Here is a 56,816-nt window from a genome sequence, read left to right on the forward strand (position 1 = left end):
CCGAGTCGACCAAAGCTGAGCAGCCGAAGCCGGAACAGCCCAAGGCCGACGCTCCCAAGCCGGTCGAAAAGCCTGCCGAACCGGTGAAGACCGAGCAGCCGAAGCCAGATCAGCCCAAGGCCGATGCTCCCAAGCCGGTCGAGAAAGCCGCCGAGCCGACCAAAGCTGAGCAGCCGAAACCGGAACAGCCCAAGGCCGACGCTCCCAAGCCGGTCGAAAAGCCTGCCGAACCGGTGAAGGCCGAGCAGCCGAAGCCAGAGCAGCCCAAGGCCGATGCTCCCAAGCCGGCGGAGAAGCCTGCCGAGTCGGCCAAGGCACCCGAGGCCAGGACGGAAGCTCCCAAGCCCGTAGAGAAGCCCGCCGAATCGGCCAAGGCCCAGCAGCCTCAGACCGAGGCGCCCAAGCCGGCGGAGAAGCCTGCCGAGCCAGCCAAGGCAACCGAGGCCAGGACGGAAGCCCCCAAGCCGATGGAAAAAGCCGCTGAGCCAGCCAAGGCGACGGAAGACCCCGTAGTCTCGGAAACCTCAGCCGCCACTCGGCGCCGGCGTCGCGCGCATAACGATCCGCGCGAGATCCGTCGCCGTGAGCAGGAAGCCCAGAAGGGCAATAAGAACTGACCGCCCTTCTTTAACGGCTCGCTACAAAAAGCCCGCGCCTAGCGCGGGCTTTTTCTTCCCAGCGTCATTGGTGTGCTCAAGCTCTCCTGGGCTCAAGCTCCAGCGCAACGCCGAACCGGGACTGCACGCACTGCGCCACGCGTTCCGCAAATGCGAGTAGCTCGTCGGCATCGCCTCCTCCGAAATGCACGAGTACCAAGGCTTGGCGTTCATGCACGCCGAAGTGACCGTCGCACCAACCCTTGAGTCCACAGCGATCGATCAGCCAGCCCGCGGCCAGCTTGACGCGCCCTGTGTCCAGCGTGAAATGCGGCATATCCGGCCAGCGGGCCAGCAAGCGATCGGCAACGTCGCGCGCCACTATCGGATTCTTGAAAAAACTGCCGGCATTGCCCAGCTGCACCGGGTCGGGCAGCTTCTCCCGACGTATGGCGCACACAGCCTCGGCCACGTCGAGTGCACTAGGCCGAGGGCCCACGCGCGCCGACAGATCGCCGTAATCCAAGCGAGGGCGCGCCTGGCGCGTCAGCCGCAGCGTCAATCCGGTAATCACAACGCGCCCCGCCAGCTCACTCTTGAAGATACTGTCGCGATAGCCGAAGGCACACTCGGCAGGGGTCAACGTCGCCAAGCGGCCGTCGTCGAGAAACAACACATGCACCGCCTCCAGCACTTCGCATAGCTCAACGCCATAGGCACCGATGTTCTGGATCGGCGCGGCGCCACAGCGCCCCGGAATCAGCGCCAGGTTCTCGGTACCCCATAACCCACGGTGGGCCAGCGCCAACACCAGTGGGTGCCACTCCACGCCCGCCCCGACATGTACACGCACGTTATCGCCCTGCCGCTCCAGCCACCAATGAGACAGAGCCGGCTGGATCACCAGCCCTTCGAGTCTCGTCGGCAGAATCAGGTTGCTGCCGCCACCCAATAGTGTCAAACGCCAGTCTTGCGCGCATGCCTGTTGCAGCAAGCGGCGCAGTACCGTCATGCCGGCGGGCGCAGCGAAGCGCTCGGCCCTGCAGGGCAAACCCAGGGTGTTGGCATGCGTCAGGTCGTGGTTCGTCAGGATCGGTTCGATCAATTTCACGAGGCCTCGAGCCGCCTTCCGATATCCTCGATCAACCCTCGGGAGGCTTCCTCGATCAGATCAAGCACCTCTTCGAAACCCTGCTCGCCACCATAATAGGGATCGGGAACCGGACGGTCTTGATGGCCGGCAAAATCGAGAAACAGCCCGACATGGGCTCGACAGCCGCTGGGACATTGGCGTTTCAGGACAGCGAGATTGTCGTGATCCATGGCCAACAGGTAGTCGAAGCGCTGGAAATCCTCGTTACTCAGCTGACGTGCTCGCAGGTCGCCAAGATCGATGCCACGCCGCCGGGCCGCCGCACAGGCACGCGGATCCGGCGCCTTGCCCACGTGCCAGGGGCCGATGCCACAGGAATCCACCTCGACGCAGCCAGCCAGTCCGGCGGCTTCCAGCTCGCGGCGAAACACCCCTTCGGCGGTCGGGGAACGGCAAATATTGCCCAGGCAGACGAACAGTACGCGCATGATCACTCCTAGCGGTTTCTCACGGCTTACGCTTTTTCGTGGCGACAGTTTTCATGACTCAGGGGTCAGGAGGTCCCGGATACGCTCAAGATCTTCGAGCGTATCGACCCCGGCAGGGTTGGGCTCGGCTGCCAGCGCCACCTGGATGGCATGGCCATAGTGCAGCGCACGGAGCTGCTCGAGCTGCTCGAGCTGCTCGAGCGCCGATGGCGTCCAGTCGCGATACTCGAAAAGGAAACCGGCACGGTAGGCGTACAGGCCGATATGTCGCAGCCAGCCATCGGTTTCGAGCCAGGCGGGGCGCGCGGCGAAAGCTTCGCGATCCCAGGGGATAGGCGCCCGAGAAAAATAGAGGGCACGGCCGGAGAGCGCCCGCACCACCTTGACCGCGTTGGGATTGAATAGCGTTTCCACATCGCTGATCGGCTCGGCGAGCGTAGCGATGGATGCACCCCGATCGTCGAGCAAACGGGCCGCCACCTGATCGATCAGCCGCGGGGGAATCAGCGGCTCGTCTCCCTGTACGTTGACCAGCACTTCGTCGTCGGCAAGCCCCAGCCGCTCGGCCACTTCTGCCAGGCGATCGGTTCCCGAGGGGTGATCGGCCCGGGTCATCACCACCTCCGCGCCCATCGGCGCGAGCGCCTTGCGGATTCTCTCGTCGTCGGTGGCCACCACGACCCGGCTGGCGGCACTTTCACTGGCACGCCGCCAGACGTGGGCGATCATCGGCTCGCCGGCAATGTCGAGCAGCGGCTTGCCCGGCAGGCGTGTGGAACCGAAACGCGCCGGAATCACCGCGATGAAGCCCTGCTCCCGCGTCATCACGCTTCCCCGGTACGGCCAGGTGATGCCGGCAGCTTCTCGTCGACATCCATCTGTCGCGCCTCTTCGGGCAGCATGACCGGGATACCGTCACGCACCGGATAGGCCAGTCCGTCGTAATGACAGCGCAGCTCACCAGCCTCGCGATCGTACTTTAGCTTGCCCTTGCATAGCGGACAGACCAGCATCGCCAACAGCTCCTTGTCCATCGTTCACCTCCGCAGAAAACATTGTGTTCGCCAGCGGCCGCTTTCGCCGCCACTGTTGTCTAGGTTATCGCATTCCTGCCAAACGCTGGTCCAACCACGCCACGAAAGCCGGCTCGGGTTCGGCCTCGACTTCCAGCACCCAACTCTTTGGTGGCGCCAGGCGCCGACATTTCTCGGCGTCCTTGGCCGTCATCACCAGCGGCAAACCGTCATCGAAAGCCAAGTCCACCGTCGTGAAGCGATGATGATCGGGGAACGCATGCGGTCTTGCCTCGACGCCCAGTTCGCGCAGGGTGGCAAAAAAACGCTCGGGGTTGCCGATACCCGCCACGGCGTGCACCGCCCCGTCGAAGGGAGCTGGAGTCACGGAACAGGCGCTGTCGTCGTCCAGCGATCGCCAGCGTACCGGTACCAACCGGAAGAACCAGGCCCCCGCGGGCGGTTCGAAGGAAGGCTCGCCATTGATCAGCACCGCGTCCACCTCGTCCAGACGCGATAGCGGTTCGCGCAGCGGCCCGGCAGGCAGGCAGCGTGCATTGCCGAAGCCACGCCTACCGTCAACCACGACCAGTTCGATGTCGCGCCCCAGCGCTAGGTGCTGCAGGCCATCGTCACTGATCACCAGGTCGCAGCCCAGCTCGATCAGGGCTCGCGCTCCCCGCGGCCGATCGGGGTCCGCCACAACGGGCAACCCGGTCTGGCGTGCCAGCATTCGCGGTTCGTCGCCGCCATGCTCGGCCGCCGTCGTCGGCGTGACGTGCAGAGGATAGCCGCCCGCCGCTTCGGCAGTGCCGCCGTATCCGCGCGACACGATGCCCGGCCGCCAGCCCTGCTCGGATAAATGACGCGCGAGCCAGGCAACCAAGGGGGATTTGCCGGTACCGCCGAGTGTGAGGTTGCCGACTACGATCACCGGAACGTCCGCGTGCCATACCGCACGCCTGCCCTGGCGGTAGGCAGCGGCGCGACGCTTCATCACCCAACGGTAGAGCGACTCCAGCGGTCGCAACATCTTGAGCCAGGCCGCGTTGCCGTAGGCGGCCATGAGCCAGCGCTCCCCGACCCCGCGCGTCATGCCGTCGAGGCCTCCTGGAACTGCAGTCGATGCAGTGCGGCATAGGCTCCGTCACGTGCCACCAATTCGGCATGGGTACCCTGCTCGACGATCCGCCCCTGCTCCATGACCAGTATGCGATCGGCGCGCTCGATGGTGGACAGCCGATGGGCGATGACCAACGTCGTGCGACCGCGGCAGACGACCTCCAGGGCCGCCTGGATGTAACGTTCCGACTCGGTGTCCAGTGCCGACGTGGCCTCGTCGAGGATCAGCAGCGGCGCGTCCTTGAAGATCGCGCGGGCAATGGCCAGCCGCTGGCGCTGGCCACCGGAGAGCATCACGCCGTTATCGCCGACGAGGGTGTCGTATCCCTTGGGCATCCGTTCGATGAACTCGTGCGCGTAGGCGGCGCGCGCCGCCGCCTCGATCGCGTCACGATCGGCCTGCGGAACCCCGTAGGCGATGTTGTCGGCAATGCTGGCGTTGAACAGCGTCACTTGCTGCGAGACCAGGGCGATCTGCCGGCGCAGTGGCGCCAGGCGATAGTCGTCGATCGGTACCCCGTCGATCAGCACTCGCCCGTCCGTGGGGCGATAGAAGCGTGGCAATAGCCCTACCAAGGTGGATTTGCCACTTCCCGAGCGACCGACGATGGCCACCATCTCGCCCGGCTCGATGACCTGGTCGATACCCTTGAGCACCTCGGGCTGGTCCTCGCCGTAACGAAAACGCACCCCTTCGAAATCGACCCGCCCTTCGAGCCTCTGCGGTTCCAGAGTGCCTTCGTCGAGCTCGGCCGGCACGTTCAGCAGGCCGAAAAGTTCGTCGGCGGCGGCGATGCCCTTCTGTATCTCGCTATTGATCTCGGTGAGCTGGCGCACCGGCTTGGCCATCAGCGAGGCCGCGGTAATGAAGGCCACGAATTCGCCGGGGGTCATGTTCGCCATCATAGCCGGCGACATCGCCAACCATACCAGTATCGCCAGCGATACGGCGATCATCAGCTGGATGACCGGCGTGCTGATCGCCTTGGTCAGCGCCTCCTTCATCTTCTGCTGGCGGTTGTACTCGCTGGCCTTGGCGAAGCGCGCCTTCTCGTACGCCTCCGCCCCGTGGGTGCGCACCACGCGATAGCCCGTGAGCGCCTCGGAAGCGACATGGGTGACATCGCCCATGGAGTGCTGGATGCGCTGCGAGATACGCCGGAAGCGCTTGCTGGCATATCTCACCACGCCGGCTATCAGCGGTGTCACGCCCAGAAACAGCAGCGTCAGCATCCAGTTGGTCCAAAGCAGGTAGGTCAGCAGGCCGATCACGAACAGGCCTTCCCGCAGCAGGATGGTGATGGCATTGGTCGCCGCTCCGGTCACCTGCTCGACATGGTAGGTGACGCGGGAAATGAGATGGCCGCTGGAGTGAGCGTCGAAGAAACGTCCCGGCAGGTGCAGCATGTGGTTGAACACGTTGCAGCGCAGCGCGTGCACCACGTTGCGTGCCACGTTGCTCATGAAGTAGGTACCGAGGAAGGTGCCCAGGCCGCGGGCAGCGAACATGGCGACCACGAACAGCGGCAACATCAAGCGAAAGGCGGCATCGGGATTCTGAATGCCATCGATCAAGCGCTTCATCATTTCCGCCAGGGCGGTACTCGAGGCCGCGTAGAGCGCGTAGCCGACGATCGCCAATGAGAACGAAACCCAGTGGGGCTTCACATAGGCCAGCAGCCGCTTGTAGAGGGCCCAGCCCGTATGTTGGGTCCGATCTTGAGTCACGGTGTCTCCGCTTGCGTGGGTGTTGCCTGAGTTGCGCGCGTGGCGATGCGCACCTGACGAACGCCGAGCGCGCCCGCTTGATCCAGTGCCCGTACTACGTCGGCGTGGACTGCACGCGCATCGGCCTCGAGGACCAACCCATGGAGGCGAGCCTGGTCGGCTTTTGCGGCGAGCGCCTCGCCTAACTCCGTTGCACTGAGCTCACGCTCGCCTAGTCGGTAGCGTCCCCGCTCGGTGACGACCAGGGTCACCGGTGACGCCTCGAGCGTCGTGCCGGCGGCACTCTCGGGCAGCTCCAGCTCCAGTGCCTGCCGGGTCTCGAACGTGGTGGATACCATGAAGAAGATCAGCAGCAGAAAAACCACGTCGATGAGAGGCGTGAGATTGACCTCCACCGGATCACGACGACGGCGCGCAAACTTCACGGCCTGCCGACCTCCGACGCAGCTTGCCCCTGTGAACGGGCCCGCTCGCTCTCACGCTGCTCGCTGAAGCCCAGCTCGCCCTGGTAGTGCGCCAGGAACTCCACCACCTGGCCCGCCTGCTCCTCCATGCGTACCGTGATGTCTTCCACTCGGCGCAGGAAGTAACGATGGAACATCAGCGCCGGAATTGCCACCGTGAGACCTGCGGCGGTGGTAACCAGGGCGCGCGAGATGCCACCGGCGAGATCGGCGGTCCGACTTGCCCCATCCGCCGAAACGATCACTGCGAATACCTCGATCATTCCCACTACGGTGCCCAGCAGGCCGATCAACGGCGTTATGGCGGCAATGGTGCCCAGCGGACTGAGGAAGCGCTCCATGTCATGAATCACGGCGGTGGCGGCCTCCTGCAGCCTGGCCCTCACTTGCTCATGACCCAGGCGTGCATTGCGCAGCCCCGCCGCCAACACGGCGCCTAGCGGCGAATGACTCTCGAGCCAGTAGAGGTTGACCTGGCCACGAGCCACCAGCGAACAGACTTCCTGCCCCAGGCCGTAAGGGGCGATACGCTTGGCACGCAGGGTCCAGAGACGTTCGATGATGATCACCGTGGCCAGTAGCGAGCAGCCCAGCAGCGGGACCATCAGCCAGCCCCCGGCAACCAGCGCATCCATCATGTCCATCGGTTCCCCTCCTCACGCAACGGCTGCCGCGTTCAATGGCGCGATTCTACCGCATGGCATTCCCCTTCGACACCGCCGCGCCGCCAAGGCATGGCGCGTGCGGCGTCGAGGCTTACATCCGAGTTGCGGCCGAGCCAGAAGGTGACGGCGCCATCCAGGGCGGTGCTCCATTGACAGCTACCGACGCGACGAAAGCGTCGCACCACCGCGTCGCTGGGATGACCGAAGGCGTTGTGACGACCGGCGCTGAACACGACATGCCGTGGCGTGGCCCACTGGACGAGATGCGGGCCGGAGCTGGAACGGCTGCCATGATGACCCGCAACCAGTACCGTAATCGGCAGTTCGAGCCGCTGAAGGAAGGCCCGCTCGATGTCACTGCCGACATCGCCGGTGATTAGCAGGCGTTCCTCACCCGCCGTTATCTCGAGCACACAGGAACGGTCGTTGCTGGACAAAGGCGTTGTGTCCGCCGGCGGCCAGAGCACCCGATAGCTCACGCCATCACGCCGCCACTGCTGGCCTGCCTCACAGGTGCCGAAGGGGACATCGAGGCTTTCTCCCGCCGGCGCCAGGAATTCGCCGACATCATGCCGCTCCGCCAGCCAGGCCACGCCACCGGCATGATCGAGGTCGCCATGACTGACCATGACCCGGTCGAAGCGTTGACCCGCCGGCCATAGCGCACTCACCGGGGCAAAGCCGGAGGCGAAGCGCGGCCCGCTGTCGTAGAGCATGCGAAAGCCGGCGCTGCGCAGCTCGATCAGTTGCCCCTGGCCGACGTCGTGTATTCGCACCCGCAGGCTGCCCGGCTCCGGAGCGGGCGCGGTGAGCCCCAGCATGGCGGGTACCAGCAGTAGCGTCCCTCCGACACGTAGACGCATGGCGAGTCCGGGCAACGCCCATAGCAGCGCCATCAGTCCGAGCATCAGGGCGAGCGGTACGACGAGTTCGCTGGTGGGCCACCACAGCGGAAGCCGGGAAACGGCGAGGTCGAGCAGCTGCGTCAAACGCAGCGTGATGCGTTCGAACAGCCACCAGCAGGTGGCGCCGAGCGGCGCCAGCGGGGCGAATAACCAGCCCAGCAGTCCCAGCGGCACCAGTAACGAACTCACCAGTGGCACCGCCACCAGATTGACCAGCGGGGCGGCCGGCGCGAGCCGAGCGAAGGCCAGCAGCACTGCCGCTGCCATCAGCGGCGCCAGCAGCAGCTGAGTACGCATCAGACCCCATGCCCAGCCGTGCAAGCCTCGAGGCCGTGGCCGTCCCTGCCAGATCAGGATCAGCACCGCCACAGCCAGGAACGAAAGCCACAGCCCCGGGCGCCAAGCGGACAGCGGATCAAGCAGCACCACCAGCCCCAACGCCAGCCACCAGGCCTGCCAGGGGCCGGGAGCGTGGCGTCCACTGGCGACCCACAGCCCGACCACGGTCATGATCAGAGCGCGCATGGCCGGCGGCTGCAGACCCGCCAGGCCGGCATAGCCAGCCGCCGCCAACCCCGCCAACCACCAGGGCCAGATCGCCATGCGCCAGTGCGCTGGGGTCAGCAGGCGCGAGACGCCCCGCGCCAGCAGCAGAACGAAGGCGGCGACCAGGCCCACGTGCAGACCCGAGATCACTACCAGGTGGGTGGTGCCAGTGGCGTTGAGCCGCTCCCAGTCGTCGCGCGAGAGCCTGTCGCCGGCTCCCAGCGTCAGGGCTGCCAGCCAGCGGGTCGTCAGAGGAGCAAGCGACTGCGCATCGAGAAAGGCCAGGGCCTGGCGGCGCAGGGAGTATGGCGCCGGTGCCAACCGCTGGGGAGCCGGTTCATCGCGTACGTAGCCGGTAGCCTGAATACCTTCGCGCCATAGCCAGGCGCGATAGTCGAACGTGCCGGGATTGGCGAAGCCGGCAGGCGGGCGTAGCCGCACGGTAAGGGCCCAGCGCTCGCCCGGCTGCATCGGTGGCGCCTCGTAGAGGCTGAGGCGCACCCGTCGCAGCCTGTGGCACGGTAGCCTGTCGGCCTCGAGCGGCCGGCAGTCATTCAGCCGTACCAGCAGACGAGTCAGGCGGCCTTCGTCCTCGACCGTCTCGAGCCGCCCTTCCAGGGCAAGATCGGCTCGCAGCAGCCCCGCCGGCAGCTCGCCCCCCTTGGCCAGCAGCACCTGAGTCGCCGTCACGGCGACCACCATGGCGAGCCCAGCCATTCGCCAGCGCTTGCTTGCCAGCGAATAGAGCAGCGCCAGCGCCCAGGACTCCACCAACCCGAGCGGCGCCCACCAGCCTAGCCCCGTGCCGACCAGCGCCGCCAGCGCCAGCGGCATCGCCACTCCCATTCGCACTTCCTTGCCTCCCGTCTGCCATCCCTTGCGCCTCGGCCCGGCGTGCCTGGCATGCAGCGGACAACTTCCTGCCAACGCATGACATGGCGGGTCAACGGCCATCCATGGATAATAACCGGGTCACGAAGCAGCGAGCCATTCGACATGCCGCGCCGATTACTGCAGCGCTACATGCCCAACCCCGAAACGCTCAAGCGCCAGCGCTCGCTGCGCTTCCTGAGCCATTTGATCGGCGATCCCGGGCTCTGGGCGCTGTCACGGCGGACCGTGGCCAACGCCTTCTCGGTCGGCCTGTTCAGTGCCATGCTGCCGATTCCCTGCCAAATGGCCATCGCTGCCTTCGGCGCCTGGCTACTGCGTTGCAATCTGCCGCTCTCCGTTGGCCTGGTGTGGATCACCAACCCGCTGACCATGCCGCTGGTCTTCTACGGCAACTATCGCCTCGGCGCCTGGTTGATGGAAATGCCGGCCCGGGAAGCCCCGACACGCATCTCGACGCGCTGGATCGCCGAGCGCATGGCCGACATCCTGCCGGCCCTGGCCCTCGGATCGGTGGTCTCGGCCGTACTGATGGCCATATTGGCCAACGTGGTAATTCGGCTGCTATGGCGGTGGCATGTCTCGCGCAGCTGGAAGCGGCGCGCCTTGAAGCGCCGCCGCAAACGGCTGGAGCGGGAAATCTAGCCTCGCTTTGCGGACCATGGGGTAGGTTCGGTAGGCGAGGTGCCGCCTCAGCGCTGTTCGCTCAGGCGCCCGCCATCGAGCTTCATCACGCGATCCTGATGGGCGGCCAACGCCGGATCATGAGTCACCACCACGAAGGCACAGTCGGTCGTACGCGCCAGTTCATCCATCAGCGCCAGGATGCTCGCGGCCGTACTTTGATCGAGATTGCCGGTCGGCTCATCCATCAGTACCAGGCTCGGGTCGGTAACCAGCGCCCGAGCGATGGCCACGCGCTGGCGTTCGCCGCCCGACAGCTCGCCCGGCTTGTGGTCGGCGCGGTGCTCGATGCCTACCTTGGCCAACAGTTCCCTGGCCCGGCTCTCGGCCGCTCTCTTGCGCTGACCGCGGATGATCAGCGGTAGTGCGGCGTTCTCCAGCGCGGTGAATTCGGCGAGCAGGTGATGGAACTGATAGACGAAGCCGATATGGCGATTGCGGAACTTGCCCAGCGCCGCCTCGCCCAGGTCGAGCAGCGACTCCCCCGCGATCGATACCTCGCCGCGCGTCGGGCGATCGAGCCCGCCGAGCAGATTGAGCAGCGTAGTCTTGCCCGACCCCGAACTGCCGACCACGGCAACCCGCTCCCCGGCTCGCACTTCGAGCGAGAGACCGTCGAGCACGGTAACGTCCTGCGGCCCCTCGCGGTAGATCCGCGTCAGGTCGCGACAGGCCAGCATGATCCTGCCATTCGCCGTCTGGTTCACGAGGCTTTCCTTGTTCAAGGTCGTTTCACTCATAGCGCAGCACCTCTGCCGGCTGGACCCGCGACGCGCGCCAGGCCGGATAGAGCGTCGACAGGAAGGTCAGGCCAAAGGCGGCGGCAATGATATTGCGCACATCCTCCCAGTGCAGCCGTGACGGCAAATCGCTGATGAAGTAGACCCCCGCGTCGAGGAATTGGATACCGAACGTAGACTCCACCCAGCCGATCAGGTCGGAAACGGTCAGTGCCAACAGAATGCCGAGGCCGACTCCCACGGCGATACCGATCACACCGATCGCCAGACCCTGCACCACGAAGATACCCATGATCGAGCGCGGCGTGGCACCGATGGTGCGCAGGATGGCGATGTCGGCATGCTTGTCGGTCACCACCATGACCAGGGTCGAGACGATGTTGAAGGCGGCCACGGCGATGATGACCGTCAGCAGCAGCGCGATCATGCGCTTCTCCATCTGGATCGCCTGGAACAGATTGCCGTGGGAGTAGGTCCAGTCGATCCCGCGGTAGCCCGAGCCGAGTTCGTCGATGATGGCGCGTGTTTCGCTGGAAGCGGCGAACAGGTCATTCAGCTCCAGGCGCAGCCCGCCCACGGCATCCCCCAGCCGAGCCAGGGTCTGCATGTCCTCGATGTTGGCGTAGGCCAGGCTGGCATCGAGATCCGCGCCGACGCTGAAGATGCCGCTGACCGTGAAGCGCTTGAGCCGCGGAAAGACACCCGCGGGCGTGATAGAGGCTTCGGGTACCAACAGCGTGACGCGGTCGCCAACTCCTACGCCGAGGTGGCGTGCCAGCAGCGACCCCAGCACGATATTCCATTCGCCCGGTTGCAGATCGTCGAGGCTGCCCTGACGCATATGAGCCCCGATGATCGAGACCCGATCCTCCCACTCGGGATGAATGCCGTTGACCATGGCCCCTTCGTTGCGCCCGCCGACGGAGAACATACCCTGCTGCTCGACGTAAGGCGCCGCGCCGATCACCCGCTCGCGCTGCATCAATCGCTCGGCCAACGGCTGCCACTCGACCAGGCCGCTGCGCGACTCGATCTTGGTATGCGGCACCATGCCGAGAATGCGGGTGCGCAGTTCATGGTCGAAACCGTTCATGACCGAGAGCACCAGGATCAGTACCGCCACGCCGAGCATCAGCCCCAGCATGGAGGTCAGGGAAATGAAGGAGATAAAATGATTGCGGCGCTTGGCACGCACGTAGCGTAGGCCGATCAGCAATGGCAGGCGGTCGAGCATCGTCGCGTTCCTTGTCAGAGGGGGGTCATGGTACGGTTTTTTCCGCGCCGCTGCATCGGGTGCCGCCCGGTTTCCCCGAGACTTGCAACATTGACGTGCTGAGCCTACATTGCGCCGACCCGGTGCACCCACCGGCCGCTGATGCAACTGACGAGGCTCACGTCCATGGCCAACCGCCTGCTTCCCGAATGGCACCCCCAGGATGCCGTACAGCTAACCTGGCCCAGTCCCACGAGCGATTGGGCGCCGCTGATCGAACGCATCGAAGCCACCATGGAAGCGATGGCGGTTGCCATTGCGCGCTACCAGAGCGTGTTGATCACCGTGCCCGACGACGCTACCCGCACCCAGTTGCAGATACGCTTCGCCAAGCTGGGCGTCGACGCCTCGCGCTTGCGTCTGGCGGTGGCCGAAGCGGATGACACCTGGGCCCGCGACCACGGCCCGATCGCCGTGGAGCGCGACGGTAAACCGATGCTGTTCGACTATGTCTTCACCGGCTGGGGCGGCAAGTTCGAGGCCGAACGCGACAATCGCCTGACCCGACGCCTGGCCGAGGCCGGCGTTTATGCCTGCCCGGTCGAGAGCCGCAGTCTTGTGCTCGAGGGCGGTGCCATCGACACCGACGGCGAAGGCACTCTGCTCACGACCGAAGCCTGCCTGCTCAACCCCAATCGCAATCCGCAGCTTGACCGCACCGCCGTGGAAGCGGCGCTCAAGGCGGATCTCGGCATCGAGCGGGTCCTCTGGCTGGCCAACGGTCATCTGGAGGGCGACGATACGGACAGCCATGTGGATACCCTGGCGCGCTTCTGCGACCCGGCCACCATCGCCTACGTGCACTGCGACGACACGTCCGACCCGCACTACGCGGCCCTCGCCGCCATGGAAGCCGAACTCAAGGCGTTTCGCCGCACCGACGGCGAGCCCTACCGCCTGGTACCGCTGCCCTGGCCGCGGCCCTGCTTCGATCCCGTGGACGGACATCGCCTGCCGGCCACCTACGCCAACTTCCTGATCGTGAACTCCGCGGTGCTGGTGCCTGTCTATGGCGATGCCGCCGACAGCCGAGCCCTGGCCGCCCTCGCCGAGGCCTTTCCCGGGCGAGAGATCGTGCCCATCGACTGTCTGAGCGTGATCCGCCAGCACGGCAGCCTACACTGTCTGACCATGCAGCTTCCTCGTGGCAGCCTCGCCGCCGCCGCCGCAACCCAAGGAGAAACGTCATGACCCGCACCCTCAAGGCCGGCCTGGTTCAGCAACCCGCCTGGCCCGACAAGAGCCGGAGCCTGGCCGAGAGCGAGGCCGGCGTGCGTGAACTGGCCGCCGCCGGCGCCGAGCTGGTGCTGCTCCAGGAACTGCATGCCACGCACTACTTCTGCCAGTACGAGGACACTGAGCTGTTCGATCTGGCCGAGCCCCTGGACGGCCCCACCGGGCAGCGTCTCGCCGCCCTGGCCGCGGAGCTGAACATCGTGCTGGTCGGCTCGCTGTTCGAGCGGCGCGCCCCGGGGCTTTATCACAACACCGCCGTAGTCTACGACCGCGACCGCGGCCAGGTGGGCGTCTATCGCAAGATGCACATCCCCGACGACCCGGGCTTCTACGAGAAGTTCTACTTCGCCCCGGGCGATCAGGACGACAGCCGCAAGCAGGGCTTCCAGCCCATCGACACCTCGGTGGGTCGGCTGGGGCTGCTGGTGTGCTGGGATCAGTGGTACCCCGAAGCGGCCCGCCTGATGGCGCTGGCCGGTGCGGAGGTGCTGCTCTACCCCACCGCCATCGGCTGGAACCCGCCCGATGACGACGCCGAAAAGGCCCGTCAGAAGGAAGCCTGGACCCTGATCCAGCGCAGCCATGCGGTGGCCAACGGTCTGCCGGTGATCGCTGCCAACCGCATCGGCCACGAGCCGGATCACTCCGGGGTGGGCGCCGGCATCGACTTCTGGGGGGGCAGCTTCATCACGGGCCCCCAGGGGGAGCTGCTGGCACACGCGGGTACCGAGGCCGAGCGCTTGCTGGTCACGCTCGACATGAGCCGCGGCGAGGACGTGCGACGGATCTGGCCCTACCTGCGCGACCGTCGCATCGACGCCTATGGCGACCTGACCCGGCGCTATCGGGATTGAGCTAGCGAAGTTGCCGACCCAAGCGGCACTCGGGGCAGGCCAATCAAGAAAACCCACCGCGGCAAGCCCCGGTGGGTTTCTGCTTTCGGAGAGGTTCAGGCGCCCGGCGCTTTCCAGAAATCGCGGATCGAGGCGATGCCCTGGGCACCGACGGCGCGGGCGTGGTTGGCGTCATGACGGGTCATGCCACCCAGCGCGAAGACCGGCATAGCGGCACATTCCACCAGTTGCTGGAAGTCGTGCCAGCCCATCGGCGCGACCTCGGGGTGCGACGGCGTGGTACGCAGCGGTGACAGGGTGACGAAATCACAGCCGATCCGGGCCGCCTGGCCAAGCTGCTGTTGATCGTGGGTGGATGCTGCCAGCCACTTGGTCTCCGAGATGGGCCGACGCTCGAGCCCCATCAGCCGTTCGCTGGTGAGGTGAATGCCATCGGCATCGACATGCTCCAGCCACCCGGGCTCACCGTTGAGCAGCAGGCGCGCGCCGAACTTCCGGCACAACGCCAGCGCCCGCTCGGCGCGGGCGAGGTAGGAGGCTTCGTCGAGGGCCTTGTCTCGCAACTGCACCAGGCGCACCCCATCCTGCTCCAGTGCCCGCAACAGGCAGGCGTCGAATACTCCTTCGTCACGCTCCTCGCCGGTAATCAAATACTCGGTCGGCAGCATGACCGCCTGCAGAATCGGAAGATTGGCAGCCGGGAACGGGTAAGCGACCAGTTCGTCGAGCGGTACCCAGCGTACTGCCTGCCCTTCACGACCGAACGGCTCGCCGCTGAATTCGTGAACTTGCCAGACATCGAGCAGAATATGCTTGTCGGGATACTCGTGGTGGATCCGAATCAACGGCTGGGCACGCTTGATCTCCACCCCTAGCTCCTCATGGAGCTCACGCTTGAGGCCTTCCAGCCCCGTCTCGTAGGGCGCCAACTTGCCACCGGGAAATTCCCACAGCCCGCCATGGTCGACGTTGGACGGACGGCGGGCAATCAGCGCCTTCTTGCCGTCACCGCTGATGATGGCGGCCGCCGCCACGTGCACCCTTCTCTTCACCATTACGTTCATTGACTCCTACCCGCTTGTCCTGCGCCAGTTACTCGGCGCAGGGTCGTGTTCTTCTGGCTCAGGCCGCACCCATGCTGCCTAGCTGCGATAGTCGGCATTGATACTGACGTAGTCGTGGGACAGGTCGGTGGTCCACACCGTGGCTCCCTCCTCGCCGCGCCCCAGCGCAATGCGAATGGTGATCTCCTCTTGCCCCATGACCCGGCTACCCTGCTCTTCGGTATAGCCGGCAGCGCGCCCGCCGTGTTCCACCAGACGCACGTCGCCCAAGTCGATGGTCACCCGCGCGACATCGAAATCGGCAAGCGGCGCCCGGCCCACCGCGGCCAGGATGCGCCCCCAGTTGGCGTCGGAGGCATACAGGGCGGTCTTGACCAGCGGCGAGTGCGCCACGGTGAAGGCGACATCCAGCGCTTCTTCGCGGCTCGCGGCGTCGACGACCTGCAGCGTCACGAACTTGGTGGCGCCCTCGCCGTCGCGCACGATCGCCTGGGCCAGCTCGGTCATGACCCGCTGCAGCCCGTTGCGAAAGACCGCAACCTCCTCGTCATCGACCACCTGCGCCCCACGCCCGGTGGCGATCAGCATGCAAGCGTCGTTGGTCGAGGTGTCGCCGTCCACCGTGATGCAGTTGAACGAGCGATCCACCGTCTCGCGCAGTAGCGTATCGAGCAGGGTCTGCTCGATGTCGGCATCGGTGGCGACGAAGGCCAGCATGGTCGCCATGTTGGGCTTGATCATGCCCGAACCCTTGCTGATGCCGTTGATGGTGACCGTGCGATCGCCCAGCTCCAGCGTCACACTTGCCCCCTTGGGCCGGGTATCGGTAGTGAGAATTCCCTCCCCGGCCTGGCGCCACGCCGCGTCGCTGGCATCCAGCGACTCCAGCGCAGCCGGAAGGCCACTCAGCAAGCGCTCCATCGGCAGCGGCTCGCCGATCACACCGGTGGAGAACGGCAGCACACCCTCCTCGGTCACGCCGCCGAGCCTGGCCAGCTCGGCGCAGGTAGCCCGAGCGTCGCGCAGGCCGGCCTCACCGGTGCCGGCGTTGGCATTTCCCGTGTTGACCACAAGGTAGCGCGGCGCTTCGCCTCTCGCCTGGCATGCTGCCAGATTCGACTTGGCCAGCGTGACCGGCGCGGCGCAGAAGGCATTGAGGGTGAAGCTACCCGCCACCCGAGCTCCCGCGGGAATCTCGACCACAACCAGATCACGCCGTCCCGGCTTCTTGATACCCGCCATGGCAGTGCCCAGGCGCAGCCCCTCGATGACCGGCATCGCCGGAAAATGTGTATCACCCACTGCCATGGAAAGCTTACTCCTCATTTATTTGGGACGTTCAAATTGCCGAGCGGAGCCCCAGATGAAGCGCAAGGCGCACGGAGCGCAGGAGTCCAAGATTCGCTCCGGCATTTGAATCAGCTCAGCTGACCGCAGCACTGCTTGTATTTCTTCCCCGAGCCACACGGGCAGGGATCGTTGCGCCCCACCTTGGGACCCTCGCGACGCACCGGGCGACCTTCGGCGGTCGCCGCCGCCGGCCGCTGGCCGCCCGCCTCCTGCTCGTCGAGCTCGGGGGCATCGTGACGACTGGCCGCGGCGGCCTTTTCGCGCTCCAGCGCCTCCCGACGCTGCCGCTCCAGTTCGTCGACCTCCTCCGGCTTGCGCACGTGCACGTGGCTTGTGATGCGGGTGATATCGGCCTTGATATTAGTCAGCAGGGCCTGGAACAGCTCGAAGGCTTCGCGCTTGTACTCCTGCTTGGGGTTCTTCTGCGCATAGCCGCGCAGGTGGATGCCCCGACGCAGGTGATCCATCGACTGCAAGTGCTCCTTCCAACGCGTATCGAGCACTTGCAGCATGATCTGCTTCTCGAAGCGGCGCATCAGTTCGGAGCCCGCGGTTTCCACCTTTTCTCGATAGATGTTGCGATGCATTTCCTGCAGGCGTTCGCGCAGCTGCTCCTCGCTGAAACGCTCGTCCTGCTCGGCCCAACCCACCACCGGCACATCGAGATTGAATTCGGTTTTCAGGTGCTCCTGCAGCCCGGCCAGTTCCCACTGTTCCGGCAGGCTCTGGGGCGGCACGAACTCGCTGATCGCCTGGTCGAGCACCTCTTCGCGAATGCCTATCACATTGGCCGAGACGTCGTCGGCCGCCAGGATCTCGTTGCGCTGCTCATAGATCACGCGGCGCTGATCGTTGGCTACATCATCGTACTCGAGGAGCTGTTTGCGGATATCGAAGTTGCGACTCTCAACCTTCTTCTGCGCGCGCTCGACGGCGTTGGTCACCATCTTGTGTTCGATGGCCTCGCCACGCTCCAGCCCCAGCGCCTTCATCATGCGCTGCACGCGGTCGGAGCCGAACAGCCGCATCAGACTGTCTTCCATGGACAGGAAGAAGCGCGTCGAACCCGGGTCGCCCTGACGCCCGGCGCGGCCGCGCAGCTGGTTGTCGATACGCCGCGACTCGTGGCGCTCGGAACCGACCACGTGCAGCCCCCCCGCAGCGAGTACCGCTTCGTGGCGCTCGCGCCACTCCTCGCGCAGCCGCTCGAGCTGCTCCTCGGTGGGGTTTTCCAGCTTGGCCGCCTCGGCCTCCCAGTTGCCGCCCAGCACGATATCGGTACCGCGACCGGCCATGTTGGTGGCGATGGTGATGGCTCCGGGGCGCCCCGCCTGGGCGATAATCTCGGCCTCGCTCTGGTGCTGCTTGGCATTGAGCACGTTGAAGCCGAGCCCCTCCTTCTTCATCAGCCCGGCCAGGTACTCCGAGGTCTCGATGGACGCGGTACCCACCAGCACCGGACGCCCTGCCTCGGTCTGCTCCTTGACGTCCTGAATGATGGCCTCGAACTTCTCCTCCGCCGAGAGATAGACGAGATCGTTGAGGTCACGTCGAATCAGCGGCCGGTTGGTGGGAATCACCACCACGTCGAGGCCGTAGATCTGGCGGAACTCGAAGGCCTCGGTATCGGCGGTACCGGTCATCCCGGCCAGCTTGTCATACAGACGGAAGTAGTTCTGGAAGGTGGTCGAGGCCAGCGTCTGACTCTCGCGCTGCACCGGCACGCCCTCCTTGGCTTCCACGGCCTGATGAAGCCCCTCGGACCAACGGCGTCCGGGCATGGTGCGACCGGTGTGCTCGTCGACAATCACAACCTGGTTGTCGACGACGATATAGTCGACGTCGCGATGGTAGAGGTGGCGTGCACGCAGGGCCGAATGCATGTGATGCAGCAGGTTGAGGTTCTGCGCGGCGTAGAGCGAATCGTCCTCCCCCAGCAGTCCCTCGGCGCGCATCAGCTCCTCCACCTTGTGGTGGCCGGCTTCGGTGATCTCGACCTGCTTGTGCTTCTCTTCGAGCACGAAGTCACCGCTGACCGGCGCCTCGGGGTCCTCCGAGACCTCACCCTTGACCAGGTGAGTCGCGAGCCGGTCCACCACCTTGTACAGCTCGGTATTCTCGTCCACGGCACCGGAGATGATCAGCGGCGTGCGCGCCTCGTCGATCAGGATCGAGTCCACCTCGTCGACGATGGCAAAGCTGAGGCTGCGCTGGACCTTGTCCTCCAGGGAGAAGGCCATGTTGTCCCGCAGGTAGTCGAAGCCGTACTCGTTGTTGGTGCCGTAGGTGATGTCGCAGGCATAGGCGGCGCGCTTCTGCTCGCCGCTCTGTCCGGCAAAGATGATGCCGACCGAAAGCCCCAGGAACTCGTAGAGTGGCCGCATCCACTCGGCATCGCGACGCGCCAGGTAGTCGTTAACCGTGACCACGTGAACGCCGTTGCCGGGCAGTGCGTTGAGATAGACCGCCAGAGTGGCGACCAGGGTCTTGCCTTCGCCGGTCTTCATTTCGGCGATGCGCCCGCGATGCAGTGTCATGCCGCCGATCATCTGCACATCGAAGTGGCGCATACCCATTACGCGCTTGCTGGCTTCGCGCACGGTGGCGAAGGCCTCCGGCAGCAGGGCGTCGAGGCTCTCACCGTTGGCCAGTCGTTCGCGAAACTCCTCGGTGCGCGCCTTGAGAGCGTCGTCATCTAGCGTTTCGAATTGCGGTTCCAGCGTATTGATCTGCGCCACCTGGCGCTGCATGCGCTTGACTTCGCGGTCGTTCTTGGAGCCGACGACCTTGCGTAACAATGTATTGATCATGAGATGTCCATCTCTGCGTGTCGCATTCAGCCGACGCAAAAGGCTGGCCCATGCCAGCCCCGCCGGCGCTATCGTGATTCAGGGGAAGCGACACGCGCCGGGCGGGCCACGGCGCGTCAGGACGTCATGCGCAGCCGCCCAGCGGGCACGAAACGGACGAGGTCGACGTGGAGGACGCGTCCGATGCGCCCAAACGGACAAGCGACGCGGCGGCCAGTGGGACGAAGCGCGCCGGCGGGCCACGTAGCGGCAGCGCGCACGCATCATCGTCGGGGCGAGAATGCAGGTCTGCACCACCCGCTCGGCGAGCCGCAGCGTTTCCGCCTGGGACAGCCCCGCCGGCAACAGACAGCTCACCAACAGACCCGCCAGCCACCAGCGCGAACGCAATCGACAGCGTGTCACCGCCCCCGAGGGCGGGCTGTCGGTGCGCTGGTGCGTGATCGGGGCGGCGGTCATGCTGTCGACGAACTCCGAGCGTGATAGGCTGTGACATGTCGGGCGCCGGCGGTGAACGCCGGTCAGTACGTTCCGAGGCAGACGGTGTCATCCGGCCTGCCCGCTGTCATCCGGACAAGGCTTCCGCCCCGAGAAACAAGCCCATGAGTATAAAGGTTAAGCGTTCACGAGCCCAGCCCATGTCGCGCCTGCTCGATGGCCGCGGCGAACTGGCTCCGCTGATGCGCATCGCGAAGTCGATCGCCCATGCCCAGCAGCACCTGCGCGACCACCTGCCCGAAGAAGTTCGCGATCATGTTTTCGTCGGCGGATTTCGTGATGGCAAGCTGACGTTGCTCACCGATCGCGCCGTATGGCTGACCTGGCTGCGCTACGAACAGCCCCGCTTGCTCGAACTGCTGCATCGCCTGCCCGAGTTCGCTCCGGTAAGCGGCTTCACCCTCAAGGTGCGGCCGGTGCGCCCCGTCAAGGCACCCCTTCGCCAGGTTCGCCGGCTCCCGGCCCCGGCCGCCGACGAGATATCCGCTTGCGCTGCCGACGTCGACGATCCAAGACTCAAGCATGCACTGGAGCGACTCGCCTCGCACGCCGAGCGAGACGAGTAGCGCCGCTACTTCAGCTGGTAGTTGACGTCACCCACCTCGACCTCGCGAATGTCGTCGTAGGAGACGGTGACGCCGTTGATGTCGCCCGGTTCTCCCTCGTGCTCCAGCAGATTGGTTTCGGGGACGACCTTCACTCCGGTGACCCCGACGTGCTGCACACGTGCCGAGAAGCGCTTGCCTTCGCGTTCGACCACCAGACGCTCGCCGAACATGCAGCGCCCAACCTGTTCTTTCAGCTCCTGCTTGCTCACTTCCATTTGCTTGGTCGTCATCGCTCTCCTTCCTCTCTCGGTTCCAGGGTCGCTCCTTCACTGTAGGAGATGGCGACGCCAAACACAGGACAGGTCGAGATGGAGATTGCCCGGCGGCGGACGCTATGCTGTCGGCTGCGCCCCGATTCCAGGAAAATCCGCATGACACTCAGCAAGACACAGTCCAGCTTCTACCGACGCCTCTACCTGGCCCACCTGATCGAGCATGGCATCGCCAGCGTGCCGGCTCTCGTCGAGGCCACCGGCATGCCTCGGCGCACCGCGCAGGATACGCTCAAGGCGTTGGAAGAACTGGACGTGCGCTGCGAGTTTCGACCCACGCCGGGTGAGCGTCACAATAGCGGCCGCTATGCGATCGTCGACTGGGGCCCTATCGATCCGTCCTGGGTGGCACGGCATGTCGACCGGATTCGCGTCGCGCTGGGCTATCCTCCGCTGGTATGAGATGCCGCTGGATCCGGCTCATCGGGTTGGTCTGGCTGCTGCCGCTGCTGGGGTGTGCCGCCCCCGCCCTGCAATCGCCGGGGCCGAGCGCGACCGAGCCCCGCCTGGCGGATTTCCATTTCGTCGCTGACGATGGCTATCGCCTCCCGCTGCGCCACTGGCCCGCTGAAGGAAACCGCAACGCCGTAGTGCTGGCAGTACATGGCTTCAATGACCACGCCGGCAGCTTCGACGTGCTCGCCCGAGCCCTCTCGCCCCACGGCATCGAAGTCTACGCCTACGATCAGCGCGGCTTCGGCACCACCGAGCAGCGCCGGGTGTGGGCCGGGCACGAGCGCATGCGCAGGGACGCAACGCTGCTGGCACGCCAGCTGCGCGCGAGATATCCCGACACGCCGCTCTACCTGGTGGGCAAAAGCATGGGTGGCGCGATCGCAATTCTCGCCATGACCACGCCCGATCCGCCTCCCGTCGACGGCAGCGTGCTGATCGCTCCGGCCACCTGGTCCCGGAGCACCATGCCCTGGTACCAGCGTCTCGGCCTATGGCTCGGAGTGCGGCTGATTCCTCAGGCGACGTTCTCGGTGAGCAACGCGCATCGCCTGGGCATCGAGCCTACCGACGACGCGTGGATCAAGCGCAAGCTGGCCAAGGATCCGCTGATTCTACGCAGCGCACGGGTCGATACGCTCCATGGCCTGACCCAGGCCATGGACGAAGCGCTCGCGGCGGCCTCGCAACTGCCGTCACCGACGCTGGTGATGTACGGAGATACGGACGAGGTGGTACCGGCCGAAGCGTTCTGTGCCCTGCTCAAACGCCTGCCACGGCACGAAGGCGTCCGCATGGCGCTCTATCCCGGTGGCTATCACATGCTCACCCGCTATACCCAACGCCTCCGCACCGAGCGCGACCTGATAGCTTGGCTGCTCGACAATGACGCCGCGCTCCCCTCGGGCAACGGGATCGAACCGGAATCGGCGCAACGCAGCCTTTGCGATGCCTGAACCGACCGACGTGGGCGCAACATGGGCGATGAACAAAACGTGGGAAAGCGGGCCAACCCAGTGCGGTGAGCAACAAGTGCGGTAACAAAAAAAGCGGCGGGCAAGGCCCGCCGCAAACCACCGATCGGTCGTCCGACCGAGAGAGATGCTCGGCTGCCGTCAGATCTCGAAGCCGAGTCCGAAGTCCTCCGGTGAAAGCGCCATCAATGACTCGGCGCCGGCCTGCAGGGCGCGCGCGTGCGCCTGCGTGCGCGGCAGCAAGCGCTGAAAATAGAAGCGTGCGGTCTTGATCTTGGCCTCGTAGAAGGCTGCATCGTCGCTGCCCGCGGCCAAGGCCGAGCGGGCCTGCTTGACCGCCCGAGCGAAAAGGTAGGCCAAGGTCACATAGCCGGAATACATGAGGTAGTCGACGCTGGCCGCGCCCACCTCCTCGCGATCGTTCATGGCCTTCATGCCGATGCCCATGGTCAGCTCGCCCCACTCGGCGTTGAGCTTGGCCAGCGGGCTGACGAATTCCACCAGCTCGGGGCTACCCTCTTCCGCCTTGCAGAACTTGTGGATCTCCTTGGTGAAGAGCTTGAGGCTTTCACCCTGGCTCATCAACACCTTGCGTCCCAGCAGGTCGAGGGCCTGGATGCCGGTGGTGCCCTCATAGAGGCGCGTAATACGCGAATCGCGGACCAGCTGCTCCATGCCCCACTCCTGGATGAAGCCATGCCCGCCGAAGACCTGCACCCCTTCGTTGGTGGCCTCGAAGCCCACCTCGGTGAGGAACGCCTTGACGATCGGTGTCAGCAGGCCGAGCAGGATTTCGGCACGCTCGCACTCGGCGGCATCCTGGCCGTGCTCGACCAGGTCGAGCAGTTGGGCGGTATAGAGCACCAGCATGCGGCCACCCTCGGCGAAAGCCTTCTGGGTCAGCAGCATGCGTCGCACGTCGGGGTGAACGATGATCGGGTCGGCGGGCTTCTCGGGCGCCTTGGGTCCCGACAGCGCGCGCATCTGAAGGCGATCGCGGGCATATGCCAGGGCGTTCTGGAAGCTCGCCTCGGTCAGGCCCAACCCTTGGATGCCCACCCCCAGACGAGCGGCATTCATCATGGTGAACATGCAGGCCAGACCCTTGTTGGGCGGGCCAACGAGAAAGCCGCGAGCGGCGTCGAAGTTCATCACGCAAGTGGCGTTGCCGTGGATGCCCATCTTGTGTTCGAGCGAACCACAGGCCACACCGTTGCGCTCGCCGGGATTGCCGTTGGCATCGGGCAGGAACTTCGGCACCACGAACAGCGAGATGCCCTTGGAGCCTTCGGGCGCATCCGGCAGCTTGGCCAGCACCAGGTGGACGATGTTCTCAGCCAGGTCGTGGTCGCCGGCAGAGATGAAGATCTTGGTGCCGGTGAGTTCGAAGGCGCCGTCGGCGGTCGGTACGGCACGGGTCTTGATCAGGCCCAGGTCGGTGCCACAGTGCGGCTCGGTCAGGCACATGGTGCCGGTCCACACGCCCTCGACCAGCTTGGTCAGGTAGGTGGCCTGCTGTTCCTCGGTGCCATGGTGACGCAGGGCGTCGGCGGCGCCATGTGACAGGCCGGGGTACATGCCCCAGGCCAGATTGGTAGAGCAGATCATCTCGTTGAGCACCAAGGCCAGCGAGTGGGGCAGTCCCTGGCCACCGTGGGCGGGCTCGGCAGCCAGGCTCGGCCAGCCGCCTTCGACGTACTGCCGATACGCGTCCCTGAAGCCCTTGGGTGCCTTGACCTCACCACCCTCAAGCAAACACCCCTCCTGATCGCCGCTCTGGTTCAGCGGCAACAGCACCTCGCGAGAGAAGCGTGCTCCCTCTTCGAGGATCGCGGCCACCACGTCGGGAGAGGCTTCCTCGCCAGCCGGCAGACGGGCGTAGTGGGCAGGGAAATCCAGCATCTCATCCATCACGAAGCGCAGATCACGCAGGGGGGCCTGATAGTCGGGCATCTCTACTCTCCACAGAAAGTCGCCACAGAGGGTCGCTACACATTAGGGAACGTTACAACTCAAGGGGTCGCTTGAGTTCGGGCGCGTGAAGTCAGCGACCGCTTTCAAACATGTGTTTGAAACTAGCCCGCAAGACGTGTCGAGTCAAGCGCCCGTTTCAATTTTCATGCCGCTTCCAGCCGCAGTGAACGGACCGTGGCTTGCGGTGTTGTCGCTCGGCTTCAATCGCGTTCCTCGCGCGGAGGTAGGGCTGGTCGCGGAGGAACGCCGCTCAAAGACCGATCGCTTCAAGCGCCCAACTTTTTAGCGCTAAACTAATTAGTCTGGGAGAATATTGTGCACAAGGAAGTTTATAGCAAACCGCCCAGTTCATATATTCGACAGAAGTGAATGGCACGCAGTCAGCGCGATCGGAGCGGCTTCGTCATGGACCGAGACTGCGGCTGAAGCGCTGATCGAGCCCCGAGCTACCAGGGCTGGGCAGCGATCGATGAGCAGGATAAAGGGAAGCCAGGGTACCGGCAGGGCCACGCCATAATCATGGCAGGCGGCCGGTGTTTTCAGGGTATGGCGTCCTGCAGTCTGTCGCGCAGCGCCTCGAGGCGCGCCTTCAATTCCTCCAGCTCGTCGCAGGACTGACCGCTGGCCATCACCACGCAGTCGGGAATCTCCCGGGCCCGTTGCTGCAGCGCCCTGCCCTGCTCGGTGAGAAACATCTCCACGACTCTTTCGTCTTCATCGCTGCGTACGCGCTGCAATAGCCCCTCCGTCGCCAGCCGCTTGAAGACCGGCGTCAGCGAACCGGTGTCGGTTCTCAGCCGTCGACTAATGGCTCCGGCACTGAGCCCATCCTCCTCCCATAGTGTCAGCAGGACGAGATATTGCGGGTAAGTCAGGCCAAGCCCCTTGAGCAGGGGCTTGTAGAACTTGGTCATCAACAGCGATGTGGAGTACAGCGTGAAGCAGAGCTGCTGATCGAGCCGTAGCTCGGAGCAGGTAGTGTCCTGGCTGGCCATGCGCGAACCCCCGTTTTCTCGTGCACGGTAACGTAGCGTGCCAGCCAGTCACTGCCAAGCCCGCTGCCGTTCATTGCATGCGAATGCCGCCATCCAGACGGATCACCTCACCGTTGAGCATGGGATTGGTGATGATCTGCTCGGCCAGCCGCGCAAACTCATCGGGCAGGCCCAGGCGTTTGGGAAACGGCACCGCGGCAGCCAGCGCCTTGGCCGCCTCGTCGGGAATCTCGCTCATCATGGGTGTCTGGAACACGCCGGGCGCGATGGCCATGACACGCACGCCATGACGCGACAGCTCGCGCGCCGCCGGCAAGCTCATGCCCACCACGCCGGCTTTGGAAGCGCTGTAGGCGCACTGCCCTACCTGGCCGTCGAAGGCGGCGATGGAAGCGGTATTGACGATCACCCCGCGCTCGCCATCCTCGCCCGGCGCGTTCCGGGCCATGGCCGCCGCCGCCAGACGCATGACGTTGAAGGTACCGACCAGGTTGATCTGTACGGTGCGGGCATAGGCATCGAGGTCGGCGGGGTTGCCCTCGCGATCGACCAGCTTGGCCACGCTCACCACTCCGGCGCAGTGCACCACGCCGGCCAGACCACCCTCGCCGTCGAGCGCCACGGCCGCATCGACCGCCGCCTGCATGTCATCGGCCGAGGTGACGTCGCCGCGCACTGCGCGGGCAGCGTCACCCAGCTTTTCGGCATGCGCCTCGACGGCATCGCTGAGGTCGCACAGCACCACCCGGCCACCGCCGGCGACGATGCGCTCGGCGGTGGCCGCCCCCAGGCCGGAGGCGGCGCCTGTAATCAGAAACGTACGGTCCTTCACTTGCATCTATGGGTTCTCCCGGTTCATTTCGCTGCCGACGCACCGGCTTCCGCCTTCTCGGCGGCGTCGGCGCGCAGCTTGAAGCGCTGGATCTTGCCGCTGGGCGTCTTGGGCAGGGTGTCGACGAACTCGATCACCCGCGGGAAGGCGTGGGTAGAGAGACGCTCGCGCACCCGCTGGCGGATTTCGTCGGCAAGCGCATCGCTGGCTTCGAAGCCGTCGCGCAGCACGATATAGGACTTGATGATCTCGCCACGGATTTCGTCGGGCTGGCCCACCGCGGCGGATTCGGCCACCGCCGGATGGGTCATCACGGTGTTCTCCACGTCGGTGGGTCCCACGCGATAGCCTGCAGTGGTAATGATGTCATCGTCGCGCCCGGCGAACTGGAAGGTGCCGTCCTCGTTGCGGATCACCACGTCGCCGGTCAGGTAGTAGCCGTTGGCGAACGGATGCTTCTCCTGCCAGGTGTAGCCGGCGAAGAAGTGCGCCGGCGAGCGCGCGATGTCCACCGCCAGCACGCCCGGCTCACCCGGAGGCAGCTCGTTGTATTCGGCATCGAGGATGGCCAGCCGATAGCCCGGCATCGGTACGCCCATGGCGCCGATGTGCTTGGGATGTTCCAGGGCGTGGTGGTTGCAGCAGGTCATGCCGGTCTCGGTCTGGCCATAGTGATCCATGACCGGGCAGCCCAGCGAACGCTCGACCCAGGTCACCACTTCGGTATTGAGCGGCTCGCCGGCGGAGCTGGCCACACGAAGCTCGAGCGTCTCATGGGCATTGTCGAACAGGCCCGAGGCCTTCATGAGACGATAGGCGGTGGGCGCAGCGGCGAAATTGGTGATGCGGTGCCGGCGCATGAACTCCAGCGCCCCTTCCGCACTGAAGCCCGCCTCGCAGAAATGGGTGGTCACGCCCAGCAGCAGCGGCCCGGCGATGGCGTAGTAGAGGCCGTAGGCCCAACCCGGGTCGGCCATGTTCCAGAAGCGGTCGCTCTCGCGCAGGTCGATGGCGAGTTCCATGTAGAGTGCGAAGGCCGGCATGCCGTAGAGCGGTACCGCCACGCCCTTGGGCTTGCCCACAGTGCCGGAGGTGAACATCTGCAGGAAGGGCTCGTCGCGACCCAGTCGCGGCGGCGTGGCCTGGATGGGCGAATGAGCCATTGCTTCGGCCCAGTCCAGGTCGGAATCGTGGCCTTCACCAGGGCCACCCACGGCAAGCACCGGCGGGCATTGAGTCAAACCGTCGAACTTGAAGCGATTGGCGTGATCGGTAATCACCAGCTTGGTATCGGCACGCCCCAGGCGATAATCCACGGCATCGGGACCGAAGGCGGTGAACAGCGGCTGGTAGACCGCGCCGATGCGCCAGGTGGCCAGCACCGCCACCAACAGCTCCGGTGAGCGCGGCAACATGCAGGCGATGCGATCCCCCACGCCCAGGCCACGCTCGGCGAACCAGCCTGCCAGCCTGGCACTCTCGGCCTCGAGTTCGGCGTAGGTCATACGATTGACGTTGCCGTGGCCATCCTCGTGCACCAGCGCGAGTACCTCGCCTCGTCCGGCACGCAGATGACGACCGCAGCAGGATTCGTAAGCGTTGAACTTGGCGTCGCCATGGTCGTCGAGTCGGGCGATGACATCGTCGATGGAGAACCGCTCGAGGTAGGCGGAATACTCGGGAAGGGTATGGGTGCTCATGGCTGGACTGCCCTCTTGTACCGGTTTGTGCTTGTTGTAAGGAACCCGTCGTCGGTCGGCGTCATGCCGTAGCCGGCTCGCGATTCGTTCTCTCTGCTTAGAGGTAGTTGACGTAAGCGTCAACCTAGCAAGCGCTCGGTACAAGCTAGAAGCAAAGGCGGGGCAGGGCAACCCCCAGAAGGAAAACCGAGGGCTAGACCTTGGTCGACTCCGCTGCCGTCCGTTGAGTGGCAGGCGCGATCATGGCGACCAACTCATGGGCGAGGTCCTCCGGCTTGCGCGCTCCCTCGGGGTCGTACCAGCGCACCGTCCAATTCAGCGCGCCCATGACGAAGCGCGAGACCAGAAAACGATCGCCGTGGACAAGCCCGGCCTCGAGCGCCTCGTCGATGACCTGCTCCCAGAGGGTTTCGTAGGCATCGCGCAGGTGGCTGAGATGGTCGCGAGCCGCAGCATCGAGCCGCCGCCACTCGTAGAGTGCCACCACATGAGCGTTGCGATCGGTCAGCAGGGTTTCCAGGTGGGCCCGGGCCATGGCGTGCAGGCGTTCGCGCGCCGAATCGCCACAGTTCTCGAGCGCTTGACGGGCAAGACTCAGGGCGTTCTGGGTACCCTCTTCGATCACCGCGGCGAGGATTTCCTGCTTGTCGCGAAAGTGATGGAAAAGACTCCCGGATTTGATGCCCATCTCCTGGGCGAGCATGCGCACCGTGGTCCGGTCGAAGCCCTCCTGAACGAACAATTGGGCAGCCAGACGGGTCAATTCCTTGCGGCGTGGGGACTCGTTAACGGCATTCATCGGGTTTACACTAGCGCTTGCTTGGTTGATCTTGAGAAGAACACAGCGACGCCGACAGGTCAACGCGGCGCGGGCGCATTCCCGCCAACGGCAGGTACGCAGCGAAGCCCCCGGCCTCGCCGTCCTCACGCCGACAACCACAAGTCAGGAGAGATGCCATGAGCAGCCCCACCGATATCGTTTTCCTTTCCGCCGCCCGCACCCCGATGGGTGGAATGTTGGGCAGCCTGTCCAGCCTTACGGCTCCCGAACTCGCCGCCACGGCGATTCGCGCCGCCATCGAGCGCGCCGGCATCGAGGCGTCGAGCATTAATGAAGGCATCCTGGGCTGCGTGCTGCCTGCGGGTGTCAAGCAGGGTCCGGCCCGCCAGGCGATGCGCCAGGCCGGCATTCCGGACGGCATCGGTGCCACTACCATCAACAAGCTGTGCGGCTCGGGCATGAAGGCCACCATGATGGCACATGACCTGATTCGCGCCGGCAGTGGCGACGTGATCCTGGCGGGCGGCATGGAGTCGATGTCCAACGCGCCGCACGTGCTGGCCAAAGCACGCACCGGCTACCGCCTGGGCCACGGCGAACTGAAGGACCACATGTTCCTCGACGGCCTGGAAGACGCCGAAACCGGCAAGCTGATGGGTGTCTTCGCCCAGGATATCGCCACCGAACGTGGCTATTCGCGCGAGCGCCTGGACGACTTTGCCATTGCCTCGCTGGAACGCGCCATGGAAGCTACCAACGCTGGCCAGCTGAAGGCCGAGATGGCGCCGGTCACCGTCACCGGTCGCCAGGGGGAAAGCGTGGTCGAGCACGACGAGCAGCCGTTCCAGGCCAAGCTCGACAAGATCCGTTCGCTGCGCCCCGCCTTCGCCAAGGACGGGACAATCACCGCTGCCAACTCCAGCTCGATCTCCGACGGCGCCTCGGCCTTGATCCTGTCGAGCCAGGCTGCGGCCGACCGGCTCGGCGCCAAGCCGCTGGCCCGCATGCTCGGTCACAGCACCCATTCCCAGCACCCCAGCGAGTTCACCATCGCACCGGTGGGCGCCATCGATAAGCTGATGAAGAAGCTCGGCTGGGGCGTGAACGACGTCGACCTGTTCGAGATCAACGAGGCCTTCGCCGTGGTTACCCTGCTGGCCATGGACGGACTCGACATCCCGCACGGCAAGGTCAACGTCTTCGGCGGCGCCTGTGCCCAGGGTCACCCTATCGGCTCCACCGGCTCGCGTGTCATCGCCACCCTGATCCACGCCCTGCGCACCAAGGGCGGCAAGCGCGGCATCGCAAGCCTCTGCATCGGGGGCGGCGAGGCCACGGCGGTAGCGGTGGAACTGATCGACTGAAAGTCATAGAGCCGTAGGCGACACCCGCTTCCTCCGGAAGCGGGTGTCTTCATGAGCGGGGTAGGGAAAGCCGATCTAGACGCAGCCTCTCGCGCGAGTCGAACAGCCGTCGACTGCCCGCCGCCACCGCAGCCAGGGTACCGAAGCCGGTCCCCAGCGTGATAGTGAACATGATCAGGATCTGGTATTTCACCGCCAGTGCCGGCGCGGTGCCGGCGAGTATCTGGCCGGTCATCATGCCCGGCAGGCTGACCACACCAGCGGCGGCCATGGCGTTGATCATCGGCATCAGGCCGCTGCGCATCGCCTCCCGCCGAATGTCGCCGATGGCTTCACGCCACGGCTGGCCAAGCATCAGGCGGCTCTCGATCACGTCGCGCTGTCGCCAGGCGGTATCGGTCAAGCGATCCAGCGCCAAGGCCACCCCTGTCATGGTGTTACCGAGCATCATACCCAGCAACGGGATGGCGTACTGGGGCCGATACCAGGGATCGGGGCCGATGATCACGGTCAGGGTCAGGATCGTCACCGTGAACGAAGAGAAGAACATCGACAGCGTGCCGATGCCGAAGGCCCAGCCGCCCAGCAAGCGGCGCTTCTGGCGTGCCATTGTTTCGCGCCCGGCGATCAACAGCATGACCAACGCCATCAGCGCGACCCAGACCAGCCGTTCGGCGGCGAACAGCACCTCCAGCACCACACCGACCAGCGCCAGCTGAATGACAGTACGCAGCGCCGCGACGAGCAGACTGCGGCTCATGCCCAGGCGCGCCAGCGCGGTACAGCCGGCAAGCGCCACCACCATCGATGCCGCCAGCGCCAGTTGCCACCAGCTCAGCACAATCACATTCATGAGCCGACCTCTCTCGCCCTCAGGCGACCCGTGTCGATATGCAGGTGGCGATCCGACACCCGGCGAATCTGCGCCCGGTCGTGAGCGACCCATAGCGTCGGCCAGCCACGTTTCCGTACGCGCTCGGTCAGCCAGGCCTCGACGCCCTGCGCCGTGGCGTCATCCAGGTTGGCAGTAGGCTCATCGAGCAGCAGCGCATGCGGCTCGCGAGCGACGGCACGCAGCAGCGCCAGGCGCTGCTTCTCCCCCGTTGAAAGGCGCGCCACTTCCCACTCCAGCACCTCGGGCTCGAACCCCAGCGCGGCGAGATCCTCATCGCTCGGAGTCGGCAGGTGATCCCCTACCCGCTCGGCCCACCAGTGGCTTTCGGCCGGTACCAGCATCACCTGTCGTCGCCATACATGCCCCGGCGTCGCCGACTGGGCCTGCCGGTCCAGCCATACCTCCCCATCGTGGGGCTCCAGGTCGGCCACGGCGCGCAGCAGACGGCTCTTGCCGGAACCGCTGGCACCTGAGAGACAGACGATCTCGCCCAACCCGATTTCCAGATCGATCGCATCAAGTGTGCCGATGGCGAGCGCATCCAGGCGCAACATGTCACGGGTCAAGGAGTTTCTCCCGTTGTGTGAAAGGAGAGGTAGACGAATAAGCTTGCCACGCCGCAGCCAGACGAGTTGCGCAGCAGCGTAATGCAACTGCTAATGGATGAGACATTCTCATGATTGAGATATATGACGCATCACCGAAGGCTACTTTGCCTCGCCAGGAATGCTCCTCATGACGGTTCCTCAATATACCCAATCCCCATCTTCTACCGAGGGCATGGGCCTCTTCGAGCGCCTTCTCTTCGTATGGTGGTGCTGTCTATTATTGCGCGTCTGCCTAAGCTGACGAACCGCCAAGCCTTTTTCAGGATCGACTGGAATTGTCCGAACCCCGGCGACGGCACCATTGCTTCGATAGGTACTGACGCTGCCATCCGTCTGGTTTATTTCCCTTCAAAGACCTGTCGTCATCAAGCTGATCGTGAGTCCTCCCGAACCCACTAACATCACCACGGCCCAGGCCGGCAATTTCCAGACGGTCAGCAGTCCAAAGCCCGTCAGTGCCAGCGCGAAGTCGTAGGGGCCGAGAATGGCGCTCGTCCACACGGGTTGGTACAACGCGGCGCCCAATATACCGACAACGGCGGCGTTGGCACCCCGCATCAAGGCCTGGGCGCCAGCCAGTTGGCGAAAAGTGTTCCAGAACGGCAAGATTCCAACCAACAGCAACATCCCCGGCAGGAATATGGCCAGTAGCGCAATGGTCGCGCCGGTCAAGCCATTTGGCACTGTATCTAATACGGCACCAAGATAAGCGGCGAAGGTGAAAAGCGGACCGGGGACCGCCTGGGCCGCACCATAGCCGGTCAGAAAGGCGTCCGAGCTCACCCAGTCGGACTGCACCACTTCGGCCTCGAGTAACGGCAGCACGACATGGCCACCGCCGAATACCAGCGCCCCGGCGCGATAGAAAGCATCGATCACGTCCAGCGTCTGGCTCCCGGTGATCCAAGTCAAAAGCGGCAGACCGCCCAGGAAAACCACGAAAAGCGTTAGGGCAACACCACCGGCAGTGCGCGAGACGGAAAAATGCCGATGGTTCGCGCCGCTCACCGAATGCCCGCGACACCACCACATGCCGGCCAGCGCGCCTGCCACGATAGCCGCCACCTGGCCCAGTGGACCGCTTACCAGCATCACGATCAGTGCCGCCACCAGAGCAATGGTAGCCCGCTGCCGGTCTGGACATAGGTTCCGTGCCATGCCCCATACCGCATGCGCGACGATGGCGACGGCCACAATTTTGAGACCATGAATGATACCCCTCCCCACCGGGCCCTCCATTACCGCAGCGCCATGGGCGAACAGCATCAATATGAGGGCTGAGGGCAAAGTGAATGCCAGCCACGCGGCGGCAGCCCCCCAAGGGCCGGCACGCAGCAACCCGAGGGCGAACCCCACTTGGCTGCTGGCCGGGCCAGGCAAGAATTGACATAGCGCCACCAGGTCGGCATATGCCTGCTCGTCCAACCATTTACGTCGCGCCACGAACTCTGTGCGAAAGTAGCCGAGATGGGCAACAGGGCCACCAAAGGAAGTCAGGCCCAGCAATAGAAAAGCCTTGAGGACCTCTCCCATACATCCTGCTGTCGCGGTCGTTGCTCGCAGCGCCATGGTTTCGCTTCCATTTGAATGACTCCACGCCGAGCCGGTAGAGAGGGTTAGCGGCTCGCGAAAATAGTGATCAGATTTGTGCCGGAGTAGCGCTTCCCCCATCAGGGAGCGGGCGGAATTGGCATTGCACAGAAAAAACACTCGCTGCTTGGTCATGATCAGGTTGCACAATATATGGAATTACATATATACAAATCCAACATGTAATTTGTGACAGCCAGCGCCACTACCGTCTTTCTCGATTTCCTGACTATAGAGGGCTGAAGGACACGACGAATGACGGCTTGCACCGCGGCACGGCTGCGGTAAGGATGACGCAATGAACGCATCCATGTGGCAGCGCCACCCTCTCGTCGTCATCGTCCTGGCCCAGCTCTGCGGCACCTCGCTGTGGTTCAGCGTGAATGGCGTGGGCCTGGCGCTCTCGCTCGACCTGGGCCTAACCGAGGTCGATCTGGGCCGATTGACCTTGACCGTGCAGGCGGGGTTCATTGCCGGCACCCTGGGGATCGCCGTGACCGGCCTCGCCGATCGCTTCCGCGCCAGCCGTATCTTCGCCATCTCCTGCCTGCTGGGCGCGCTCGTCAACGCCGGCTTCGTCCTGGTGGCCGATCAGGCGGTACCGGCGCTAGCGTTTCGCTTTGCGACCGGCCTCTGTCTGGCCGGCATCTACCCCCTGGGCATGAAGCTGGTGATCGGCTGGACTCCCAGGCATACCGGGGCGGCGTTGGCCTGGCTGGTGGGCATGCTGACCCTGGGCACCGCCCTGCCCCACCTGCTGCGCGGCTCCACCCTGCAACTCCCCTGGGAGTGGCCGCTGCTGGGCGCCTCGACGCTGGCGCTGCTGGGCGGCGCCATGATCAACTTCCTGGGCGATGGCCCGCATCTGCCGCCGCCCGCCGGCCGGGTACGCCTGGCGGAAGGCCTCGCCGCCCTCGGCGAGCGGCGTTTCCGGGCCGTGGCCGGCGGCTACTTCGGCCATTGCTGGGAACTCTATGCTCTGTGGATGCTCACCCCCTTCCTGGTCATGCGCGAAATCGAGCGGCTCGCGGCATCGACCGACCTGGTCGCCTGGCTGTCGTTCGGTATCATCGCGCTGGGCCTGATCGGCTGCGTGGGAGGCGGCGCACTCAGCCGCCGCCTGGGCAGCCTGTGGGTGGCTCGCCGGGCACTCTCGGCTTCCGGTGCCATTTGCCTCGCCTACCCCTTGCTTGCCTGGGCACCGCCCGGCCTGTTGCTGGCACTGCTATTCCTGTGGGGTCTCACGGTGATCGCCGATTCCCCCCAGTTCTCGGCCCTGGCAGCGGCCACGGCGCCGCGTGAGCGCGTCGGCTCAACGCTGGCCGTGATGAATGCGGTGGGTTTCGCCCTGACGATTCCCGCCATCTCGTTGACCACTACGCTATGGTCGCTACAAGGCACCTGGGTCCTGTGGTGGCTGCTGCCGGGGCCGCTCCTGGGTCTCTGGTCGCTGCTCGGTCTCGCCGACCCGGCCCACCCCGCATCCGCCCCGGCCCGCCAGGGCTGAGCGCTACGCCGGCTCCAGCACGCGTTGCGCCGGACGCTGCTGCGCCATGCGAGGAGACGCAAGGAGGTCGCTGACAGTGCCTTCCTTCGCCTCGTCCCGAGCCGACTCGCTCATGACAGTGGCCTGCCCATCGCCGGCATTCCGCGGTGCACCGAGTGGCAATGCGAAGCGACGAGCCTGTTCCCGCATGCGCAGCGATTGCCTCTCGAGCTCGTGCGCTCCATCGACGGCATACTCCACCAGCCGGCTGCTATCTTGCGTGGCGCGCTCGATCTGCGCCATGGCGGCATTCACTTCCTCGATCCCCAGTCGCTGCTCATCGGAGGCCCGCACGATATGCCCCATGAGGGCGTCGACGCGCTCGATCGCCTCGATGAACTCGCGGGTGCGCTCGGCGGCACGCTGCGATAGCGCGTTACCTTCGGCGACGCTGGCATGAGAGGCCTGGATACGCTGACGAATTTCCCGGGCCGCCTCGCCACTGCGCGACGCGAGCGCACGGACCTCGTTGGCGACCACGGCGAACCCACGCCCCTGCTCGCCGGCGCGAGCCGCCTCGACGGAGGCGTTCAGCGCCAGGATGTTGGTCTGGAAAGCGATGCTTTCGATCAACCCGATGATCGTCGCGATCTCCTCGGAGTGGCCGTGAATCTCTTCCATGGTGGCAACGAAGCGGGTAATCACCTCCTCGCCTTCGCGGGCACGCTGCGTGGCGGCATCGGCGGATTCGCCGACACGTCGTGCATTGTCGGCGTTGCTCGCCACCGCCGCGGTGAGCTGGTCCAGACTCGCGGCGGTCTGTTCCAGCGCCACCGCCTGCTGTCGGGCTTGGGCCGCCAGCGACTGGTTGTGGCCGGCCATGTCGCGGCTGCCCTGATAGACGCCGTCACTGCCGCTGCTCAGGTGCCTCACCGTTTCGATCAACTCACGCTGCATGGTGGCGAGCTCGGTATAGAGCTGGCCGATCTCGTTGCTGCCCCGGGTCTCGACCGATTGAGACAGATCGCCCCGTGCGATGCGCTGGAAATGCTCGACGATACGACGCAGGGGACGAATGACGTTGATCGTCACGCCCCACATGACGCCGGCCACCATCAGCGCAGCGACGGCAAGCGCCGCCAGCATGGCCCGAGCCATCCAGTCAGCAAGTCGCTCGAAGCGAGACGTCAACGCCTCGCCTTGCCGAGCGGAATCGTCGAGGAAGGCATCGGCCGCCAGCGCGAATGCCTGGCTGCTCTCCCCCACGCGGGATTGTCCCGAACGATAACCGGCATGATCCCCCTCCTCGAGCAGTTGCATCTGCAGGTCAAGATTGCTGTTCACCAGTGATCGGTAGCGCTCGGTCAGCGCCTCGATTTCCGTCGACTGCGCCGCTGTGGCCGGGATGCCCAGAAAGGTCTCGAACGCCTGCTCGGCTTCGCTCAGCAGCCCTCTGGCGCGCTCGATCAGCGGCTGCGGCCGCTCGAAGGCAGGCATACGCATCAGCTCGGCGGCCCGATCCATTTCCAGTCGCGCTCGCAGAACACTGGTATAGGTGCGGTTGAGCGCCCCGGCCTGCTCCACGTTGAGACGATCAAGAGTGCCGAACGCATCGCGGCTCGAGTGATTGGAGATCAGTCCCAGCATGCCGGTGCCGAGAATCAGTACACTGAAGGCGATCAGTACCAGCGACCAGCTGAGCCTGACCGTAATGCTGTTAAATCGGTTCATACGCTCCCCGCGCGTGTGGTTGTCATCGGGCGCGCGGCCTATGGCTGCCGCTTCGCCGCTATATGAGTAACAGGCGTAGATGACAATTCAGGGAAGCGAATGGCGTATCAGCAGAAGATTTCACGGCGCTCCGGGCGGTTGCCCATGGCCGCCAGGCGAGCCTTCGACACCTCCAGGCGGGAAGACTCACCACTTTCGGCAGCGGCCAAGGCCACTGTCGCCCAGGCCGGCAGCTCGTCGGCCAGGCGATAGAAGACCCACTGCCCATCGCGGCGATCCTGCAACAGGCCGCACTCGCGCAGCTGCGCCAAGTGCCGCGAGACCTTCGGCTGGGACTCTCCGAGCGCATGGGTCATTTCGCACACGCAGAGCTCGCCCTCGAGCCGGATCAGCAGGGTCACCAGCAGTCGGGTCTCATCGCTCAGGCACTTGAACAGACGGATCGGGGTCAGGTGGGTCAAGTCAACGCTCGCGGTCATGAAGCCTGACCCCATTTTACCTCAGCCGTATCGCCCGGTGATGTAGTCCTCGGCCTTCTTGGTGGCCGGGTTGGAGAACATCGCCTTGGTGTCGTTGTATTCAACGATCTCGCCCAGATGGAAGAAGGCGGTGTAGTCCGCCACCCGTGCGGCCTGCTGCATGTTGTGGGTCACCGTGACGATGGTGTACTGCTTCTTCAGCTTGTCCATCAGGTCTTCGATAGTAGCCGTGGAGATGGGATCCAGCGCCGAGGTCGGCTCATCCATCAGGATCACGTCGGGTTGCACGGCGATGGCGCGCGCGATGCACAGGCGTTGCTGCTGCCCCCCGGAGAGCGACGTCCCCGGCTGGTGCAGCTTGTCCTTGACCTCTTCCCACAAGCCGGCGTCGCGCAGCGCCCGCTCCACCAGCTCGTCCTGCTCGGCCTTGCGTCCGACCAGGTCGTGCATGCGCGGGGCGTAGGCAATGTTCTCGTAGATCGACTTGGGAAACGGGTTGGGCTTCTGGAACACCATGCCCACGCGACGCCTGAGGGCCACTTCGTCCATCTTCGGGGCATTGACGTCGCGACCGTCCATTTCCACCAGCCCTTCCACGCGAACGCCGGGGATCAGATCGTTCATGCGGTTGAGGCAGCGCAGGAAGGTGGATTTGCCGCAGCCCGACGGGCCGATCAGCGCGGTGACGTTCTTCTGGTACAGGTCGATGTTGAGGCTCTTCAATGCCTGAGCGTCGCCATACCAGAGGCTGAGGTCGCGCACGCGGATGCTCAATTCATGGTTGGCATCCGGGTTGCGAGTCACCGGCTGGCCGGTCTGGGATCGAGACATGGGGGTGATACTCCGCTCGGAAACTTGGATGTTCATCGATTCGTGACCTCGGTTGGCCTACCAACGGCGCTCGAACTTCTTGCGCAGCAGGACCGCACTGGCGTTGAGGAAGATCAGGATCGCCAGCAGCACCAGTATGCCGCCTGCGGTCTTCTCGACGAAGGCGCGCTCCGGCTCGCCGGCCCAGGTAAATATCTGTGCCGGCAGCACCGTGGCCGCCTGGGTGAACGAGGGCGAGACGTCGGGAATGAACGCGACCATGCCGACGATGATCAATGGCGCCGTTTCGCCCATGGCCTGCGCCAGCCCGATGATCGAGCCGGTCATGATGCCCGGCATGGCCAGCGGCAACACGTGATCGCGCACCACCTGCCAACGCGAACAACCGACACCGAAAGCGGCGTGGCGGATCGAGTCGGGCACGCTGCGCAGCGCCGTGCGGGTGGCAATGATGATCACCGGCAGTGTCATCAGCGCCAGCGTCATCCCGCCCACCAACGGCGACGAACGGGGCACGCCGAAGAAATTGATGAAGATCGCCAGGCCCAGCAGGCCGAACAGGATCGAAGGGATTGCCGCCAGGTTGTTGATGTTGATTTCGATCAACTGGGTCAGGCGATTGTCGGGGGCGAACTCCTCGAGATAGACCGCCGTCATCACCCCGATGGGAAAGGCGATGGCGAGCGTCACCAGCAGTGTCATTACCGTGCCCACGGCGGCGGCCAGTATGCCCGCGCTCTCCGCCATCTTGGAATCGCCGCGCGAGAAGAAGGTGGTGTTGAAGCGCAGATCCACGCGGCCGGCCTCGACCAATTCGTCGACCAACTCCGGTTCGTTGCCGCGCAGCTTGTTGGCGTGCCCCTTGAGGTACTGATCCACCTCGCTCTTGGCCAGCACCCAGCGCGTCTCGCTGGTACCCAGCAAGTCGGGATTGTCGCGGATCATTCGCGGTATGAGGCGCTCGAAGGTGCGGCTGACCAGCCTGGCCACCTCGGGATCCATGGCGGCGCGGCCCATGCGGCTCGCCTCTTCGGTGTATTCCAGCTCGACCTGAACGTAGGTCTGCTGAAACGCCGGCAGACCCTTGCCCAGCATGTCGGCAAAGAACAGCACCAGGAACAGGCCCGCCAGCCCCAGTGCGCTCATCGAAATCCACTTCAGCCGCGCCGACCGGCGGTGACGTTTCTTCAGCTGGGAGCTGATGACGTCGAAGGATTGGCTCATCAGGTCGTTTCCTCGGCGTTACAGGTTGTTGACGCGATACTTGGCGCGGAAGCGGCGGATCATCAGTACCGAGACCAGATTCAGGCTCAAGGTGACGGCGAATAGCACCAGGCCCAGCGCGAACGCCGAGAGCGTCTCGGCGCTCTCGAACTCCAGATCGCCGGTCAGGGCCGCCACGATGCGCACCGTCACGGTGGTCATGTCCTCGAGCGGGTTGGCCGTGAGGTTGGGCCGCATTCCCGCCGCCATCACCACGATCATGGTTTCGCCCAAGGCACGCGATACCGCCAGCAGCGAGGCGGAGATGATGCCGGGCAGCGCCGCCGGGATGACCACGTCGCGGATGGTCTCGCCCTGAGTCAAGCCGAGTGCCAGCGAGCCCTGGCGCATACTGTCGGGCACCGAATTGATCACGTCGTCGGAGAGCGACGAGATGAAGGGAATGATCATGATGCCCATCACCACACCCGGCGCCACGGCGTTGTTGTAGGAGGCATCCAGACCGAGGAAACCGGCAATATTGACGATGATAGGTGCCACCGTGATGGCGGCGAAGAAGCCATAGACCACGGTGGGAATGCCCGCCAGCACTTCCAGTGTCGGCTTGGCCAGGGTGCGGACACGTCGCGGAGCGAACTCCGACATATAGATGGCCGCCAGCAGGCCGATGGGAATCGCCACCAGCATGGCGATGCCGGTAATCATGAAAGTGCCGGCGAACAGCGGTACCGAGCCGAACTGGGCGGCACTGGCGGCGTCATCGGCTCGGCCGGCCGCGGCCAGGAAACTCGCCCCGGGGTTCCACACCGTGCCGGTGATGAATTCCCAGAAGCTGTGCATCTGGAAGAAGCGCAGCGCCTCGAAGACGATCGAGAACAGGATACCGAAGGTGGTGAAGATCGAGATCAGCGCGGCCGCCACCAGCAGCCAGCGTATCACCCGTTCGATCGCCTGGCGGGCATGGAACTCGGGGCGGATGCAGGCGATGCCGACGACAGCCCCGACGGCGGCTACCGCCAGGCTGCCGGCCAATAGCAGGAAAGTCGGGATCTCGGCCCCCAGCAGCAGCATGACGAAGGCACCGACGACGCCGACCAGCAGAGCCGGTCCGGCGGTCGAAATCACCGTGAACCAGGCGTACTGGTCGGGCTGGGCATACATGGCCCGGCCCGAGGCGCGAACCCGCGTGGCCTTGCTCCGGCCCAGCGTGAAGGCGATCAGGCCGAGCAGCACCAGGCCGCCGCTGAAGAGGGTCAGAAGGTGGTTGGTCTGCATGTCTCTCTCTCGGGTGACTGACGACGGCAGGTCGGCTGCCGGAACGTGCGACGGCCGACAGCCAGAGGCTGCCGGCCGATCAGGCCTCCCTGCCCGCTTCCGTCCTTAATTCAGGTCGGAAGCCTGCAGGCCGGTACGCTCCTGCACCTTCTGCCGAGTGGCATCACGCTCTTCCTCGGGCAGCGGGATCAGGCCGATATCCGTCAGGTAGCCATCCTCGCCGATCATCTCTTCGGTCACGAACATCTCGACATAATCATACAGCGGCGGCACGTCTTCGGCGTGCTGGTTCTTGACGTAGAAGAACAGCGAGCGGGCAATCGGGTAGTCACCGGCGCTGATCGCCTCGGGCTCCGCCTCGACGCCATCGATACTCGCGGCAATCAAGGCATCAGGGTTTTCGACCAGAAAGGAGTAGCCGAAGATGCCGAAGGCCTCGGTGTCTTCGGAGAGACGCTGAACGATCAGGTTGTCGTTCTCGCCGGCGTCGATATAGGCACCATCTGCACGGATGTCGGTATAGCCGTCCTCGCCGTACTCTTCCATCTCGCCCGAAGCGGCTTCCATGACCAGCTCTTCGAAAGCGTCGCGCGTACCGGAGGTGCTGGGCGGGCCGTAGATGGAGATCTTGCGATCCGGCAGCGAGGCGTCGATGTCGCTCCACTTCTCATACGGGTTGTCGACCAGCTCGCCATCCTGCGGCACCTTGGCGGCAACGGCCAGGAACAGCTGCTCGAGGCTCAGGTCCAGCGCTTCGTTGCTGCTGGACTGAGCAAAGACGATGCCGTCGGAGCCGATCTTCACCTCGGTCACGTCAGTCACGCCGTTCTCTTCGCAGCGCTCCAGCTCGGAAGACTTGATGCGACGAGAGGCGTTGGAAATGTCCGGAGTGCCCTCGCCCACGCCGTTGCAGAACAGGCGAATCCCGCCACCGGAACCGGTCGACTCGATCACCGGCGTCGGGTAGTCGGTAACGGCACCGAACTCCTCGGTCACGTAGCTGGCAAACGGGTAGACGGTGCTGGACCCGACGATACGGATCTGATCGCGAGCCTGTGCGACGCCTACCACGCCCATCACGGCGGCGGCGACGATCGTTGTTTTGAAGGCACGGCTCTTGATGGTGCGGTTCATGCGTGTCACTCCTGTCGATGAGAAAGGTGTCTGGCCTTTGCACGACACACGATGCCGCAGCTCCATGACAACTTCATGACAGTGTGAACGAAGTTTACCCGCACGCAGGGAGGGAGAGGGTCAGATCAGCAGCCCCATGGCCGCCAGCGTGCACAGCGTCAGCGAGGCGCCCTGCAGCCGCCGTCGATCGAGACGATGCGCCACGCGATTGGCCAGGGCACTACCGAGCAGGACGGACGGCAGCAGGGTCAGCGCCAGCCCCAGGTGCCACAGGCGCATCTGCCCGGCCAGCGCCAGGGTGGCAAGGGTCAGGCTCGAGGTGATCAGGAAGAATGCGGCCAGGTTGCCGCGCAGGCGGTCCGGTGACAGGCCGTGCATCAGCAGGACCATGGGCGGACCACCGATAGCGGCCACGGTCCCGAAGACTCCCGATAGCACGCCGGCGCCGAACAGAGTGACTCGGTTGACCGGCAGGCGCAGGCGGAACAACGTGACCGCCACGGCGAACAACACGCTTGCGGCGATCAGCTTCTCCAGCATCGCCAAGGGTGCCGCGAGCAGCAGCCACAGCCCCAGCCCGTTGCCGGGCAGCCGCCCTGCCAGGGCCATGCCGAGTTCGGCAATGCGCACCTCGTGGCGGTAATGCCGCATCATCAGCAGCGACACGGTAAAGCCGAACAGCACCAGGACGACCGGGACCAGCCGTGGCTCGATCAGCAGCAGCAGGGGCGCACCTACCACCGCCAAACCGAACCCTGTGGCACGCTGCACGAAGGCGCCCAACGCGAGCACCAGGGCACAGCCCAGCCAGGCGCCGAGGGACATGTCGACCCACGCCAGCCAGTCCTCAGCCATGCTCGGCCCGAGTCGACAGCAGGCGCAAACCCAGGTTGCCGGCCAGCGACGCCCCCAACATGGTGGCCACCATGGGCCAGGCGCTGTCGATCTGGAAAGCCCCCACCAGCACACCGGCCAATGCCCCGCAGGAAAACTGGATACTGCCCTGCAGGGCCGCCGCCGTCGCGCTCATGTGATGGAAGTGATCGAGTAGCGAAGAAATGGCGTTGGGCGCCACCAGGCCGATGGTGCCGGCGAACAGCATGATCAGCGGCACCACCGTCCACAGCGATTCCAGTCCGGTGGCGACCAGCAGGGCGAGACCGGCCGCCGCTGCCAGTTGTATGGCCAACCCCAGGCGCAGGTTCTGCTGCGGACTGCGTCGGCGCAACAGGCGGATGTTGAGGCGATTGGAGGCCGCCATGGTCACCACGTTGACCCCGAACACCAAGGGATAGAACCCCGGACTCAGCCCATAGTGCTCCAGATAGAGGAAGGGCGAGGCGGTAATGAAGGCGAACAGCCCGGCGAAGGACATGGAAGCCGCGCACACGTAACCCATGGCCTCGCGGTGTCGCAATACGCTGGCGTAGTTGCCCAGCATCTGGCGTGGCGAAGCGGCAGGCGCCCCGGGGGCACGGGTTTCCGGCAGCCGAGTGCCCATCAGCCACATCAGGAAGGCGGCATAGCAGGCCAGGAAGACAAAGATCAGCCACCAGTCGCCAAGGTAGAGCAGGCCGCTGCCCACCACCGGCGCCACCAGGGGCGCCAGCAGCATGATGATCGCCATGGTCGACATCACCTTGGCGGCTTCTCGTCCGCTGAAGCAGTCCCGCACGATGGCCGCTGAGTTGACCACCGTGGCCCCGCCGCCCAACGCCTGCACGAAACGCCAGGCCAGCAGCTCCGACAGCGAGTCGACCGTGGTGATCACCAGGCTGGCCAGGAGAAAGGCCACCAGGCCGCCCAGCAGCACTGGCTTGCGCCCTATTCGATCGGAAAGCGGTCCGAACAGCAGTTGGCCCAGAGCGAAGCCGGCCAGGAAAGCGCTCAAGGAGAGCTCGGTATGGTGGATACTGGCCCCGATGCTGTCGGCCAGGGACGACATGGCGGGGAGATAGGCATCGATGGCGAAGGGCGCCAGCGCCGTGTTGGTGGCCACCAACAAGGCCACGCGTCGGGGAGTGAGTGTCAAGAGAACTCCGTTTCAACCTCGGCAAGAGAAAGCTAGGCGGCTAATGATAGCCCAAGTCGCCCACCGCTGCCCGGCCCTGTGCGGCTGTTCCCGTCCCTGTCCGCTTGCTAAAGTGACGGCCTACCCGATACTCAGGAGCAAGGCATCATGGCAGAGGACCTGCTGACTCAACTCAAGGCGATGAGCACCGTGGTGGCCGATACCGGCGACATCGAGACCATCCGCCGCTTTCAGCCCACCGATGCGACCACCAATCCTTCGCTGATTCTGCAGGCCGCCCAGCACGAAGGGCGTCGTGAGCGCTTGGCCGATATCGCCCGACAGGCGACCGATATCGACGACGCGCTGGATGCCGTCGCGGTGGAGATTGGCAGCGAGATCAGCAGCCTGGTCCCGGGCTTCGTATCGACCGAGGTGAGCGCCCGGCTCTCCTTCGATACCGAGGCGACCCTGGCGCGGGCGCGCTCGCTGATCGAGCGTTACGATCGCCACGGCATCGGCCCCGAGCGGATCCTGATAAAGATCGCCTCGACCTGGGAAGGGATTCGCGCCGCCCAGCAACTTGAGCGTGAAGGCATACACTGCAACCTGACCCTGCTGTTCAGCTTCGCCCAGGCACAAGCCTGCGCCGATGCCGGCGTAACCCTGATCTCCCCTTTCGTCGGGCGCATCCTCGACTGGCACCGGGCGGAGTGGCCGGACGCCGACTTCATGGGCGACAACGACCCGGGGGTCAAGTCGGTCAAACGCATCTACGAGCACTACAAGGGACACGGCTACGGCACCATCGTGATGGGCGCCAGTTTCCGCAACACGGGCGAGATCCTGGCCCTCGCCGGCTGCGACCGGCTGACCATCTCCCCCGCTCTGCTGGGCGAACTGGCCGAGACCGAGGGACGCCTCGAGCGCAGACTGGTCGCCACCGGTGCCGAGACCTCACCGCCCGAGCCCCTGGACGAGGCCGAGTTCCGTTGGGAGATGAACGAGGACGCCATGGCCACCGAGAAGCTGGCCGAGGGCATCCGCAAGTTTGCCGACGATCAGCGCAAGCTGGAAAAATTGCTGGGCGAGCTTCGCCGGGGCTGAATGCGAACGGCCGGCGGGTCATCGCCCGTTGGTCGTCGAGGCTTCAGTGGTCGGGGTGGGACGTTTCCTGCGCCTCGAGCATCTCGACCAGCGGCTGGAACTCTTCGCGGTTGTGCTCGTTCATGCGCATCAGGATACGGTGCGCCTCGAGGATGCGCCGACGCGTCTCCTCGAGATCGGCGGGAATCTCCGGCAGGTCGCAGAGTTCACAAGTCTCGGTGAGCGGGGCCTTCACCATGGCGAAGAACTGGGCGAAGCCCATCACCTCGAGCATGCGTCTGACGTCGGGGTTGTCGACCACGATGGTCGGCTTGTAGACGATCCGATCCTTGACCGCCATGGCCACCTTGGCCAGGAAACCCAGCGCGGTGGAGTCGACGTTGGTCGCCTCGCGCAAATCGATTATCAGGGACTGCAGCCCAGGGGTACGAGCGAGCTGTTGAGCCTGGGTATCCAGCGTCGCACACAGCGTCAAGCGAACGTCGCCGCACAGCTTGAGCATGAAGACACCGGAGTCGAACGCCGCCTTGACGCGGCCCTCATTCGTGATCATTGCCAAATCCGCTCAACAACATGATCGTCAGGTCATCGGGCAAGTCCTGACCGCCACCCTCCCCTTCGGTATCGATGTCGGGGGGAATGCCCAGCGCCAGGCTATCGCGAAGCCGTTCCAACGACGTACAGGTCAGTACACGTTGCTCGAGGTCCCTGAGCCGCATGTCGAGCGTGTCGCCCGGCAGGCACTCCAGTATTCCATCCGAACACAACCATAACCGGAAGTTCGCCGGTAACCTATACGTCAAACGTGGATACTCCACGTTGGGGAACAGCCCCACGGGCATCCCCTCGCCCGGCAGTTCCGTCACCTTGCCATCGGCCACCAACAGCGGCTTCGGCAGCTGTGCGCCCAAGGAATAGTGAAGACAGCGTTCCTCATGGTCAATGACCCCGACGAACAAGGTCGCGTGCTTGCCGATGCCGGTATCGAGCAGCTCGCGATTGAGCGCCGCCAGCCAGCGTGACGGCAGGCGCTCGGGCCGCTCGGCGTTCCATTCGACAAGCCAGCGATTGCTCAGGTACTTGAGCAAGACCGTGACGAACGCGGATGAGGCCCCGTGACCGGACACATCGGCAAAGTAGAACAGGGTGTAACGCTCGTCAAAGCGCTGAAAATCGAGAAAGTCACCCGATAGGTAGAGTGAAGGAATCAACCAGTAGTCACACGTCACCCCGCCGATCGACTGCGGATGGGGCGGCAGCAGCTTGCGTTGGATGTGTCCCCCGGCCTGCTGGTCCAGGCGCAGCAGCGCAAGATGCGTCTCGAGACTCTCGTTGAGCTCTTCCAGATGCGCGTTGAGCTGGGCGAGTCGCTCGCGATCGCGCTCGCGTTCCTCCTCCAGCCGACGCAGCTCGATCGCCTTGCGAATCATCCGCCGCAGCAACTGGCCATGCCGCATCGGTTCGACGACGTAGTCCACCAAGCCCACGTCGACCGCCGTCAACAGGTCGGCATCGAGGCGAGAATCGCTGACCACGACGGTGGGCAGCCGTTCGGTCAGGCTTGACCACGCCAAGCTGGGGATGGCCTGGGCGTGGGCCACAACCAGCGCCGTCTCCGTCGGCAACTCCTCCAGACGCTCCGCGGCAAATACGGCCAAGCCATCCCGGGCAATGGTATCGGCCAGGGCGTCGCGGTAAGCGCCCGGCTCGTCAAGCACACCAATCAACGGCTTGGGTACATCCATCGGCTCAGGCCTCAGTCTGCGGGATCGGCTTCGTCGAGAGCGGAGTCGTCGAAATCGGCATCGTCGAAGTCGGCATCGTCGAAGTCGAATTCATCGCTGGCGAACGGATCGTCGCCCAGTTCGCCGTCGCTCACCTCGAAGCGACGCCGCTGCAGATAGGCATCGCGAATGAAGACATAGCGGTCGCCTCGGATCAGCTCCTCCTGATCGAGCAGTCCGGCACGCATGTCGATGATGCGCAATGCGGTCAAGCCGTAGCGCACCGCGTCGTCTTCGACATAGGTCAGCGGATAGGTGTACATGTCCAGCGGCAACCCGGACGTATCCCGTACCGTGCTGGGCCCGAGGAGTGGCAGCACCAGATAAGGCCCCTCCCCCAAGCCCCAGACGCCAAGCGTCTGGCCGAAGTCCTCTTCCTCGGCGGTAATCCCCATGGGAGTGGCGAAGTCCCACAAACCGCCGATCCCCACCGTGGTGTTGATCAGGAAGCGCGAGGTGGAAAGTCCCGCATTGGCGGGCTTGGCCTGCAAGAGACTGTTGAGTGCGGTGCGAATCTCGCCCAGGTTGGAGAAGAAGTTGCCGACCCCGGTCTGCACCGGTTCGGGCGTGACGGTGCGGTAACCGCGTGCCACAGGTTTGAGCACCGCACGGTCGAGCGCCTCATTGAAGCTGAATACGCGGCGGTTGAAGCCCTCCCAGGGGTCGTCGGGGTGACGCTCCTCGACTGCCACTCGTCCGGCGCAGCCGGCCAGCATGGCCACCGCCGCCAGGGCGACCAGGGCCCTGGAAAGAAAGCCGGTCTGCTTAACGACCATCGACTGAGTCTCCTGCAGGTTACCGTAAGCGAGGCATCACTGCCGACGCACCACAACGCAGCCGGCACTGTACCCGGCACCGAACGAGCAGACCACCCCCACGTCACCCGACGCCAGATCGGCATGATGCAGGTGGAAAGCGATGATCGACCCCGCCGAACTGGTGTTGGCATAGCGATCCAGGATGATCGGCGCCTGGCCGGCCTCGGGATCGTGCCCCAGCACGCGACGCGCGATCAGGTCGTTCATGTGATGATTTGCCTGGTGCAGCCACAGACGCGACAGTTGGTTGCCGTCGAGCCCAAGGCTCTCCAGATGTTCGTTGATCAATGCCGCCACCATGGGACAGACCTCTTTGAAGACGCGTCTGCCCTCCTGCACGAACAGCTTGTCGCTGGCCAGCGGGTCGCTGTCCGTGACGCGATTGAGAAACCCGGCATTGTTGCGGATGGCATTGGAAAATCGCGTGGCCAGACGCGTGCCGAGGATCTCGAAGCGCACCTCGGCCGTGGCCAGCTCGGCGTCTTCCAGCACGATGGCGGTACAGGCGTCACCGAAGATGAAGTGGCTGTCCCGGTCGCGAAAGTTGAGATGCGCCGAGCATATCTCGGGGTTCACCACCAGGGCGCGCCGGATATTGCCGCCACGAATGGCACTGGCGGCCAGGTCGATGGCGAAGGTCGCCGAACTGCACGCCACGTTCATGTCGAAGGCGTGCCCCTGGGTCCCCAACCGCGCCTGCAACTCGACCGCAACCGCCGGATAGGCACGCTCCAGATTGGAACAGGCCACGATCACCATATCGATGTCGCCGGGCTCGACGTCGGCCGTCTCAAGCGCCTGGCGTGCAGCGGCCATGCCCATTTCGCACTGGATCGAGGGTTCTTCGTTGCTGCGCGACGGCAGCCGTGGACGCATTCGCTCGGGATCGAGGATACCGGCAGCGTCCAGCACGTAGCGGCTGTGTATGCCGGAGGCCTTGACAATGAATTCGCTGCTCGAGTGCTGCAGCGGCTCGCGCTCGCCCGCCTCGATGGCGGCAGCATGCCGCGCGTTCTCCGCGTCCACCCAGGTGTTGAACGAAGCCACCAGTGCCTCGTTGTCGATGGCATGCTCCGGCGTGAAGAGTCCCGTACCGGTAATCAGCACATCTGTCATGTTCGTCTCCCTCGTGCGGCCGCAGGACCGCTGACTGTACGTCGGCGTACCGACGCTCATATCTCTTATCGGCGCATCGCGGTCATGCTTGACCGTGTCCCGCCAGCTCCGCCCAGCGGCGCTCGAGGCGTTTGACGGAGACCGGCATGCGGGTGCCGAGCTGCTGAGCGAACAGCGATACCCGCAGTTCCTCGATCCACCAACCGAACTCCACCAGCTCGGGATCCTCGTGGCCACCACGGCGCTGGCTCTCTCTGCGCGCGGCCAAGCGTGCCTCGAAGTCCTGTACCGCCTGCATGTTCATCTGGTCGCGCATACGCTCGCGTGGCGCCTTCTCCAGCCGGATCGAGGCCGCCTCCATGTAGCGAGGATACTCCTCGAGCCAGGCGCCCGCCTCGAGTACGAAACCGGGGTGAACCAGCCGCTGCATCTGTGCCTTGACGTCACTGTAAACCAGCGCCAGCGCCAGATTCAGATTGCCCTTCAGCGCCTTGGTCACCGCCAGGTGTCCCTCCAGGGCCTTCTTGAGCGTCGATACCAATACTTCGGCGTTGGGCACCAGCTCGGCACGCGTCGCCTCCAGCCTCGCGGACAGCTCCGCGGCGGAGCGCGGCAGTGGCGACTGAGCCACGGTGCAAGCGAAGACCGCCTCGACCACGTCCTCTACCAGCACTTGCTTGCTACCCACCTTGGTGAACAGCAGGGCGCAGGCGTCGAGCCCCCGGATCCGACGAATCTCGCGCACCTGGTCGGGAAGCCGCGCCATGGCCAGGCGCACCACGCCCCGGCGGTGGGCCTGCTCGGCCTTGCCGGGGTGATCGAACAGCTCGACGCGAAACGACTCACCCTCGGGCACCAGCGCCGGATAGGCCTCGACGCGAATGCCGGCCTGGGTCGTCACGCGCGAGTCCGGCAGCACCGTCTCGGGCAGGTCGGTCACGCTGGGCGCATCGCTGATCTCGGCGGCCAGTGCCCGGGCCCCTTCGCCCGCCGCCGCCTCGAAGCGTCGCTCGAGCTCGCGTACGTCGCGCCCCTGCCCCAGTTCGCGTCCCTCGTGGTCGACGACGCGCAAGTTCATGATCAGGTGCGGCTCGAGCTGGTCGGTGCGCCAATCGTCCGGATGCAAGCGGCCCCCAGTGCGGCGACGCAGGAACTCGCCCAGTGCCTCGGTAAGGGGAACGTCGTCGGGCGTGAGCGTCTCCAGCGCGGCATCGACCCAGTCGGGAATAGGTACTACCTGACGGCGGATCGACTTGGGCAGCGACTTGAGCAGAGCGATGCACTTCTCGCGCAGAAGTCCCGGCACCAGCCACTCCAGGCGCGCTCGCGGCAGCTGCGGCAACATGGCCGCGGGTACCGTCAGGGTCACACCGTCGTCGGGTGCGCCGGGCTCGAAACGATAGTTGAGCGGATAGCGTACGCCGCCCAGCACCAGTTCGTCGGGAAACTGGGCCTGGGTGATTTCCTCGGCCTCGCGGGCCAGCAGCGCGGCACGATTGAACTTGAGAAGGCCAGGGTCGTCGCGCTCGGCTTTCTTGCGCCAGGCCTCGAAGCCCTTGCCGTTGTGGATATCTCCGGGAATCCGCTCGTCGTAGAAGGCGAACAGCGTCTCCTCGTCGACCAGGATGTCGCGCTTGCGGGCGCGATCCTCGAGGTCCTCGACTTCCGCTATCAGAGCGCGATTGTAGTCGAAGAACTCACCCTTGGTACGAAATTCTCCTTCGACCAGAGCGCGGCGGATGAACAGCTCGCGTGCCTCGCGCGGGGCGATCGGCCCGTAGTGCACGCTGCGCCCCGAGACGACGGGCAGGCCGAACAGCGTCACCTGCTCCTTGGCCACCACTTGGGCGCGCTTCATTTCCCAGTGGGGCTCGCTGTAGCTGCGCTTGACCAGATGCCCCGCCAGCGGCTCGATCCACTGCGGTTCGATCTTAGCTACCGTTCGCGCAAACAGCCGGGTGGTCTCCACCAGTTCGAAGGCCATCAACCACTTGGGCGATTTCTTCGCCAGTCCCGAGCCGGGGTGAATGACGAACTTGCGATTGCGCGCGCCCAGGTATTCGCGGTTCTCGGTGAGCAAGCCCAGGTGCGACAGCAACCCGGTGAGCAATGCCTTGTGCAATTGCACGGCATTTTGCCGGCGTGCCTGTTGCCGCGCCTGGTCGTGCTCTTCTCCTGCAGCAGACTGGTCTCTTCCTGCCGGGGGCTGCGGCAACGGTGCCGGTGGCGGCACCTCGATCTCCATCTCGCGCAGCAGCTGGCGCAGCTGGCGAAAGGTATCGTGCCACTCGCGCAAGCGCAGGTAGTTGAGGTAATTCTCCTTGCACCAGCGCCGCAGGCGATTGCCCGAGAGCTCGTCGCGCGCCGCCTCGAAGCCGTGCCATAGATTGAGCAGTGCAACGAAGTCGGAATCGGGGTCCTGCCAGCGCCGATGGGCCTGGTCGGCGGCCTCGCGCTTCTCCGCCGGACGGTCGCGCGGATCCTGCACGGCCAGCGCCGAGACCACGATCAACACCTCGCGCAGGCCGCCCTGCTCGGCACCGGCCAGCACCATCCGTGCCAAGCGCGGGTCGATCGGCAAACGGGCGAGCCGGCGCCCCACCGGCGTCAGCCGATCGGTCTCATCCACTGCGCCGAGCTCGAACAGCAGGCGGAAGCCATCCTTGATGAAGCGCGAATCGGGCGGGTCGACGAAGGGAAAACGTTCAATGTCGCCGAGTCCCAGCGACAGCATCGACAGGATCACCGAGGCCAGGTTAGTGCGGCGAATCTCGGGATCGGTGAACTCGGGGCGGGAGAGAAAATCCTCTTCATCGTAGAGGCGAATGCAAACCCCCTCCGCGACGCGACCGCAACGCCCCTTGCGCTGATCGGCGCTGGCCCGGCTGACCGGCTCCACCGGCAGGCGCTGGATCTTGGCCCGATAGCTGTAGCGGCTGATGCGCACCAGGCCCGGATCGACCACGTAGCGGATCCCAGGCACGGTCAGCGAGGTTTCGGCGACGTTGGTCGCCAGCACGATGCGCCGCCCCGCGTGCGGAGCGAAGACACGGTTCTGCTCGGCATTCGAGAGCCGTGCATAGAGCGGCAGGATCTCGGTTCCCTTGAGATCGGCGCGGCGCAATGTGTCGGCGGCCTCGCGGATCTCGCGCTCTCCGGGCAGGAAGACGAGGATGTCCCGCGGTCCGTATAACCAGCGCTTGTCGCGCTCGATCTGCTCGATCTCCTCCACCGCGTGGAGTATGCCTTCCTGCAGGGTACGGTCGGCCTCGTCGTCGGTCTCGCGTACCAGCGGGCGATAACGCACCTCCACCGGGTAGGTGCGCCCCGACACTTCCACCACCGGGGCGGGCACAGCCTCGCCATCCTCACCGGGCAGGGCGAAATGTCGCGCGAAACGCTCCACGTCGATGGTCGCCGAGGTAATGATCAGCTTGAGGTCGGGGCGGCGCGGCAGCAGTCGCTTGAGGTAGCCGAGCAGGAAATCGATATTGAGGCTGCGCTCGTGAGCCTCGTCGATGATGATCGCCTCGTAGCGCGAAAGCTCAGGGTCGTGGCGGGTCTCGGCCAGCAGGATGCCGTCGGTCATCAGCTTGACCAGCGTATCGTCGCCGGTCTGGTCGGTGAAGCGCACCTGATAGCCCACCTGATCGCCCAGAGGCACCTCAAGCTCCTCGGCCAACCGCGCCGCCACCGAACGCGCCGCGAGACGCCGCGGCTGAGTATGGCCGACCAGGCCGCGGCGCCCCAGGCCGAGCTCCAGGCACAACTTGGGCAACTGGGTCGTCTTGCCCGAACCGGTCTCGCCGGCCACCACCACCACCTGATGCTCGCGCAGCGCGGCGAGAATGTCCTCACGGCGCTCGACAACCGGAAGCTCGGGGGGATAGTTCAAGGTGACCGGCTGGGCGCCGCGCCTAGCCGCCAGCGCCGCAGAGCGTTCAATGCCGCGCATCACGTCGGCCAGGCCGCGATCTACGGGCTTGCCCTCGCGGATACGACGGTGCAGCCCGCTCAGCCTGCGCTCGAGCGCTGCGCGATCGCGCAGCATGACCTCGCCCAACGCAAGCTGCAGGCGCTCGAACTCTGCCTTGTCGCCGGCGGCGACGGAACCGGATGCGATACTCACCACTCTCCTCTAGCCAAGCCTCTTGCCAAGCAAAAACCTGCCCGCTCCGGAAAATACCGGAGCGGGCAGGTCATTGTAACGCCGGGAGCCTGGTGGCGGCCAATGCCGAGGCTATGCCCGGCCGGCGGTTTCCTCGTCACGCAACTGGCGACGCAACACCTTGCCGACGTTTGTCTTCGGCAGCTCGTCACGAAACTCGACGTGCTTGGGCACCTTGTAACCGGCCAGTTCCTTCTTGCACCACTCGCGCAGACTCTTCTCATCGAGACTCTCGTCCCTGGCCACGACGAACAGCTTGACCACCTCGCCACTATTCTCGTCGGGAACTCCCACGGCGGCCACTTCGATCACGCCCGGATGCGCCGCGACCACATCCTCGACCTCGTTAGGATAGACGTTGAATCCCGACACCAGGATCATGTCCTTCTTGCGATCGACGATCTTGATGTAGCCGTCCTCCTGCAGAACCGCGATATCGCCGGTGTGGAACCAGCCATCGTCGCTGAGGACCTTGGCGGTTTCATCGTCACGCTTCCAGTAGCCCTTCATCACCTGCGGCCCCTTTACGCACAGCTCGCCGGGCTCGCCGAACGGCAGCGCATTGCCGTCGGTATCGACCACTTTCACCACGGTACCCGCTACCGGTTTGCCGATGGTGCCCAATTGGATGGCATCGACCGGATTGAAGCTGACGATCGGCGAGGTCTCGGTCAGGCCATAGCCTTCGGCGATGGGACAACCGGTGACCTCTTCCCAGCGGCTGGCAGCCGCCTTGGTCAGCGCCATGCCCCCCGAGATGGTCAGGTGCAGGCGGGAGAAGTCCAGGCGGCGGAAATCCTCGCGGTTGCACAGCGCATTGAACAGCGTATTGAGCCCGATGAAAGCGGTGAACTTGTAGTTCTTCAATTCCTTGACGAAGTTGTCCAGATCCCGCGGATTGGTAATCAGGATCGAGTGGTTGCCGGTCTCCATCAAGAACAGGCAGTTCACCGTAAAAGTATAGATGTGGTAGACCGGCAGCGGCGCGATCACCACCTCCTTGCCCTCGTCGAGGCCCGGACCGATGGCCGCACGCGCCTGCAGCATGTTGGCCACCAGGTTGCAATGGGTCAGCATGGTGCCCTTGGGCAGGCCGGTGGTTCCCCCGGTGTACTGCAAGGCGGCGATATCGTCGAGCTGACGCTCGACTTCACGATGCTGGCGCGAGGCCCCCAATTTGAGCGCCTTGCGAAACGGCACCGCCATCGGCAGCGAATAGGCGGGCACCATCTTCTTGACGTGCTTGACCACCGCATTGATCAGGAAGCGCTTGGGAAAACCGTGCAGATCGCCGAGCTCGGTCACCAGCACATGCTCGATGTCGGTACGGTCCAGCACCTTCTCGAGTTTTTGCGCCATGTTGGCCAGGATGAGTATCGCGCGTGCGCCCGAATCCTTGAACTGGTGGGCCATTTCACGCTCGGTATAGAGCGGATTGGTATTGACCACGACCAGCCCGGCACGTAGCGCACCGAATACCGCCACCGGGAATTGCAACACATTGGGCAATTGAATGGCGATGCGATCGCCTGGTTGCAGCTCGGTTTCGTGCTGCAACCAGGCGGCGAAATCGGCCGAGAGACGGTCGAGCTCGTTGAAAGTGAGCGTCTGGCCCATACAGGTGAATGCCGGATTGCCGGCATAACGCTTGACGGCCGCATGAAAGACATCCATCAGCGACCGGTACTCATCCATGCCCTTCAGCTCGGGCCCGTTCAGAACGTGGGCGTTGGCGTGCTCACTCATTGGTGCTTTCTCCGCAGCAGCGTCGACGTGTCGTCCATTTTCGACAGCGACGATTCTTATTGTGGCTAGCCCAGTACGATATACCAGGCGCAACGTCACTGTAAAACAAGCGATTGAAACGTTCGTTCAAACGCTCCAAAGGCTTCGACGTGCCTTCAAACTGGTCAATGCGCCACACAAAGGCAAGCCATGCGTTTCTACGCTACGGCGCGCAAGCTCATGACTCACTCGGGCGTGACCCTGGCCAGAATTCTGCCCTGTCGCCACACCAGCAGTTCTCCCGGCTCCATGCGCGCCCAGGCTTCATTGCTGGTCAATGGTTCGGTCGCTATCACCGAAACGATGTCGTCACGCGTGGTGTGCTCGGCGAAATTGACCGTCAGCTCGGCATCGGAGAGTTCCGCACCCCCGAATGGAGCGCGCCGGGTAATATGGGCGAGCTTGGTCGAGCAGTAGGTGTAGAGGAATTCGCCATCGGCCAGCAGCATGTTGAACACGCCCATGTCGCGCAGCGTCTCGCAGAGCCGATGCACCAGGCGCCAGAACACCCGGTGCGACTCGCCCCATGCATCGTTGCAGGTCGGCAACTCAGGCGCTTCGGGGTAGTGCTCGCGGAGGGTGGCGAGCAGCCAGCAGAAGGCGTGCTCGCTATCTGTATCCCCCACCGGGCGATAGAAATTGAGCGGCAGCGCCTGCCAGTCCTTGAGCTGACCATTGTGGGCATAGCACCAGGTGCGCCCCCACATCTCGCGTGTGAAAGGGTGCGTATTGGCCAGCCTCACCCCGCCCACGTTGGCTTGGCGGATATGGCTGATGGCGATGTGCGACTTGATCGGGTAGTCGGTGATCAGTCGGGCGATGGGCGAGCGCACAGAGGGGTGGGGATCGCGAAAATCGCGGTAACCGCCGGCCTCGTAGAAGGCAATGCCCCAGCCATCTCGATGAGGACCGGTACCCCCGCCACGATGGAGGAAACCGGTAAAGCTGAAGCAGATATCGGTGGGCACGTTGGCACTCATGCCCAGCAGTTCACACATGCGGCTCCTCCCGTTGCGTGGGGCGCCGACGCAGCACCCTCAACCGCCATACTCCCAGCAGCAGCAGCAGGACGACAACCAGCGCCCAGCTTCGCGGGTCGCGCATCGCCTCGTCGAACCAAGTGGAGAACAGTGGGTGCCATTCACCCCAGCGCTCCTGGGCGAGCCGGGGGAGCGCCTGCACCCGCTGCACGACACGTTCGACCCTCTCCGGCAGGGTCGTCGCCTCACGGCTACCCTGCGATGGCGCCAGTGCATCATGGAAGCGCGTCACTTCTAGGGCGGTCTGGGCATCGACTTGGTCGATGGCCGTGTCCACTCCCGGGAACAGCACCAGGCGCGGCAGCATTAGCTCGCGGGTTTCGCCGTCTATTGACACCTCGGCACGCAGTACCAGCGGCACGCTGAGCGCCGAATCCAGTTCAGGCAGGGCCATGGTCCAACGCCGCTCGCCGGTCGGCTCGGCCTCCAGCAGTGCGCCCTGAAGCTGGCCAAGCACCCGGGTATTGTCACGGTCGAGACTGGGATGTTCGGCCGCGAGCAGCACGCGCTCGTTGGCGGCGTCGTGGCGCGCGGCGATGGCCGGCTGCACATTGACCGGCTGGCTTCGCTGGCGGCGAAATCCCTGCCCCTCGGCACGCACCACGAACTGGGAAGCGCCCGTCAGCGCCGGCGCCGGCAGCCGGCCGACGAAGCGCTCGCCCTGCGGCTTGAGCACCACGGCCGACTGCACGGTTCCCGCCTCACCCTGCAGTTCCGCCGTCAAGCGCAGGTGAGAGGGCAACGCCTGCTCGTCCAGTGCCTGACCATCGCGGCTCAGCCAGGCTTCCACGGGGACATCGAAGCCCAGGTAAAGGGTCGCCGGCACACCGTCGGTCTGCAGGCTGAGCGGCGACTCGACAGTGATACGGCTCGCCTGTCCGGGCTCGCCCTCCAGACGCCATTGCCCAGGCTGAGGATTGGGTACCCGCACCAGGTCGTAGCGAGATTCGCTACGCCACTCGGCACCCTCGGGTGGCGTTTCCGCGCTGAAGCGACTCCCGTCCGGCGCCACCAGTACCGGTGCCTCCTCGCCGCGGAACAGCAGCGCCGTGAATCCCTCCAGCCCAGGTTCGATGAGAAAGCGCTGATCGGTCACCGGTACCTGGTCGCTGGGAAAGATACGATCGGCGATATCGAGAAAGGCTCCCAGCAGGGCGTCGGGGTTTTTCACCGGCGCGGACAGGCCGCCTGTCATCTGGGCGAGACGCTCCACCAGGTCGAGATCGGCCTCGTCGGAGAAGGCGATGGCATGCACAACGGTGCCCTCGTTGGCCAGCCGGGGGCCGAGCTCCTCGAGCAGCGACTGGCGCGAGGCGGCATCGATCGCCGGCTTGGTGCCGCGCCAGTTGGGTAGATCGATCATGCCATCCGTCAGCAGCACCAGATGGCGCCGCCCCTCGGCTTCGACGACTGACGCTTCGAAGAGAGCGGATTCGATATCGGTGTACTGCTGATAGTCGCTCAGGCGGGATGTGAGGGCTCGGGCACGCTCGCGCCAGGCGGCGTTCACCGTCTCTGGCGGCAGCGGATTGGCCACCCGTTCGCCGAAGGTCCAGATACCGGCTCGAATACCGCCGGGCATCAGAGCCACGAGCAGGTCCAGGGCCTCGGCAGCGAGCTGGTCGGGATCGTTGCGGCGCATGCTGCCCGAAACATCGATGACAAGCCTTACCTCGGGCACCTCGAGCCGCTCCTCGGCGGGTTCGGCACCCAAATGGCCGCTTAGCAACAGCGCACCGGCCAGTCCAACCAGCCAGTGCC

49 protein-coding genes and 1 pseudogene (1 of these 50 running past the window's edge) are annotated in these 56,816 nt (G+C 64.9%); 11 read left to right on the top strand and 39 right to left on the bottom strand.

Features of this window, described 5'->3' with window-relative positions:
• Positions 1-617, top strand: a pseudogene (locus CYJ07_RS20420) (hypothetical protein); the annotation flags it as partial.
• Between the two features lie 76 nt (positions 618-693).
• Here CYJ07_RS20420 and murB read toward each other — a convergent pair.
• The 9 genes from murB to CYJ07_RS03785 all read right to left on the bottom strand — a co-directional run bounded on the left by murB (position 694) and on the right by CYJ07_RS03785 (position 9,466).
• Entirely contained in the window at positions 694-1,707 is a 1,014-nt protein-coding gene (murB, locus tag CYJ07_RS03745; protein ID WP_422666942.1) for a UDP-N-acetylmuramate dehydrogenase, read from the bottom strand.
• Entirely contained in the window at positions 1,704-2,177 is a 474-nt protein-coding gene (locus tag CYJ07_RS03750; protein ID WP_104202354.1) for a low molecular weight protein-tyrosine-phosphatase, read from the bottom strand. Before CYJ07_RS03750 ends, murB begins: the two co-directional genes overlap by 4 nt.
• 51 nt (positions 2,178-2,228) lie before the next feature.
• Positions 2,229-3,002, bottom strand: coding sequence for a 3-deoxy-manno-octulosonate cytidylyltransferase (kdsB, locus tag CYJ07_RS03755; protein WP_104202355.1), 774 nt, complete (start codon positions 3,000-3,002; stop codon positions 2,229-2,231).
• Positions 3,002-3,211: a Trm112 family protein gene (locus CYJ07_RS03760; protein ID WP_104202356.1), complete on the bottom strand. Its 210-nt coding sequence runs from the start codon at positions 3,209-3,211 to the stop codon at positions 3,002-3,004. Before CYJ07_RS03760 ends, kdsB begins: the two co-directional genes overlap by 1 nt.
• Positions 3,212-3,275: 64 nt before the next feature.
• Complete coding sequence (gene lpxK, locus CYJ07_RS03765) at positions 3,276-4,286, bottom strand: tetraacyldisaccharide 4'-kinase (RefSeq protein ID WP_104202357.1); 1,011 nt, start codon at positions 4,284-4,286, stop codon at positions 3,276-3,278.
• Positions 4,283-6,040, bottom strand: a complete 1,758-nt coding sequence (gene msbA / locus CYJ07_RS03770) for a lipid A export permease/ATP-binding protein MsbA (RefSeq protein ID WP_104202358.1) — start codon at positions 6,038-6,040, stop codon at positions 4,283-4,285. Before msbA ends, lpxK begins: the two co-directional genes overlap by 4 nt.
• Entirely contained in the window at positions 6,037-6,465 is a 429-nt protein-coding gene (locus CYJ07_RS03775; protein WP_104202359.1) for an ExbD/TolR family protein, read from the bottom strand. The genes msbA and CYJ07_RS03775 overlap by 4 nt, the downstream gene beginning before the upstream one ends.
• Positions 6,462-7,148: a MotA/TolQ/ExbB proton channel family protein gene (locus tag CYJ07_RS03780; RefSeq protein WP_104202360.1), complete on the bottom strand. Its 687-nt coding sequence runs from the start codon at positions 7,146-7,148 to the stop codon at positions 6,462-6,464. The genes CYJ07_RS03775 and CYJ07_RS03780 overlap by 4 nt, the downstream gene beginning before the upstream one ends.
• A 32-nt stretch (positions 7,149-7,180) precedes the next feature.
• Positions 7,181-9,466: a DNA internalization-related competence protein ComEC/Rec2 gene (locus CYJ07_RS03785; RefSeq protein ID WP_197038250.1), complete on the bottom strand. Its 2,286-nt coding sequence runs from the start codon at positions 9,464-9,466 to the stop codon at positions 7,181-7,183.
• 150 nt (positions 9,467-9,616) lie between these two features.
• On the opposite strand from CYJ07_RS03785, the gene CYJ07_RS03790 reads away from it, so the two are divergent.
• Positions 9,617-10,156 (top strand): DUF2062 domain-containing protein, encoded by a 540-nt coding sequence (locus CYJ07_RS03790; RefSeq protein ID WP_104202361.1) that lies wholly within the window; start codon positions 9,617-9,619, stop codon positions 10,154-10,156.
• Between the two features lie 47 nt (positions 10,157-10,203).
• On the opposite strand, the gene CYJ07_RS03795 is transcribed toward CYJ07_RS03790, so the two are convergent.
• Entirely contained in the window at positions 10,204-10,935 is a 732-nt protein-coding gene (locus CYJ07_RS03795; RefSeq protein WP_104202362.1) for an ABC transporter ATP-binding protein, read from the bottom strand.
• Positions 10,928-12,169, bottom strand: a complete 1,242-nt coding sequence (locus CYJ07_RS03800; RefSeq protein ID WP_104202363.1) for a lipoprotein-releasing ABC transporter permease subunit — start codon at positions 12,167-12,169, stop codon at positions 10,928-10,930. Before CYJ07_RS03800 ends, CYJ07_RS03795 begins: the two co-directional genes overlap by 8 nt.
• A 165-nt stretch (positions 12,170-12,334) precedes the next feature.
• Here CYJ07_RS03800 and CYJ07_RS03805 point away from each other — a divergent pair, with 165 nt between their 5' ends.
• Together CYJ07_RS03805 and CYJ07_RS03810 are read left to right on the top strand one after the other, a co-directional pair.
• Entirely contained in the window at positions 12,335-13,399 is a 1,065-nt protein-coding gene (locus CYJ07_RS03805) for an agmatine deiminase family protein (RefSeq protein WP_104202364.1), read from the top strand.
• Complete coding sequence (locus CYJ07_RS03810; RefSeq protein WP_104202365.1) at positions 13,396-14,298, top strand: carbon-nitrogen hydrolase; 903 nt, start codon at positions 13,396-13,398, stop codon at positions 14,296-14,298. The genes CYJ07_RS03805 and CYJ07_RS03810 overlap by 4 nt, the downstream gene beginning before the upstream one ends.
• A 95-nt stretch (positions 14,299-14,393) precedes the next feature.
• On the opposite strand, the gene CYJ07_RS03815 is transcribed toward CYJ07_RS03810, so the two are convergent.
• The 3 genes from CYJ07_RS03815 to secA all read right to left on the bottom strand — a co-directional run bounded on the left by CYJ07_RS03815 (position 14,394) and on the right by secA (position 19,522).
• Positions 14,394-15,353: a Nudix family hydrolase gene (locus tag CYJ07_RS03815; protein ID WP_104202366.1), complete on the bottom strand. Its 960-nt coding sequence runs from the start codon at positions 15,351-15,353 to the stop codon at positions 14,394-14,396.
• 87 nt (positions 15,354-15,440) lie between these two features.
• The gene (gene argJ, locus CYJ07_RS03820) at positions 15,441-16,670 is read right to left on the bottom strand and encodes a bifunctional glutamate N-acetyltransferase/amino-acid acetyltransferase ArgJ (RefSeq protein WP_104202367.1); all 1,230 of its coding nucleotides are present in this window, start codon (positions 16,668-16,670) and stop codon (positions 15,441-15,443) included.
• 110 nt (positions 16,671-16,780) lie between these two features.
• Entirely contained in the window at positions 16,781-19,522 is a 2,742-nt protein-coding gene (secA, locus tag CYJ07_RS03825) for a preprotein translocase subunit SecA (RefSeq protein WP_104202368.1), read from the bottom strand.
• Between the two features lie 280 nt (positions 19,523-19,802).
• Between secA and CYJ07_RS03830 the strand changes: the two genes are divergently transcribed.
• Together CYJ07_RS03830 and CYJ07_RS03835 are read left to right on the top strand one after the other, a co-directional pair.
• The gene (locus CYJ07_RS03830; protein WP_104202369.1) at positions 19,803-20,015 is read left to right on the top strand and encodes a hypothetical protein; all 213 of its coding nucleotides are present in this window, start codon (positions 19,803-19,805) and stop codon (positions 20,013-20,015) included.
• A 145-nt stretch (positions 20,016-20,160) separates the two neighbouring features.
• On the top strand, positions 20,161-20,586 hold the full coding sequence (locus CYJ07_RS03835) for a DUF721 domain-containing protein (protein ID WP_104202370.1): 426 nt from the start codon (positions 20,161-20,163) through the stop codon (positions 20,584-20,586).
• Positions 20,587-20,591: 5 nt separating this feature from the next.
• Here CYJ07_RS03835 and CYJ07_RS03840 read toward each other — a convergent pair whose 3' ends face one another.
• The gene (locus CYJ07_RS03840; protein ID WP_104202371.1) at positions 20,592-20,858 is read right to left on the bottom strand and encodes a hypothetical protein; all 267 of its coding nucleotides are present in this window, start codon (positions 20,856-20,858) and stop codon (positions 20,592-20,594) included.
• 141 nt (positions 20,859-20,999) lie between these two features.
• Here CYJ07_RS03840 and CYJ07_RS03845 point away from each other — a divergent pair, with 141 nt between their 5' ends.
• Both CYJ07_RS03845 and CYJ07_RS03850 read left to right on the top strand, forming a co-directional pair.
• Positions 21,000-21,302 (top strand): winged helix-turn-helix domain-containing protein, encoded by a 303-nt coding sequence (locus CYJ07_RS03845; protein WP_104202372.1) that lies wholly within the window; start codon positions 21,000-21,002, stop codon positions 21,300-21,302.
• Positions 21,299-22,309 (top strand): alpha/beta hydrolase, encoded by a 1,011-nt coding sequence (locus CYJ07_RS03850; RefSeq protein WP_104202373.1) that lies wholly within the window; start codon positions 21,299-21,301, stop codon positions 22,307-22,309. Before CYJ07_RS03845 ends, CYJ07_RS03850 begins: the two co-directional genes overlap by 4 nt.
• A gap of 159 nt (positions 22,310-22,468) precedes the next feature.
• On the opposite strand, the gene CYJ07_RS03855 is transcribed toward CYJ07_RS03850, so the two are convergent.
• From CYJ07_RS03855 to CYJ07_RS03875, 5 genes are all read right to left on the bottom strand, one after another.
• The gene (locus CYJ07_RS03855) at positions 22,469-24,280 is read right to left on the bottom strand and encodes an acyl-CoA dehydrogenase C-terminal domain-containing protein (RefSeq protein ID WP_104202374.1); all 1,812 of its coding nucleotides are present in this window, start codon (positions 24,278-24,280) and stop codon (positions 22,469-22,471) included.
• 560 nt (positions 24,281-24,840) lie between these two features.
• A complete protein-coding gene (locus tag CYJ07_RS03860) occupies positions 24,841-25,296 on the bottom strand; it encodes a MarR family winged helix-turn-helix transcriptional regulator (RefSeq protein WP_104202375.1) in 456 nt (151 codons plus the stop codon).
• Positions 25,297-25,366: 70 nt separating this feature from the next.
• Positions 25,367-26,134, bottom strand: coding sequence for an SDR family NAD(P)-dependent oxidoreductase (locus tag CYJ07_RS03865; RefSeq protein WP_104202376.1), 768 nt, complete (start codon positions 26,132-26,134; stop codon positions 25,367-25,369).
• Positions 26,135-26,151: 17 nt separating this feature from the next.
• A complete protein-coding gene (locus CYJ07_RS03870; RefSeq protein WP_104202377.1) occupies positions 26,152-27,828 on the bottom strand; it encodes an AMP-binding protein in 1,677 nt (558 codons plus the stop codon).
• Between the two features lie 193 nt (positions 27,829-28,021).
• The gene (locus CYJ07_RS03875; protein WP_104202378.1) at positions 28,022-28,627 is read right to left on the bottom strand and encodes a TetR/AcrR family transcriptional regulator; all 606 of its coding nucleotides are present in this window, start codon (positions 28,625-28,627) and stop codon (positions 28,022-28,024) included.
• Between the two features lie 158 nt (positions 28,628-28,785).
• On the opposite strand from CYJ07_RS03875, the gene CYJ07_RS03880 reads away from it, so the two are divergent.
• Positions 28,786-29,973: an acetyl-CoA C-acyltransferase gene (locus CYJ07_RS03880; RefSeq protein WP_104202379.1), complete on the top strand. Its 1,188-nt coding sequence runs from the start codon at positions 28,786-28,788 to the stop codon at positions 29,971-29,973.
• Positions 29,974-30,022: 49 nt separating this feature from the next.
• On the opposite strand, the gene CYJ07_RS03885 is transcribed toward CYJ07_RS03880, so the two are convergent.
• The 3 genes from CYJ07_RS03885 to chrA all read right to left on the bottom strand — a co-directional run bounded on the left by CYJ07_RS03885 (position 30,023) and on the right by chrA (position 33,045).
• Positions 30,023-30,826, bottom strand: coding sequence for an ABC transporter permease (locus CYJ07_RS03885; RefSeq protein WP_104202380.1), 804 nt, complete (start codon positions 30,824-30,826; stop codon positions 30,023-30,025).
• A complete protein-coding gene (locus CYJ07_RS03890) occupies positions 30,823-31,434 on the bottom strand; it encodes an ABC transporter ATP-binding protein (protein WP_231489528.1) in 612 nt (203 codons plus the stop codon). The genes CYJ07_RS03885 and CYJ07_RS03890 overlap by 4 nt, the downstream gene beginning before the upstream one ends.
• Before the next feature lie 390 nt (positions 31,435-31,824).
• Positions 31,825-33,045 carry a chromate efflux transporter gene (gene chrA, locus CYJ07_RS03895; protein ID WP_104202382.1) on the bottom strand — a complete coding sequence of 407 codons (1,221 nt, stop codon included), beginning with the start codon at positions 33,043-33,045 and terminating at the stop codon, positions 31,825-31,827.
• 319 nt (positions 33,046-33,364) lie between these two features.
• Here chrA and CYJ07_RS03900 point away from each other — a divergent pair, with 319 nt between their 5' ends.
• Positions 33,365-34,573: an MFS transporter gene (locus CYJ07_RS03900; protein WP_104202383.1), complete on the top strand. Its 1,209-nt coding sequence runs from the start codon at positions 33,365-33,367 to the stop codon at positions 34,571-34,573.
• Positions 34,574-34,576: 3 nt separating this feature from the next.
• Here the strand turns inward: CYJ07_RS03900 and CYJ07_RS03905 are convergent, their stop codons facing one another.
• The 8 genes from CYJ07_RS03905 to CYJ07_RS03940 all read right to left on the bottom strand — a co-directional run bounded on the left by CYJ07_RS03905 (position 34,577) and on the right by CYJ07_RS03940 (position 43,258).
• Positions 34,577-36,283, bottom strand: a complete 1,707-nt coding sequence (locus CYJ07_RS03905; protein ID WP_104202384.1) for a methyl-accepting chemotaxis protein — start codon at positions 36,281-36,283, stop codon at positions 34,577-34,579.
• A 107-nt stretch (positions 36,284-36,390) separates the two neighbouring features.
• Positions 36,391-36,762, bottom strand: coding sequence for a metalloregulator ArsR/SmtB family transcription factor (locus tag CYJ07_RS03910; RefSeq protein ID WP_269320535.1), 372 nt, complete (start codon positions 36,760-36,762; stop codon positions 36,391-36,393).
• Positions 36,763-36,783: 21 nt separating this feature from the next.
• Positions 36,784-37,593, bottom strand: coding sequence for a phosphate ABC transporter ATP-binding protein PstB (gene pstB, locus CYJ07_RS03915; protein ID WP_104202385.1), 810 nt, complete (start codon positions 37,591-37,593; stop codon positions 36,784-36,786).
• Positions 37,594-37,650: 57 nt separating this feature from the next.
• Entirely contained in the window at positions 37,651-38,817 is a 1,167-nt protein-coding gene (pstA, locus tag CYJ07_RS03920) for a phosphate ABC transporter permease PstA (RefSeq protein WP_104202386.1), read from the bottom strand.
• 18 nt (positions 38,818-38,835) lie between these two features.
• A complete protein-coding gene (pstC, locus tag CYJ07_RS03925; RefSeq protein ID WP_104202387.1) occupies positions 38,836-40,092 on the bottom strand; it encodes a phosphate ABC transporter permease subunit PstC in 1,257 nt (418 codons plus the stop codon).
• Between the two features lie 105 nt (positions 40,093-40,197).
• Entirely contained in the window at positions 40,198-41,226 is a 1,029-nt protein-coding gene (locus CYJ07_RS03930; protein ID WP_104202388.1) for a substrate-binding domain-containing protein, read from the bottom strand.
• Positions 41,227-41,346: 120 nt separating this feature from the next.
• Positions 41,347-42,081, bottom strand: coding sequence for a sulfite exporter TauE/SafE family protein (locus CYJ07_RS03935; RefSeq protein WP_104202389.1), 735 nt, complete (start codon positions 42,079-42,081; stop codon positions 41,347-41,349).
• Complete coding sequence (locus CYJ07_RS03940; RefSeq protein WP_104202390.1) at positions 42,074-43,258, bottom strand: Bcr/CflA family multidrug efflux MFS transporter; 1,185 nt, start codon at positions 43,256-43,258, stop codon at positions 42,074-42,076. Before CYJ07_RS03940 ends, CYJ07_RS03935 begins: the two co-directional genes overlap by 8 nt.
• A 147-nt stretch (positions 43,259-43,405) precedes the next feature.
• Here CYJ07_RS03940 and tal point away from each other — a divergent pair, with 147 nt between their 5' ends.
• Positions 43,406-44,344, top strand: a complete 939-nt coding sequence (gene tal / locus CYJ07_RS03945; protein ID WP_104202391.1) for a transaldolase — start codon at positions 43,406-43,408, stop codon at positions 44,342-44,344.
• A 43-nt stretch (positions 44,345-44,387) separates the two neighbouring features.
• Here the strand turns inward: tal and CYJ07_RS03950 are convergent, their stop codons facing one another.
• The 8 genes from CYJ07_RS03950 to CYJ07_RS03985 form a co-directional block, all read right to left on the bottom strand.
• Positions 44,388-44,897: an STAS domain-containing protein gene (locus CYJ07_RS03950; RefSeq protein ID WP_104202392.1), complete on the bottom strand. Its 510-nt coding sequence runs from the start codon at positions 44,895-44,897 to the stop codon at positions 44,388-44,390.
• Positions 44,884-46,089, bottom strand: coding sequence for a PP2C family protein-serine/threonine phosphatase (locus CYJ07_RS03955; protein WP_104202393.1), 1,206 nt, complete (start codon positions 46,087-46,089; stop codon positions 44,884-44,886). Before CYJ07_RS03955 ends, CYJ07_RS03950 begins: the two co-directional genes overlap by 14 nt.
• Before the next feature lie 11 nt (positions 46,090-46,100).
• A complete protein-coding gene (locus tag CYJ07_RS03960) occupies positions 46,101-46,904 on the bottom strand; it encodes an MlaA family lipoprotein (protein ID WP_104202394.1) in 804 nt (267 codons plus the stop codon).
• A 36-nt stretch (positions 46,905-46,940) separates the two neighbouring features.
• Positions 46,941-48,062 carry a beta-ketoacyl-ACP synthase III gene (locus tag CYJ07_RS03965; protein ID WP_104202395.1) on the bottom strand — a complete coding sequence of 374 codons (1,122 nt, stop codon included), beginning with the start codon at positions 48,060-48,062 and terminating at the stop codon, positions 46,941-46,943.
• Positions 48,063-48,144: 82 nt separating this feature from the next.
• Positions 48,145-52,185, bottom strand: a complete 4,041-nt coding sequence (hrpA, locus tag CYJ07_RS03970) for an ATP-dependent RNA helicase HrpA (protein WP_422666944.1) — start codon at positions 52,183-52,185, stop codon at positions 48,145-48,147.
• A gap of 117 nt (positions 52,186-52,302) precedes the next feature.
• A complete protein-coding gene (locus CYJ07_RS03975) occupies positions 52,303-53,976 on the bottom strand; it encodes an AMP-binding protein (RefSeq protein ID WP_104202396.1) in 1,674 nt (557 codons plus the stop codon).
• Positions 53,977-54,200: 224 nt separating this feature from the next.
• Positions 54,201-55,013: a class II glutamine amidotransferase gene (locus tag CYJ07_RS03980; protein ID WP_104202397.1), complete on the bottom strand. Its 813-nt coding sequence runs from the start codon at positions 55,011-55,013 to the stop codon at positions 54,201-54,203.
• Positions 55,006-56,816, bottom strand: partial view of a vWA domain-containing protein gene (locus CYJ07_RS03985; protein ID WP_104202398.1) — the 3' portion only. Its footprint extends 25 nt past the window's final position; only the last 1,811 of its 1,836 coding nucleotides appear in the window; its start codon lies beyond the right edge, outside the window; its stop codon occupies positions 55,006-55,008. The genes CYJ07_RS03980 and CYJ07_RS03985 overlap by 8 nt, the downstream gene beginning before the upstream one ends.

It is taken from the genome of Billgrantia saliphila (assembly GCF_002930105.1).
In the GTDB taxonomy this organism is placed as follows: domain Bacteria; phylum Pseudomonadota; class Gammaproteobacteria; order Pseudomonadales; family Halomonadaceae; genus Halomonas; species Halomonas saliphila.

What these genes read in the sequence shown, in the direction of transcription:
- CYJ07_RS03750 (WP_104202354.1), bottom strand. Translation starts at nt 2,177, where the DNA reads ATGCGCGTACTGTTCGTCTGCCTGGGCAATATTTGCCGTTCCCCGACC.
- kdsB (WP_104202355.1), bottom strand. Translation starts at nt 3,002, where the DNA reads ATGACGCGGGAGCAGGGCTTCATCGCGGTGATTCCGGCGCGTTTCGGT.
- CYJ07_RS03760 (WP_104202356.1), bottom strand. Translation starts at nt 3,211, where the DNA reads ATGGACAAGGAGCTGTTGGCGATGCTGGTCTGTCCGCTATGCAAGGGC.
- lpxK (WP_104202357.1), bottom strand. Translation starts at nt 4,286, where the DNA reads ATGACGCGCGGGGTCGGGGAGCGCTGGCTCATGGCCGCCTACGGCAAC.
- CYJ07_RS03780 (WP_104202360.1), bottom strand. Translation starts at nt 7,148, where the DNA reads ATGGACATGATGGATGCGCTGGTTGCCGGGGGCTGGCTGATGGTCCCG.
- CYJ07_RS03785 (WP_197038250.1), bottom strand. Translation starts at nt 9,466, where the DNA reads ATGGGAGTGGCGATGCCGCTGGCGCTGGCGGCGCTGGTCGGCACGGGG.
- CYJ07_RS03790 (WP_104202361.1), top strand. Translation starts at nt 9,617, where the DNA reads ATGCCGCGCCGATTACTGCAGCGCTACATGCCCAACCCCGAAACGCTC.
- CYJ07_RS03795 (WP_104202362.1), bottom strand. Translation starts at nt 10,935, where the DNA reads ATGAGTGAAACGACCTTGAACAAGGAAAGCCTCGTGAACCAGACGGCG.
- CYJ07_RS03800 (WP_104202363.1), bottom strand. Translation starts at nt 12,169, where the DNA reads ATGCTCGACCGCCTGCCATTGCTGATCGGCCTACGCTACGTGCGTGCC.
- CYJ07_RS03805 (WP_104202364.1), top strand. Translation starts at nt 12,335, where the DNA reads ATGGCCAACCGCCTGCTTCCCGAATGGCACCCCCAGGATGCCGTACAG.
- CYJ07_RS03810 (WP_104202365.1), top strand. Translation starts at nt 13,396, where the DNA reads ATGACCCGCACCCTCAAGGCCGGCCTGGTTCAGCAACCCGCCTGGCCC.
- CYJ07_RS03815 (WP_104202366.1), bottom strand. Translation starts at nt 15,353, where the DNA reads ATGGTGAAGAGAAGGGTGCACGTGGCGGCGGCCGCCATCATCAGCGGT.
- argJ (WP_104202367.1), bottom strand. Translation starts at nt 16,670, where the DNA reads ATGGCAGTGGGTGATACACATTTTCCGGCGATGCCGGTCATCGAGGGG.
- secA (WP_104202368.1), bottom strand. Translation starts at nt 19,522, where the DNA reads ATGATCAATACATTGTTACGCAAGGTCGTCGGCTCCAAGAACGACCGC.
- CYJ07_RS03830 (WP_104202369.1), top strand. Translation starts at nt 19,803, where the DNA reads ATGCAGGTCTGCACCACCCGCTCGGCGAGCCGCAGCGTTTCCGCCTGG.
- CYJ07_RS03835 (WP_104202370.1), top strand. Translation starts at nt 20,161, where the DNA reads ATGTCGCGCCTGCTCGATGGCCGCGGCGAACTGGCTCCGCTGATGCGC.
- CYJ07_RS03840 (WP_104202371.1), bottom strand. Translation starts at nt 20,858, where the DNA reads ATGACGACCAAGCAAATGGAAGTGAGCAAGCAGGAGCTGAAAGAACAG.
- CYJ07_RS03845 (WP_104202372.1), top strand. Translation starts at nt 21,000, where the DNA reads ATGACACTCAGCAAGACACAGTCCAGCTTCTACCGACGCCTCTACCTG.
- CYJ07_RS03850 (WP_104202373.1), top strand. Translation starts at nt 21,299, where the DNA reads ATGAGATGCCGCTGGATCCGGCTCATCGGGTTGGTCTGGCTGCTGCCG.
- CYJ07_RS03855 (WP_104202374.1), bottom strand. Translation starts at nt 24,280, where the DNA reads ATGCCCGACTATCAGGCCCCCCTGCGTGATCTGCGCTTCGTGATGGAT.
- CYJ07_RS03860 (WP_104202375.1), bottom strand. Translation starts at nt 25,296, where the DNA reads ATGGCCAGCCAGGACACTACCTGCTCCGAGCTACGGCTCGATCAGCAG.
- CYJ07_RS03865 (WP_104202376.1), bottom strand. Translation starts at nt 26,134, where the DNA reads ATGCAAGTGAAGGACCGTACGTTTCTGATTACAGGCGCCGCCTCCGGC.
- CYJ07_RS03870 (WP_104202377.1), bottom strand. Translation starts at nt 27,828, where the DNA reads ATGAGCACCCATACCCTTCCCGAGTATTCCGCCTACCTCGAGCGGTTC.
- CYJ07_RS03875 (WP_104202378.1), bottom strand. Translation starts at nt 28,627, where the DNA reads ATGAATGCCGTTAACGAGTCCCCACGCCGCAAGGAATTGACCCGTCTG.
- CYJ07_RS03880 (WP_104202379.1), top strand. Translation starts at nt 28,786, where the DNA reads ATGAGCAGCCCCACCGATATCGTTTTCCTTTCCGCCGCCCGCACCCCG.
- CYJ07_RS03885 (WP_104202380.1), bottom strand. Translation starts at nt 30,826, where the DNA reads ATGAATGTGATTGTGCTGAGCTGGTGGCAACTGGCGCTGGCGGCATCG.
- chrA (WP_104202382.1), bottom strand. Translation starts at nt 33,045, where the DNA reads ATGGCGCTGCGAGCAACGACCGCGACAGCAGGATGTATGGGAGAGGTC.
- CYJ07_RS03900 (WP_104202383.1), top strand. Translation starts at nt 33,365, where the DNA reads ATGAACGCATCCATGTGGCAGCGCCACCCTCTCGTCGTCATCGTCCTG.
- CYJ07_RS03905 (WP_104202384.1), bottom strand. Translation starts at nt 36,283, where the DNA reads ATGAACCGATTTAACAGCATTACGGTCAGGCTCAGCTGGTCGCTGGTA.
- CYJ07_RS03910 (WP_269320535.1), bottom strand. Translation starts at nt 36,762, where the DNA reads ATGACCGCGAGCGTTGACTTGACCCACCTGACCCCGATCCGTCTGTTC.
- pstB (WP_104202385.1), bottom strand. Translation starts at nt 37,593, where the DNA reads ATGTCTCGATCCCAGACCGGCCAGCCGGTGACTCGCAACCCGGATGCC.
- pstA (WP_104202386.1), bottom strand. Translation starts at nt 38,817, where the DNA reads ATGAGCCAATCCTTCGACGTCATCAGCTCCCAGCTGAAGAAACGTCAC.
- pstC (WP_104202387.1), bottom strand. Translation starts at nt 40,092, where the DNA reads ATGCAGACCAACCACCTTCTGACCCTCTTCAGCGGCGGCCTGGTGCTG.
- CYJ07_RS03930 (WP_104202388.1), bottom strand. Translation starts at nt 41,226, where the DNA reads ATGAACCGCACCATCAAGAGCCGTGCCTTCAAAACAACGATCGTCGCC.
- CYJ07_RS03935 (WP_104202389.1), bottom strand. Translation starts at nt 42,081, where the DNA reads ATGGCTGAGGACTGGCTGGCGTGGGTCGACATGTCCCTCGGCGCCTGG.
- tal (WP_104202391.1), top strand. Translation starts at nt 43,406, where the DNA reads ATGGCAGAGGACCTGCTGACTCAACTCAAGGCGATGAGCACCGTGGTG.
- CYJ07_RS03950 (WP_104202392.1), bottom strand. Translation starts at nt 44,897, where the DNA reads ATGATCACGAATGAGGGCCGCGTCAAGGCGGCGTTCGACTCCGGTGTC.
- CYJ07_RS03955 (WP_104202393.1), bottom strand. Translation starts at nt 46,089, where the DNA reads ATGGATGTACCCAAGCCGTTGATTGGTGTGCTTGACGAGCCGGGCGCT.
- CYJ07_RS03960 (WP_104202394.1), bottom strand. Translation starts at nt 46,904, where the DNA reads ATGGTCGTTAAGCAGACCGGCTTTCTTTCCAGGGCCCTGGTCGCCCTG.
- CYJ07_RS03965 (WP_104202395.1), bottom strand. Translation starts at nt 48,062, where the DNA reads ATGACAGATGTGCTGATTACCGGTACGGGACTCTTCACGCCGGAGCAT.
- CYJ07_RS03975 (WP_104202396.1), bottom strand. Translation starts at nt 53,976, where the DNA reads ATGAGTGAGCACGCCAACGCCCACGTTCTGAACGGGCCCGAGCTGAAG.
- CYJ07_RS03980 (WP_104202397.1), bottom strand. Translation starts at nt 55,013, where the DNA reads ATGTGTGAACTGCTGGGCATGAGTGCCAACGTGCCCACCGATATCTGC.